Below are 57671 nucleotides of genomic sequence, written 5' to 3'. Positions count from 1 at the left end.
GGGCGATCAGGCCGACGGCCGCGACGAGCAGACGTCCGTACTCGGCGGTGACGACGGAAGCCACGACGAGGAGGCCTGCGGTCACGAGGTAGGCGGGCAGCGTCAGGACGTTCGGCAGCTTCTGATGGTCGAGATCGATCATCGTGAGGGCGATGCTGAGCGCCGCCCAGTACGCCAGGAGCGGCAGGAGGATCGCCGGGTAGCCGCCGGCGTACGCGCCCGCGACGACGCCCGCGAAGGCGAGGCCGGTCGCGAGCTCGACCGCGGGGTAGCGCGCCGAGATCGGCTCGCCGCAGTGACGGCACCTGCCGCGGAGGGCCAGGTACGAGAGGACCGGGATGTTGTCGTACCAGGCGATCGGTCGCTCGCAGCGCGGACAGGCGCTCGGCGGCGAGACGACGCTCATCCCCCGCGGCACGCGCCAGATGACCACGTTCAGGAAGGAGCCGATGAGGGTTCCGAAGATGCCGGCGACGACGATCACGACGGCCGGCGGGAGAAGTCCTGCGAGATCCGTCATCGCGCCGACCCGTCAGAAGACCACACGGCTGCCGTCTCGACCCACGTCGTGACGCCGTACGTCGTCGTGATGGGGTTCAGGAACTTCGGCGGCGCCTTGAACTTGAACCGCTCGTCGTAGACGTAGTTCTTCGCGTACCCGGTCGACACGGAGCCGCCGCTGGTCGTGGCCACGACGCCGCGGTACTTCTGCGCGATCGCCCCCATGACGGTGAGGGTGCCCTGCGATCCGCCGTCGTCGTGGTTCTGCACCTGGAAGGTGTGGGCGACCGACAGGACCGCCGCCTCGATCGTGCGGTTGTTGCCGAGGATGTTCGACCCGGAGTTGTTGAGGGGGTTCCACACCCAGATGGCGTTGTTGCCGACCAGGCCGAGGATGTCCTCGTTGTCGTCGACGTAGGTGATGTCGCCCACGACGAAGACGTAGTTCTCGGCGGCGAGGGTCGCCGCGCCGTCGAAGCTGCCTTTGACGAAGACGTCGCCCGAGCGGCATCCGTAGGTGGTGCTGCTCGGCGCGACCTCCGTCGTCCCGTTCCAGTCGGTCGTGACGGGGTAGCCCGTCTTGGCCGTACCCGAGCCCAGCGACCAGCCGCGCTTGCCCGAGCTTCCCGACGTGATGCAGGTGAAGCCCGCGGGGTTCGTCCCGGACGCCCAGTAGTTGACGTCGTTCATCACTGCGGGGACGTTCTGCACGTAGAGGACGTTGTTCTCGGGGATCGCGATGGTGGCGCCCGCGGGCGACCGCAGGTCCGCGATCACGCCGCACTCGGCCGGCGCGGATCCGGTCGTCGCGGCCGCGTTGCCGATCCGGGTCATCTTCGTGAAGGGCGATTTGATGTTCACGGTGCCGTCCGCGAAGAAGGTGAACTGCGTGGGGCCGGTGTAGAGGCAGCCGGGCCGGGGGACGTCGTCGGCGGTGAGGTCCGTGCGCGTCTCCTTCTTCAGCTGCGAGTTGGTCGCCGGCATCCCGATGACGCCACCGCTGAAGGCGGGGTACCCGGCGAGCTCGAAGGTCGCGGCGGCGCAGTTGGAGCCGTTGGAGTCGCGGTTCGAGTAGAACGGGCTCGTCGCGCGGGCGGTCGTGACGGTGCTCTTGAACCGCGACCCGCACGCCCGGATCGTGTCGTTGGAGTGCACCGGACCATCCGTCACGTCCATCGCGCCGAACGAGATCTCGTTGCACGTGGAGCCGGTCGGGCGGCCCGACCAGCTGTACTTCAGCGTCGTCTTGGTGAGCGGATCGCTGAAGCAGCTGGAGCTCGACGTGCCGGCGACGCTCGGGTCCTGCACCTCGTAGTCCGTGAAGTAGAGGAAGTCGATGAACCCCTGCTGTTTAAGGTCGGCGATCACCGTGCGGGTCGCCTGGCCGACCTTGCCGGTCGCCCGGAGCCGGATACGCCCCGAGGTGGCGTACTTCGAGTTGTCGACCTCGTACCGGAACTTCGCCCGGGCGCCGCTCTCGGGCACCGTGCCCCACCCCCCGGACGTCCCGACGTCGAACGCCGGGTTCGGGCTCAGCGGGGTCGACACCGTGCTCCCGGCGCTGAAGGTCGACCCGCCGTTGCCGAAGCGGTAGTAGCTGGTGTCCTCGGAGAGCCGGCTCTGATACTCGTCGATGCCCGCATAGGCCGCCGCGAGCGCCGCGTTCCAGTCGGCGTCGGTGTACGCCTGCTTCGTGCCGTTGACCGCTGTCACGACGAGGATCGACATGAACATCGCGAGCACCGCTCCAACGGCGACCACGATCACCAGGGCGGCGCCGGACTCCGAGTCCGCGGCGCGCCCGTTCCACCGGTCCAGGAAGCGGGACCTCATCCCGTCACCTGCACGCGGGCGACCCCGAGGTTCGGGAGCCCCACCATGTTGCGGATCTCGACGGGCGCGACCCGCCCGCTCCCATCCGCCTGAACGCGCATCCGCACCTGGACGCTCGCGATGTTCCGGATCTGATTCACGGTGAGGCTCGCTCCTGCGGCCGGCGTCAGCGCCGTGCCGTTCTTGTCGAAATAGCGGAACAGCGGCGCGCTCGCGGCCGGGGCGAGCAGGGAGCGCGCGATAGTCCGGGTGTACGTGGAGGAGGTCTGGAACGCCCAGTACGTCGTATGGACGTGGTACGCGCTCCAGCGCTTCTCGACGAGCTCGTTCGCACCGTTCCGCGAGAACTCCACTTTGACCGGCGGCGGGTCGACCGACGTCCCCGCGTCGATGAACGAATGCACCACGAGCTTCTCCGCGCCGGCGTACGTGAAGACGGGGTCGTTGATGGACGTGCCGTGCACCGGGATCTCGGTGCCGGCCCGGATGATGCGCGTCACCTCGTTCATCGATGTCGACGCCATGCGGCTGTTGTCGACGGCGCCCTGCTGATCGCTGACCGACCGGGCAGTACTGGCGAACATCGTGACGACGAGGGTCAGCAGGATGCTGAAGACGGCCATCGCGACGACGAGCTCGATCAGGGTGACGCCGTCCTCTGCGGTGCGTCGGCGGACGTGCGCCGACATCAGCCGGCCACCCTCGGGTCGACGACGACGCGGTTGGACGAGGCCATCGTCCCCCCTGTGACAATGCTGATGCCGCTGGAGACCACGCTGGTCTGCGACGACGAATTGCCCCGGTAGAGCCGCCACGTTCCGGACGGCAAGGCGAAGGTCGCGGAGTTCGAGCTGACGATGCTGCCGAAGGTGTACGTCATCCCCGCCGCGCACCCCGGGTCGCCGTTCGCGCCCGGGCTCGTGATGTCGTACACCGCCTTGAGGTGGGTTCCGGAGCCGTTCGCGTTCGTGAGGCGCACGATCCCCATGGGAACCGGGACGGGCACGGTGCTGCCGGGCGTTCCGGCGACGGGTTCCGGGCGCAGCCCGACCTTTCCGGGGGCATCCGCCCATTCGCTGGGGTCGGGCGACAGGCAGCTCGTCGACGGGCTCCCGGGCGTCTCGGCATACGTGCCGGGGAGGACGCTGTACCCGGAGGGGATCGGGTAGAGCGAGTAGGACTTCGTCTTCGCACTGGTCGTCGCCGTGAACTGCGAGCTGCCGTAGGTGGAGACGAACGACGTCGTGAGGTCGGTCGGGATGTGCACGGTGCCGGCGACATTGCCGGCGTAGGTGAGGGAGTAGGTCGCGGCCTCGTCGTACGCGAAGCTGGCACGCGACGAGCTGCCGGCGGTCACGATGACGTCCGCGGTCGGCGATGCCACGTGCTGCTCGCTGACGTAGCCGGTCTTCGAGACCGTGACGGTGTAGGTGCCGGCGGGAACTTTCAGGAGGTAGGCGCAGCCGTCGCTGTCGGTGGAGACCGAGGCCACGCCGCCGCTCGGGGACAGGCTCACGGTCGCTCCGCTGACGGCGGTGCCGGCGGAGTTGACGACGCCGACGAGGACGGTGCCGAGCGTCGGATCGTTGATCTTGCTCGCCGGCGCGATGGCCGTGTCGCTGTGCACGCTGCGGTCGTCACCGTCGCCCCACGCGACCTCGACGCTGATGCGCTTGTAGGCCAGGGCGCCGGTCGCGGCGCCCGCTTCGCAGCTGGCGGTCGTTCCCGACGCCGTCTGCCAGGACGTCGAGACATCGACGTGGTAGCGGTCCGAGTTGACCTGGATGTCGTGGTCGTGGCTGGTGTTCGTGACGTCGAAGGTGCTGGACACGTCGCGGATGAGGTCGATCTGCTGCGACGCGAGGTTGGCGGCCACGACACGGGCGCGGGTGTCGCGCGTCGCTATCAGACTCGCCGTCATCGTGTACAGGAACCCGGTGACGATGATCATGAAGACGAGCATCGCGACGATGACCTCGACCAGAGTGAAGCCCTCGTCGTGATCTCTTGAATCGGTGTGCACCCCACTCCCCTCCACTGCGCCGCTGACACGTTGTGCCTGCGCGGATGACCGCGCAGGCACAACGTGTCAGATCGATACTCCGACCTCGCGATCAGCCGCCAGGGGTTGCCGTCGTCGTGGCCCAGTCGCCGGAGCCCTCCGTGCTGTCGTACGTGTACGACTCACCGCTCAGGTTCGTGTTCGTGACGGTGATCTCGTAGCTCTGGTCAGTCTTGATGTCGACGGCCAGCTGGTTGTCGTCCGAAATCGTGATGGTTCCCACAGTTGCGGCAGGAGAGGTGGTGGCGAGGTTTACGGTCGGACCACCGGTTGCGGTGACGTCGCCAATGCCGTTCAGGCTGCCATTGTTCGCCTGCGCCGCCTGTTCGATGGCCAGGGCAGCGTTCTTGGCATCGGACTCAACGGACGACTTCCACGCGCCCGTGCGCATGTTCAGGAAGACCGGGATGGCGACGGCGGCAAGGATGCCGATGATGATGACGACGACGAGAAGCTCGATCAGGGTGAAGCCCTTTTCGCCCTCTTCCTTCTTCATCGCAGTGTGGATGCGAAGCATGGAGATCTCTTTTCGAAAGTGGAGATGCACAGAGTGCAGCCGAGTTCGGGGTCGGCTTCACTGACCGTAGCGGAACGCCTAAAGAATTAGAAGTCTCTAATGTAGATCGTTAGGAAAAACTTCTCACAGCGATTGGATCGACTGGAAGATCGTGAACATGGGCATGTACAGCGCCAGGATCATGAAGCCCAGCAGACCGCCCATGAAGACGATCATGAGCGGTTCCAGCAGCGCCGTGAGCTGCGAGCTCATCGTCTCGACCTCGTCGTCGTAGAAGTCCGCGGTCTTCTCGAGCATCGTGTCGATCGCGCCGGATTCCTCGCCGATGCCGACCATCTGTACGAGCATCTCGGGGAACAGCTCGACCTCGCCGAGCGACTCCGCGATGGGTCTGCCCTGCCGCACGCCCTCCTGCACCCCCTGCAGCGACGAACTGATGACGTAATTGTCGCTTGTGGCGCCCACGATGGACAGGGATTGCAGGATCGGCACGCCCGAGGCGAGCATGGTCGCGAAATTACGCGTGAATCGCGTCAACGCGATCTTCGAGTTCAGCTTTCCGAAGACGGGGAGCTTCAGCTTTATCGGGTCGACGACGCGTCGGACGGCATCCGTGTTCTTGTTCCGCCCCCACCAGATCGCGAAGGCGACCGCGACGACCACGATGACCGGGACAGCGACCGGCATCGCCTTCGACATGTCGACGAGCAGCTGTGTCGGCCCCGGGAGCGCGCCGCCGAGATCGGCGAACATCTTCTCGAACACCGGCACGATGAAGATGAGCATGCCGGCGACCGCCACAAGCGCGATCACGAGCACGACGATCGGGTAGGTGAGCGCCGACTTGACCTTGCTCCGCAGCTTGGTCTCGGCCTCGAAGTTGTCGGCGACCATCAGGAGCGACTTGTCGAGGAAGCCGCCCGACTCCCCCGCCCGCACCAGGTGCACCATGATCGGCGGGATCACCCGCGGGAACTCCTCGAGCGCGACGGACAGGGCGGTGCCACCCTCGACCTTCGCCGCGATGTCCTCGATCGTGCGGCGCAGCTTCGCGTTGTCGGTCTGCGCCTGCACGATCGTGAGCGCACGCAGGATCGACACACCCGCGCTCACCATCGTCGCCATCTGGCGCGTGAGGATCGCGAGGTCCTTGAGCGACGGTCCGCGCTCGAGACCCGGGATCGTGATCTCCTGCTGCAGGCCGGTGCCGCCGCCCTTCTGCGACAGTTTGTCGGGCATGACGCCCTTGGCCTTCAGCTGCTGGATCGCCTGCGCCTCGCTGGATGCCTCGAGCACGCCCTTGACGCTCTTGCCGCCGGTGTCGAGGCCCTTGTAGGTCCACTGGAGCGGCTTCGTCTTCGCCACGGTAGACATCGTCAGGCGCCCCCGGCGACCTGGCGGGTGCCGTCGGGCACGACGGCATCCGTCGCATCGCGGGCGAGGCCCCGGTTGCGGACGAGCTGCTCGAACTCGGTGGCGTCCTGCGCGTACTCGAGGGCGGTCGAGTGGTGGATCTCCCCCGCCAGGACGAGGCGTGCGAGGTCCTGGTCGAGCGTGTGCATGCCGATGGCGTTGCCGGCCTGCAGCGCCGTCCGCAGCTGGTGCGTCTTGCCGGCGCGGATGAGCGCCTGGATCGCGGGCGTCGAGAACATGACCTCGGTGGCGACCGCGCGGCCCTTGCCGCTGGAGCGGCGGAGCAGCGTCTGCACCACGACGGCCCGCAGCGTCGCGGCCAGCTGCGTGCGCACCTGCGCCTGCTGGTGCGCGGGGTACACGTCGATGACGCGGTCGATGGTCTGACCGGCGTCCTGCGTGTGCAGCGTCGCGAAGACGAGGTGACCGGTCTCGGCCGCGGTGAGCGCGGTCGAGATCGTCTCGAGGTCGCGCATCTCGCCGACGAGGATGATGTCGGGGTCCTGCCGGAGGGAGTGCTTGAGCGCCTCGGAGAAGCTGTGCGTATCGGCACCGACCTCGCGCTGGTTGATGATGCCGCGCTTGTGGTGGTGGAGGAACTCGATCGGGTCCTCGACCGTCACGATGTGCGCGGCGCGGGACGCATTGGCCTTGTCGATGATCGACGCGAGCGTCGTCGACTTGCCCGATCCCGTCGGCCCGCACACCAGGACGAGACCGCGCGGCAGGTGCGCGAGATCGATGAGCGCGCGCGGCAGGCCGAGCTGCGCGACGGATTTGATCTGGGTCGGGATGATGCGGAGCGCCGCGCCCCAGCCGCGCTGGTCCTGGAAGATGTTGACGCGGAAGCGGGCGATGTCGCCGACGGAGAAGGCCAGGTCGAGTTCGAGCGCGGTCTCGAAGATCTGTCGCTGCTCCGTCGTGAGGATGCTCTCGATGACGCGGCGCACGCGGTCGCGGTCCCAGGTCGTCGTCCCCGAGACCGACTTCAGCTCGCCGTCGACGCGCACGACAGGTGTCGACTCGGCGACGAGATGCAGGTCGGAGGCGCCCAGATCGAGGACCGCCCTGACGGATGCCACGAACTCCGGATCGACGTTCGGGTCCCGCGCGCGCAGCACGGCGGGGATCTCGGCGGCGCGGGCAGCCGGGTCGGGCTGCGCCGGCTCGGCGACCGCCGCGCGCTGCGACGTCGCCGGGTCGTCGAAGTACGACGAGACCGGAGCCGACGGGACGACCGGGGCGGGGACGGCACGTGACGGCACCTGCGCGGCCGCCTCGGCGCGCGGCGCATCGGGCGCCGACGGGGGTGCCGAGGGCGACGCGGCGAAGGGGTCGGATGCCGGCCGCGCGGCGATGGGCGCCGAGGGCGGGATCGCCGCGGACGGGGCGATGGGGGCCGCCGCCGAGGCCGCCGGCGCGCCGGGCAGAGTCACGCCGGGGATGCCGTCGAAGAACGAGCGCAGGTCGGAGTCGACCGCGTCGCCGCGCAGCAGCGCGTCGAAACGCGACCCGTTCGTCGCCGGCACGGATCCCTCACCGGTTGTCGTCATCCCTGTCCTGCTTCCTTCTTCTGAGAATGCGTATGACTGCGCGACGGTCACACCGTGACGCGCAGAACCTCTTCGATCGACGTGTGGCCGAGGAGCACCTTCGCCCAGCCGTCCATCCGCAGCCGTGTCATCCCGGCCGCCTCCGCGCGCGCCGTGATGTCGGCCGTGGGCGCGTTCGCGACGGCGAGTCGCTCGATCTCGTCGTCGACCGCCATGACTTCGTGCAGGGCGATGCGGCCGCGGTACCCGGTGTTGGAGCACTGCGAGCAGCCCTCGGGCTTATAGACCGTCGGCGGGCCCGTCACCGGGTCGACGGAGATGCCGAAGATCATGAGATCGAGGTCGGTGGCGACGGACGCGCTCTTGCACCGCGCGCACAGCCGTCGCGCAAGACGCTGAGCGACCACCGCATCGAGGGCGGAGCCCACGAGGAACGGCTCGACGCCCATCTCGGTGAGGCGCGTGATGGCGCTCGGCGCGTCGTTCGTGTGGAGCGTCGAGAGGACGAGGTGACCGGTGAGCGAGGACTCGATCGCGATCTTGGCCGTCTCCTCGTCACGGATCTCGCCCAGGAGGATGACATCGGGGTCGGAGCGGAGGATCGAGCGGAGCGCGGCCGCGAAGGTGAGACCCGCCTTGGCGTTCACCTGCACCTGGTTGATGCCCGGCATCCGGTATTCCACCGGATCCTCGACCGTGATGACGTTGACGCTCGGCTTCGAGATCGTCGCAAGGGTCGTGTAGAGGGTCGTCGACTTGCCCGAACCGGTGGGACCGGTGACGAGGATCATGCCGTAGGGCTTCGAGAAGCTCTTCGAGAAGACCTCCATGTTCCGGTCGAGCATCGACAGGTCGCTGAGCTTGAGACTCGCGACCGGAGAGTCGAGGACACGGGCGACGACCTTCTCGCCCCACACCGTCGGCAGCGTGGCGACGCGCAGATCGACGTTGCGCCCGGCATGGCTCACCGAGATCCGGCCGTCCTGCGGACGACGCCGCTCGCCGATGTCGAGCTCGGCCATGACCTTGAGGCGGCTGATGACGCCGGCGATCATCGAGCGCGGCACCCGCTGCACGGTGGTGAGGACGCCGTCGATGCGGTAGCGGACCCGGAGGTCCTCGCGTTCGGGCTCGATGTGGATGTCGGATGCCCGGTCGGTGATCGCTTGGCTGATGATCAGGTTGACGAAGCGGATGATCGGCGCCTCATCGACGACGGCGTCGCCCACGTCCGGCGTGTGGATGTCCTCCTGGTCGGGGCCCTCGAACGCGGAGGTGAGCTCTTCGAGCTCGGAGTCGACGCGGTGGTACCGGTCGATCGCCGCGATGATCGCCTCGGCCTCGGCCACGACCGGGACGACGGCGGACCGGACGATGGCGGCGACGTCGTCGAGGACGATGACGTTCTCGGGGTCGGCGACGACGACGACGATCCGCTCGCCCGCGCGGGAGACCGCGAGGACGCTGTGCGAGCGGGCGAACGGCCCGGGAATGAGGCCGACGACGGTCGGGTCGACGGAGAACTCCGTCAGGTCGACGTACGCGAGGCCGAGCCGCCCGGCGAGGGCGATGGCCTTCTCGCGCGGTGTGGCCGGTTCGGCCGGCTCGGCGGGGATCGAGGCGTCGGCGCTTCCGGGCGCGCCGTCGGCCAGGAGGGGGGCGGCTTCTCGCGCGGGAGCGCTGACGAACTTGTCGAGCCACGCCAGCGGGTCCTCCTCCTCGACCGGCTCGGGGATGACGGGCGCGACATCGGCGTGGGCCTCCACGACCGGCGCCTCGGGCACAGGCACGGACGGCGCCTCGGGTGCGGGCGCAGGCGCGGACGGCGCCCCGGGTCCAAATGGGAGCGAAACGGTGACGACGGATGCCGGCGCGTCGGACGGCATCGCGACGGGCACCTCGGGGATGTCGTCATCGAGCACCGGCGGCCATTCCGGGGCGGGCGGCCACTCATCGACAGGGAGGGGGACCACCACGGGCGCGGCACCCCGCGGCGCCGAAGGCGCCTCGAGGCGTGCCTGTGCCTCCGCCTGCGCTCGCGCCTCTCGGCGGCGCAGACTGCGGCGAGTCGGGGGCGTGTCTTCCGCCGGGGCGGGTGAAGCCGCGACGACGGGCAGCGATGCGGCGGAGTCGTTCTCGAAGCTCAGGTCGGCGAAGGTCTCGCCCCCCAGCAGGCTCTGCCAGATGCGCTGGGGATCGGCGGCGTCGCGGCGGGCATCCTCTGTCGACACGCCGGTCCGATCGTCTCGCATGGAAGCCTCCCCCAGAGAGTTCGATGTCGGATCAGCGCATCGCTCGGTCCCCGGCCTCAGGTGCCGGTTCGCGGATCACGGTGTTCGGGTCGCCGTGAGTGAGAGGTACTGGAACGGGAGCCCGCCGCGAAGCCGATCCCCCGACACCCAATCATTAGAGCGCTCTCATGTGTTGTCAATGGGGAGATTGTGACAACTGTTATCTTCCGTCGGCGGCAGCCCTCAGGACGGCACCATCGCGTGCTCGATGTCGGCGAGGAAGCGCACGATCGACCTCAGCTCGTCGTCGGTGTACCCCTCCATCGCGCCGCGCATGGCGGTCAGCCTTTCGCCGAAGTGCCGGAAGAACTCGGAACGGGCGTGGTCCGTCAGCACGACGATGCGAGCGCGGCGATCCACCGGATGCGGCTCGCGTCGCAGGTGGCCGCTGTCGCTCAGCCGGTCGAGGAGCTTCGTCGTCGACGCCGTCGAGATCGCCAGGTGCGTGGCGATGTCGTGCGGTTTCACCGCCTGCCCGCTCTGCTCTCTCATGATCAGCATCCGCAGGGCGGCGAGGTCCGTCATGTTCATGTCCATGTCGCCGCGCATGCCCGCGTACATTCGATCCATGGAGTCGGAGAGCGCGCGAACCGCCTCGAGCGCGGTCATGACCAGACGATCACGCTCGGTCTGTGGGATCCGCGGCTGGTTCACCGTTGGACATCCTCCTCGGCCGGTATGTACGATGACGGTAATCGCTAGATAATCTAGCAAACAACGGAGCTAACATGTCGGACATCGAGTATGTCGTCCTCCTCGACGACCTGGGCCGCGAGGTCGGTACCGCCCCCAAGTCGAGTGTGCACGGTACGGACACCGCTTTGCACCTCGCGTTCTCGTGCCACGTCTTCAACGACGAGGGCGACGTCCTCGTCACCCGTCGTGCGCTGGACAAGACCGCCTGGCCGGGCGTCTGGACGAACTCGTTCTGCGGTCACCCCACGCCCGCCGAGCCCGTCGTCGATGCGGTGCACCGGCGTGCCGGATACGAGCTCGGCCTCACCCTGCGGGACGTCGAGCTCGCCCTTCCCCTCTTCCGCTACCGCGCGACGGATGCCTCGGGCATCGTCGAGCACGAGATCTGCCCGGTCTACACCGCGCGTGCCGCCAGCGGGCTCGAGCTGAACCCGCGCGAGGTCGCCGAGGCGCGCTGGGTCGATCCCGCCGACCTCGGCGCATCCCTCGGCACCACGCCGTGGGCGTTCAGCCCGTGGCTGGTGCTGCAGGCCCCGCAGCTCGAGCTGTTCCGCCCGGCCCTGGACCGGCAGGCCTCATGATCACGCTGGCGGATGCCGCGCGGCGCGAGATCGACGACGCCCTCGACCTCGCCCTGAACCGCCTGCGCGTGCGGTCCGCGGCGCTCGGCGAGACGGCCGGCGTGCTCGGCGAAGCGACCGCGGCAGCCGCCACGGGCGGCAAGCGCCTGCGTCCCGCGCTCGTGGTCGCCGCCTTCGAGGCGTTCGGAGGCGACATCGCTCACGCCCCGGGCCTCTGGCGCGTGGCGGCGGCATTCGAACTGCTGCACGCCGCGTTCGTCGTCCATGACGACCTGATCGACGACGACACCGAGCGCCGCGGCGCACCGAACGTCATCGGCCGGTTCCGCGCCCGCGCCGCGCAGCGAGGCGGCGACGAGGCCTCGGGCCGCACGCTCGGCAACGCCGCCGCCGTCCTCGCCGGAGACCTCCTCCTGTTCGAGGCGACCCGCCTGATCGCGACCGCGCCGGTCTCGGCGCCGCAGCGGGCGGCGCTGTTCGTCCTCCTCGACGACGCCCTCCTGGTGTCGGCTGCCGGCGAGCTGAGCGACGTGGAGCAGACCATCGGCGCCGACCTGCCCCCGTCCGAGTCGCTCCTGCGCACCGCGCGGGACAAGACCGCCTTCTACTCCTTTCAGGCACCGATGGCCGCCGGCGCCCTGCTCGCCGGCGCCACCGAGTCCGAGCGCGCGGCGCTCGAGGCCGCCGGATCCGAGATCGGCATCGCCTTCCAGCTCGCCGACGACCTCATCGGCACCTTCGGATCGCGCGCCCAGGCCGGGCGCGAGCCGGGCGCAGACCTCCGGGCGGCGAAGCGGACGCCCCTCATCTCGTTCGCCGCCGAGACCGACGCGTGGCCCCGCGTGGCATCCGCCCTCGCCCTCGCCCCCACCGGGCCGATCGCGATCCGGCGGGCCCAGCGCGAGCTCGATGCGAGCGGCGCCCGCCAGCGCGCGGTCGACCTCATCACCGCGACCCTGCGTTCCGCCCGCACCCGCGCCGCCGACGCCGCGCTCCCCCGCGACGCCGTCGTGCTCCTGGCCGCCCTGGCGGCCGCCGTCGACGAGCGGATACCGCGATGACGGCCTCGCTCTACGACGTCACCGCGCAGGCGGCCGCGGCATCCGTCATCCGCGCCTACTCGACGTCCTTCGGGATGGCGACCCGCCTGCTCGGCCCCCGCGTGCGCGGGCACGTCCGCAACGTGTACGCCCTCGTGCGGGTCGCCGACGAGGTCGTCGACGGCGCGGCGGAGGATGCCGGGCTGCCGGTCGAGGCGCAGCGGACGGTGCTCGACGACCTCGAGGCCGAGACCCTCGCCGCGATGGCCTCGGGATTCAGCTCGAACCTGATCGTGCACGCCTTCGCGCTCACCGCCCGCGAATGCGCGATCACGCCCGACCACGTGCGCCCGTTCTTCGCGTCGATGCGGACGGATCTCGAGCGCACGTCGCACGACGACGCCTCGCACGACGACTACGTCTACGGCTCCGCCGAGGTCGTCGGACTCATGTGCCTGCAGACCTTCGTCAACGCGGGCCGCCCGGGCCGCCCGGTGCCCGCCGACGAGACGCTCGTCACGGGCGCACGGCGTCTCGGCGCCGCGTTCCAGGACATCAACTTCCTGCGAGACCACGCCGACGACGCCGAGCGCCTCGGCCGCGACTACGTCGGCGTCGGGGATCCGGCCCGGCGCGCCGCGCTCCTGGACCGCATCGACGCCGATCTGGACGCCGCCGCGGCCACCGTCCCGCTGCTGCCGCGGGACTGCCGCGCCGCCGTCGCCACCGCTCACGGCCTGTTCGCGTCGCTCGCCCGGCGCCTGCGCGAAGCCGGCGCCACCGACGCCCGCATCCGGGTTCCGAACGCCGTGAAGGCCACCATCGCCGCGCGCTCCGCCGCCGGCATCCGACCCCGACGGAGACTCGTATGACCCGCCGCATCGCCGTCATCGGCGGAGGTATCACCGGCCTGGCCACGGCCGCACTGCTCGCCGACCGCGGCGACGACGTCACCGTGTTCGAGGCGCTCGAGACGGTGGGCGGCCGTGCGGGATCGTGGCAGAAGGACGGCTTCCGCTTCGACACGGGTCCGAGCTGGTACCTCATGCCCGAGGTGTTCGACCACTTCTTCGAGCTGCTCGGGACGACCGCCGCGGCGGAACTCGATCTCGTACGGCTCGACCCCGCCTACCGGGTGTACAGCGAGGGCGAGCGCCCGTTCGACGTCGTGTCGGGCCGCGAGGCGGCCACCGCCGCCTTCGAAGCCCGCGAGGCCGGAGCCGGCGAGAAGCTCGCCGCCTACCTCGACTCCGCCGCCGAGATCTACGATCTCGCCGTCTCGCGCTTCCTGTACGACCCGTACGTGTCGTGGAAGGGCCTCACGCATCCCGCCGTCCTCCGACGGCTGCCACAGCTGGCGCCCCTCCTGACCCGATCGCTCGCGAGCCACGTCGAGAAGCGCTTCACCGACCCGGTGCTGCGCCAGATCCTCGGCTACCCGGCCGTCTTCCTCGGCAGCTCGCCGTTCGACGCACCCAGCCTGTACCACCTCATGAGCCACCTCGACCTCGATGACGGCGTCCTCTACCCGCGGGGCGGATTCGTCGAGATCATCGCCGCGGTGGAGCGCCTCGCCCGCGCGCGCGGAGTCCAGATCCGCACCGGCGCCCGCGTCACCCGCATCCTGACCGAGGGGACCACGGCCACGGGTCTCGAGCTCGCCGACGGCTCCGCCTTCGCCGCCGACAGCGTCGTCTCGACCGCCGACATGCACCACACCGAGACGGCCCTGCTGCCTCCCGAGCTCCGGTCACGGAGTGAGAAGTGGTGGGACAAGCGGGTCTCCTCCCCCGGCGCCCTCCTGCTGCTCCTCGGCGTCGAGGGCGAGCTGCCGCAGCTCGCGCACCACACCCTGCTGTTCACGAAGGACTGGGCGGGGAACTTCGACGCCATCTTCGGCGACGCCGCGAAATCCGCCCCCGTCATCCCCGACCCGGCCTCGCTCTACATCTGCCGTCCCAGCGCGACGGACGACGGCGTGGCGCCGGCGGGGCACGAGAACCTCTTCGTCCTCGTCCCGATGCCCGCCGCCCCCGAGCTGGGTCACGGCGGTGTCGACGGGGACGGCGACGCGGTCATCGAGGCGGCGGCGGATGCCGTCATCTCGCAGATCGCCGAGTGGACCGGCGTCCCCGACCTGGCCGATCGGATCCGCGTGCGTCGCACGATCGCCCCCGCGGACTTCGTCGAGGATTTCGGCGCGTTCCGCGGCGGCGCGCTGGGCCTCGCTCACACGCTGGGCCAGTCCGCCATGTTCCGTCCCGGCAACCGGTCGAAGGTCGACGGCCTGCTGTACGCGGGACACTCCGTCCTCCCCGGCGTGGGTCTTCCGATGTGCCTCATCTCGGCCGAGCTCGTCGTGAAGCTCCTGGACGGCGACTCCGCGACGGGACAGCTGCCGGTCCCGGCGGCCGCGGAGCGCTGAGGCGGTGCCGGGCCTCTACCTGCTCGCGCTCCTCCTGTCGGCCGCCGGCGTCGCCGCCCTCGACGTCCGCTTCCGCCTCGTGATGCCGGTGCAGCCGCTGCGTGCCCTCGTGGCGGTGGCGATCGGGACGGTCTTCTTCGTCGCCTGGGATCTCGTCGGCATCGCCGCGGGCGTGTTCGTCCGTGGCGACAGTCCGCTGCTGCTCGGGATCGACCTCGCGCCTCACCTGCCGCTCGAGGAGCCGGTCTTCCTCGCCTTCCTCTGCTACCTGGCCCTCGTCCTCCACGCCGCGGCCGCCAGACTCCCCCGTCGGCGACCGAGTCGGAAGGGCGCCGCGTGACCTACCTGCTCATCGTCATCCCGTTCGCCCTGGCCACGGCCGCGGTCGCGCTGGCGACGGCGCGGCTGCCGCGCTTCGGACACCGTATGCGCGCCTCGGCATACGGAGCGCTGGCGCTCTGCATCCTGACCGCCGTCTTCGACAACCTCATGATCGCCGCAGGCCTGTTCACCTATCCCGAGCACCACATCAGCGGCATCCGGATCGGGCTGGCTCCGATCGAGGACTTCGCCTACCCCGTGTGCGCCGCCTTCGCGGTGCCCGCGGTCCTGACCCTGCTCGCACCACGGAAGGAGCGCGTGTGAACGCCGGAGCCTTCACCCGCCAGCTCATCGTCTCGTCGCGACCGGTCAGCTGGATCAACACGGCGTACCCGTTCGCGGCCGCCTACCTCGTGACGACCCGCGAGATCGACCTCGTCCTCATCGTCGGGACGATCTTCTTCCTGATCCCCTACAACGTCGCGATGTACGGCATCAACGACGTGTTCGACTACGAGTCCGACCTGCGGAACCCCCGCAAGGGCGGTGCGCACGGCGCGATCCTCGACAAACGGCTGCACCGGCCGACGCTCTGGTCCGCGGCCGTCCTGTGCGTGCCGTTCATGGTGTTCCTCGTCGTCGCCGGGCCGCCGCTGTCGTGGGCGGTCCTCGCCCTCAGCATGCTGGCGGTCGTGTACTACAGCGCACCGCCGGTGCGACTGAAGGAGCGGCCCTTCGCCGACTCGCTGACGAGCAGCGTCCACTTCTTCTCGCCGGCCGTGTACGGCCTGGTCATGGCGGACGCGGCCTGGTCATGGCAGCTCGTCGCCGTGATCGTCGCCTTCGCGCTGTGGGGCGTCGCCTCGCACGCCTTCGGAGCCGTGCAGGACGTCGTCGCCGACCGCGAGGCGCAGATCTCGTCGATCGCGACGGGACGAGGTGCGGCGTGGACCGTGCGCTTCGCGCTCGTCACGTACGCGGCGTCCGGCGTCGTCATGCTCGGAACCGCCTGGCCCGGTCCGCTCGCCGCGGTCGTCGCGATCCCGTACCTCGTGACTGTGTGGCCCTACCGCTCGGTCAGCGACGCGGACTCCGCGCGCGCCACGGCTGGCTGGGACCGGTTCCTCTGGCTCAACCAGTTCGCCGGATCCCTCGTCACCCTGCTGCTGATCTGGTGGTGGGCGCTCACCGCGTGAGCGCCCACCACCGTTCGATCACTCGCCCTCGAGCTCGAGGAGCTGTTCGATGATCGCGGTCAGCCGGTCGTCCTGCTCGCCGTAGGCGGCCCAGTCGCCCTCGGCCATCGCGGCATCACGTGCCTGCATGGCCTCCTGCGCCTGCTGAAGCAGCTCGTCGAACTCCGCCGCCGGTGCCGTCGGTCCGGTGCCGGGATCGCTCGGTGCCGGAGTCTCGTCGGGTGCCGGGGTCTCGCCGGGTGCCGGCGTCTCGCTCGGGGTCGGGTCGGTGCCGTCGTCGCCCGCGACGGCGCCCGAGTCGCCGCCGAAGAGCTCGTCGAGCGCCTCCTGCAGCGTGTCCTCGAAGGCCACCTCGTCGCCGAACGACACCAGGATCTTCCGGAGGGTCGGCAGCTGCGTACCGCTGGAGGCCTGCACGAAGACCGGCTGCACGTAGAGCAGACCGCCACCGACGGGCAGCGTCAGCAGGTTGCCGTTGAGCACCTGCGACTGACCCTGCTTCAGCAGGTTGAGCTGCTGCGAGATGGTCTCGTTCGAGTTGAACGTGTTCTGCACCTGGCCGGGACCCGGGACCGACACGTCGGCGCTGATCTCCAGCATCCGCAGCTTGCCGTAGCCCTCCGCCTTCGCGCCCTTCTCGCCCCCGGCGTTGGAATCCACCGCCAGGTAGCCCATGAGCACGTTGCGTGCACCGTCGCCGACGGATGCCGGGATGAACGACGTGAACATGGAGTACGACGGGTCGTCCTGACCGGGCATCTGCATCGTCAGGTAGTACGGCGGCTGCAGGTTGGACTGCGTCACCGGGTCCTCGGGCGTCCGCCACGCGTTGTCGCGACGGATGAAGGACTGCGCGTCATCGACGTGGTAGGTGCCGAGCATGGCCCGCTGCACCTTGAACAGGTCGGTCGGGTAGCGCACGTGGCTCATCAGGTCGGCCGACATCTCCGAGATGGGCTGCAGCGACGTCGGGTACACCTTCTGCCAGGCCTGCAGCAGCGGGTCCTCTTCGTCCCACGCGTACAGCGTGACGGACCCGTCGTAGGCGTCGACGGTGGCCTTGACCGAGTTGCGGATGTAGTTGACGTCGTCGAGGGCGACCCGCGGCTGCGCGTTCGTCGCGTCCGAGATCGAGTCGCGGAGGCTCACGATCGACGAGTACGGGTAGTTGTTGCTCAGCGTGTAGCCGTCCACGATCCACACGACGCGCCCGTCCACCACGCTCGGGTACGGGTCGCTGTCGAGCTCGAGGTACGGCGCCACCTTCTCCACGCGGTCCCGCGGGTTGCGGTCGTAGAGGATCTGCGACTCGTCGTTGATGCCGTCCGAGAACAGGATGTCGGTCGACTGGAACTTGAGCGCGTACAGCAGGCGATTGAACGGGTTGCCCACGTCGGGACCGCCGTCGCCCTCGAACGTCGTGCGGGTCTGGCCGGCGCCGTCCTCACCACGCGGGTAGTCCAGCTCGACGGGCTCGGAGCTCTCCGGGGCGCCGACGATCGAGTACGGCGGCGAGTTCTCGCCGAAGTAGATGCGGGGCTCGTAGTCCGAGCCGTCGGTCAGCTCGCCCGCCGTGGGGATGCCGCGCTCGAGGAACACCGGGTTGCCGTCGCCGGTCCGGTCGTTGCCCTTCGCGGCCACCATGCCGTAGCCGTGCGTGTAGACGAGGGTGTTGTTGTACCAGGACTGTGCGGTGCCCAGCTGATCGAGGTTCAGCTCGCGGACCGAGACCACGGCATCCTGCATCTCGCCGTTGATCTCGTAGCGGTCGACGTCGAGCGGGTTCGTGAAGCGGTAGTACGAGCGGTACTGCTCGAGCTGGCGCACGGTGGGGCCGATGATGGCGGGGTCCATGATGCGCAGGGATGCCGTCGTCTCGGCATCCGCCCGGAGCTGACCCTCTTCCGCCGTCGTGACGGCCTTGTAGTCGGTCTTCTCGAGGTCCTCGATGCCGTAGGCGAACTTCGTCGCGGCGAGGTTCCGCTCCACGTACTGCGCCTCGTACGTCTCGAGGTTCGGCGCCACCTGGAACTGCGTGACCGCCCACGGGTAGGCGACGCCCACGACGAGAGACGACACGATGAGCAGCGCGGTGCCGATGAGCGGGAAGCGCCAGCGGCCGATGACGGCCGTGACGAAGAAGAGGACGGCGACGATGGCGGCGGCGATCGCGAGGATCGCGAGACCCGGGATCACCGCGTTGACGTCGACGTAGCTGGCGCCCGTGAAGCGGTCGCCCTGGGTCGTGAGCGTCTTGTACCGGTCGAGCCACAGGCTGACCGCCTGCACCGCGAGGTACAGCCCCGCGACGATCGCGAGCTGGATGCGGGCGGACTTGGAGATCCGCAGCTCGCGCTGGCCGACGCGGACCGAGCCGTAGAGGTAGGCGACGACGACGGTGACGAGCAGGCAGATCAGCAGAACGGCCGACGCGAACCCGAGTGCGGCGCTGTACAGCGGCATCTGGAAGAGGTAGAAGCCGGTGTCCATCCCGAACTGCGGGTCGGCGTCACCCGTGCTCACGCCGTTGGCCCACAGCCACACCGTCTCCCACTGCGCGGACGCGGCGAAGCCGGCGAAGAAGCCGAAGAACACCGGGATGCCCCACATCGCGAGGCGACGCAGCGGCTCGATGACCTCCTGGTAGTGGTCCAGCTGCGAGCTCAGCCGCGCGTAGACCGGGCGGAGCCGGTAGGCGAGCTGAATCGCGGCGAAGACGGGGACCGCCATCGCGACGAAGCCGACGAGGAACATGGCGACGCGCGCGATCCACTGCGTCGTGAGCACCCCGTCGAACCCGAGCTGGCGGAACCACAGCCAGTCGGCGTACAGACTCGCGAAGGCGAAGAATGCGATGACGAGCACGATCAGAACGCCGATGGTGATGGCGATCGCGCGGCGGACAGGGTTCGGAGGCGAGGGCGTGGCCGGGCCCGCGGTCGGTGTCGAGGTCACTTCTCCATCCTAGGCGGGACCCTCAACGGCGGGCTCCGCGGCCGGGTGCGCTCAAGGCGTAATCGCAGGCGCCGAGGCGGCGGCGCGTGATCGCAGGCGCCGAGGCGGCGAGCGGGGTCAGCCGGTGGTGCAGGTCGCGAGATCGTCGGCACCCTCGCCCGAGCTGATCGCCTCGAGGGCCGCGAGCGACTGCTCGAGCGTCTCGACCGACACGACCCGGAGATCGCCCGGAACGTGCCCGACGACCTCGTCGCAGTTCGTCGCCGGTGCGAGGAACCAGTCGGCGCCGGCATCCTGCGCGCCGTAGAGCTTCTGGCGGATGCCGCCGATCGGACCGATCGCCCCGGCGGCGTCGATCGTGCCGGTGCCGGCGATGTGCTCGCCGCCGGTCAGCTCGCCCGGCGTGAGGGTGTCGATGATGCCGAGGGCGAACATCTGCCCGGCGCTCGGTCCGCCGATCCGGTCGAGCTGAATCGTGACGTCGATCGGGAAGTCGTAGTCGTGCGCCGTCGTGATGCCGATCAGCCACAGGGTCTCGCCGTCCACCGTCGTCTCGGTCGGAGTGACGCTGACCTCGCGTTCCTCGCCGTCCCGCCGCACCACGATCGTGACCGGGTCGCCGCCGAGCGAGTTGATGACCTCACGCAGCTGCTGCGTCGTCTCGATGGGACGTCCTTCGGCGGAGACGAATCGGTCGTCGACCTCGAGGACGCCCGCCGCAGGCGAATCCTCGCTGAACCCGTACACGCTCACGTGCGGCTCCACGTCGTACCCGAGCTCGGTCAGCGCGGCAGCCGTAGCCTCCTTCTGCGAGTCGACCATGAGCGCTGCGCTCTCCTCGTTCCGCTGCTCGACCGTCGTCCCCTCGGGGAAGATCTGCTCGATCGGCAGGACGGCCTTCGACGAGTCGAACCAGGCCATCGCGAGCTCGAACCAGGAGGGCGTCTGCTCGCGGTTTCCGCGGACCTGCACGGTGGTCAGGTCGAGCGAGCCCTCCGCGGGGAACGTCTCGGCGCCCGAGATCGAGATCAGCGGAACCTCCTCGCCGTCGGCGTTCTCGGCGGTGCCGAGCGTGTTCACGACCGGCCCCTGGCCCTGGATCACGTAGGCGGTGGGCAGGAAGGTGAGGACCAGCAGCGCGACCAGCGCGACCGCCAGCGCCCACACGCCCACACCGGGCCGGCCGAAGCGGCGGCGTCCGGAATCGGCGGGAGCGGCATCCGCTGCGGGAGCGGCATCGTCGAACAGGGACACGCAGGACCTTTCCCCGTCGCTCGTTCGCGACCGGCGTACACGGCACGGGTCCCGCTCGAACCGTGCGGTGGAAACCCGCGACTAGCGTAGAACCAGATGTCTCCCCCCTGCTGAAAGGCGCCTGACATGACCGACGACGACCGACCCGGCGACGACGATCTTGCCGAGATGCTGCGACGCCTCCTGGGCGGGGACGGCGACCTCGACGCCGAGCAGCTCCGCGCGATGTCGGGCATGAACATCGACCCCGCGATGATGCAGAACGTGATGCGCCACCTGCAGAACGCCATGGCCGGCGGCGACGACGAGGGCATCGACTGGTCGTCCGCGAAGACGCAGGCGCTGCACACCGCGAACCGCGACGGCCTCGGCATCTCGACCGGCGACCGCCAGGAGTTCGACTCCGCCTTCACGCTCGCGTCGCTGTGGCTGAGCGAAGCCACCGTCATCGCCGATCTGCCGATGCCCCCGAAGGCGATCACCCGCGGGCAGTGGGTGGAGGCGACCCTCCCGGTCTGGCAGGAGCTCGCCGAGCCGGTCGCGTCCTCGATGAGCAACGCGCTGCTGGCGGCGCTCGAGTCGCAGACGCCTGAGGAGATGCGCTCCGCCATCGAGGGCGCGGGACGGATCATGCGGAAGGTGGGCGGCGCGCTCTTCGCCGGGCAGCTCGGCACCGTCATCGGGCGGCTCTCGCTCGAGGTCGTCTCGGGCGGAGACGTCGGCATCCCGCTCATGCCGGACGGCGACGCGACGATCCTGCCCCAGAACTTCGCGGACTTCGGCCGGGACCTCGAGATCGACGGCGACCAGCTGGCCCTCGCGCTCGCGACCCGCGAGCTCGCGCACGCCCGGCTGTTCCGGCACGCCCGCTGGCTGCGCCTGCACGTCATCTCGCAGATCACCGACTTCGCCCGCGGCGTGCACGTCGACGTCGACGCCCTCGAGGAGCTGGCGTCGCGCTTCGACCCGTCCTCCCCCGAGGAGCTGCGGGAGGCCATCGAGAGCGGTGCGCTCATCCCGCCGCGCTCCGAGGCTCAGATCGCCGCGCTCACGCGCCTCGAGAACCTGCTCGCCACGATCGAGGGCTGGGTCGACGTCGTGACGGCGGACGCCCTCACCCGCCTGCCCGCGGCCGACCGGATCGCCGAGGTCGTGCGTCGCCGCCGCGCCGTCGGGGGTCCCGGCGAGCAGGCGATGGCATCGCTCGTCGGTCTCGAGCTGCGGCCCCGCCGGCTCCGCGAGGCCGCCGCCATGTGGCGCGCGGTGACGGATGCCGTCGGCACCGCCGAGCGCGACAGCCTCTGGGACTACCCCGACCTGATGCCGACCGCCGAGGACATCGACGACCCGGCCGGGCTCGTGGCCCGGCTGCAGGCCCGCGCCCGCGGCGAGGAGCCGGCACGCGACGCCTTCGACGACGCGCTCGCCGCCCTCCTCGACGAGGAGGCGAACGGCGGCTCCGCGCCGGCGGCCTCCGACGGGGACGACGACGGACGCGGCGACGCCGAGGGCGACGAGCCGACGGGTCCCCGGCCCGTCTGATCGGGGGCTCCTCCACAGCGACCCGATCCCGGGCCGCCCGCGCGGGTGCTGTGGACGACGACCGCGTGACACCCCCGGCCGGGGCACAATCGCGGCATGCTCCGCCTCGCCGCCTCGCACCTCCCGCTCTGGCGGACGCCGTCGACCGTGCAGCTCGGTCCCGACGACCCCCACCCGATCGACGGCGTGAGACCGTGGCAGGAGCGCCTGCTCGACGAGCTCGTCGCCGGGATCCCCGACGCCCGCCTCGGTCCGCTCGCCCGCGAGCTCGGGACGACCGAGCAGGAGGCGGCGGCGTTCGTCGCCCGGATCGGCGACGCCCTCGCCGACTCCCCCGCGGCGTCTCCGGCTGCGCGGGTCGAGCTGCCCGCCGACCTGTCGAGGACCGACGAGGCGACGCTGCTGGCCGGCTTCCGCGCGGCCGGCATCCGCGTGTCCGAGTGCGAGCGCTGGCCGCGGACGGCGGCCGACCACCGGGAACCGGTCCTCCTCGTCGCGCATCGGCTCGTCGACCCGCATCGAGCGGCTCGGCTGGTCGCCGAGGACGTGCCGCACCTGCCGATCGAGCTGTTCGGCGATCGGATCACGGTGGGCCCGTTCGTCGTACCGGGTGCCTCGGCGTGCCTCGCCTGCGTCCACGCCGCGCGGCGGGACGCGGATCCGCAGTGGCCGCTCGTCGCGGCACAGCTGCTGGCTCGGCCCGCCGCGCCGACCGAGCCGCTGCTGCTCATGGAGGGGGCGATCCTGGCCGGCCGGCTGCTCACGCGCGGCGCGGCCGGACGCGCCGTGACCCTCAGCGCCGGGGACGTCCGCCGCGTGTGGCGCGCGCACCGCCCTCACGCACGGTGCCTGTGCCGATCTCCTGAAGGAACCTCGACCGCTGCCGCTCCCGATGACCCGACGCCCGAGACCACGAGAGCGACAGCGTACGCGCGGCCCGCGTGATGCCCACGTAGGCGAGTCGCCGCTCCTCGTCGACCTGCTCGAACGTCGTCGCGTACGAGATCGGCAGGAGCCCCTCGGACATGCCCATGAGGTGCACGTGATCCCACTCGAGGCCTTTCGCCGCGTGCAGCGTCGCGAGCGTGACGGTCTTCAGCGCGGGCTCGTGCTGGGCCTTGGCCCGCGCCGTGAGCTCGTCGGTGAACGCGCGCAGGGTGGTGCCCTCGGGCGCCTCCTCGGCGAGCCGCAGGACGGCGGCGCGCGCCTCCCACGAGTCGCGCAGCGCGCCACCGGCGGGCGGCGCCTCGTCGCTGAGACCGAGCGAGCGCAGGACGTCGCGGACCGTCGCGACGAACGTCCCCGTGAGCGGGGCGACCGAGGCGCCGCGCAGCGCCATGAGGGCCTGGCGCACCTCCGGCAGGTCCCAGAACCGCTTGCCGCCGAGGACGGTGGCGGCGATGCCGCGCGATGACAGCGCCGCCAGCAGAGGCGCCGACTGGGCGTTCAGCCGGTACAGGACGGCGATCGTCCGGGGGTCGACGCCGCGGGCCAGCTGCACCGCGACCCGATCGGCGACACCCTCGGCCTCCGCCGAGTCGTCGTCGAACGCGACGACTTCGGGCGAGGGCCCGGGCTCCGCGCCCGCCTGCAGCTGCAGGGCTCCGGGGCGGCCGCGCATGAGCTCGTTCGCGACGGCGAGGACCGCGGCATCCGACCGGTAGTTGCGCTCCAGCCGTACCACGTGCGCGTCGTCGTACCGGTCGGCGAAGTCGAGCAGATACCGCGGGTCCGCGCCCGCGAAGGAGTAGATCGTCTGACTCGCGTCGCCGACCACGCAGAGGTCGCGGCGATCGCCCAGCCAGAGTTCGAGCAGCCGGTGCTGCACCGGCGACACGTCCTGGAATTCGTCCACCGTGAAATGGCGGTACTGCTCGCGGACGGCGGCCGCGACCCGGGGCTCGGACTCGATCATCCCGGCGCACGCCAGCAGGACGTCCTCGAAGTCCAGCTGACGGCGCTCGTCCTTGACCCGCTCGTACGCGGTCTGCAGATCGACGAGAGGTCCGATGGCGAGTCCGGGGAGGCCCGTGGGCCGCGCCTGCGCGTACTGCTCGATCGTGCGCATCGTCACCTTGCGCCACTCGATCTGCGACGCGACGTCCCGGAGGGTGGCGGCATCCAGCCGCAGTCCCATCTCGTCGGCCGCGTGCCCGAGCAGCCGCAGCTTCCGGTCGACGATCGCGGGCGCGGTGTCGCCGGCGACCTGCGGCCAGAAGAAATTCAGCTGCGCGAGCGCCGCGGCGTGGAACGTGCGCGCCGCGACGCCCTCGATCCCGAGACCCCGCAGGCGGCCGCGCAGCTCACCCGCGGCCTTCGTCGTGAAGGTGACGGCCATGACGCGGCTGGGCGAGTACGCCCCGGTGTCGACGCCGTGCGCGATGCGGTGCGTGATGACGCGGGTCTTGCCGGTGCCGGCACCCGCGAGCACGCAGACGGGCCCGCGCAGGACGGATGCCGCTTCGCGCTGACGCTCATCGAGGCCGGACAGGGCGTCCGAGCTCACGAGCGGCTCCAGGCGGTGATGAGGCTGCGCGCGATCGACGCAGGCCCCGGCAGGCGCAGCTCGCCCTCGCCGGCGAGCCCGCGCCGGATCTCGTCCCGGTCGAACCACCGGACGTCGAGGATCTCCTCGCCGTCGGGGCGGGCCTCCGCGTCGTCGACCGCGCTCGCCGAGAAGCCGAGCATGAGCGATCGCGGGTACGGCCACGCCTGCGAACCGCGGTACGCGAGCCGGTCGAGCCGCACGCCCGCCTCCTCGGCCACCTCGCGGTGCACGGTGGTCTCGAGGGACTCCCCCGCCTCGACGAAACCCGCGAAGGTCGAATACATCGGGATGTCGCCCCAGGCCGCGTTGCGGCCGAGCAGCAGCCGGTCGCCGTCCGCGCTCGCCACCGCCACGATGACCGCCGGATCGGTGCGGGGGAAGTGCTGACGGCCGCAGTTCGGGCACACGCGCGACCAGCCGGACTGCCGGACCTCGGTCCGGGTCCCGCACGCGGGGCAGAACGGCGCGTCGATCAGCCAGCGCCCGACACTCAGTGCCTGGACGAAGCGGCCCGCCTCGTCCGCCGGAAGGTCGCCGCCGACGGCGCGAAGGGCCGCCCAGGAGGCTGCGCCGAGGTCGGGCTCGCCGGCCGTGGCCGCCGTGATCGCGGCGAGGATCGCGTCGCCCTTCGCATCCCGTCCGAGGAACGCCCACTCCGCGTCGGCGGGGGCGTCGTCCGGCGGCACGAGGTGCAGCGATCCGCCGTCGCCGAGCGGGGCCCGGTCGCCGTGGAGCACGAGCACGCGCGTCGCGACGTCGCGGCGGGCGCGATCCATCAGCTTCTCGTCGAGCCGCTCGTCGGCGGCGCGGTCGATGACCGCGCGGGCCAGAGGCGGCGGGACGTCCTTCGTCGTCATCCAGGACCTCTCTTGCGGGCGTGGCGCCGGGGCGCCGGGGCGTGCCCGACCTACCCTGGGGGCATGGCACGCTCACCCCTCACTCTAGCCGCGGCGGCCACGGCCGCCCTCGCGCCCGTCGGCAGCGTCGGCGCGGGCATCGGCATCGTCGGGGCCGCCACGCTCACGGAGGACGGCGCGGGTCGCTTCGACAGCGCGCTCCTCACGCTCGACGACGGCAGCCGCCTCGTCGTCCGCGTCCCCGCGACGCCCGACGCCGAGGCCGAGCTCGGCCGCGAGACGCAGGCCCTCGCCGCACTCACGGCCGGCGTGCGAGCCGTCCTGCCGTTCCGCGCACCCGAGATCCGGGGCACCGCCCGGCTGGGCGACGGCATCGCCCGCGTGATCACGCACCTCGACGGCTACCGCGTCGACGCCGCCCACGTCCCCACCGGCCGCGGTGTCGCGACCTCGCTCGCCGAAGCGATCGCCGCAGTCCACGACCTGCCGGCATCCGTCGTGCAGAGCGCCGGACTGCCCGTCCGCACCGAGACCATGGTCCACGCCGACACCGAGCGGCTCCTCGACCGCGCGGAGGCGACGGGGCGGCTGCCGTTCGGACTGCTCCGCCGGTGGAGCCGCGCGCTCACGGCCGAAGGGCTCTGGCGCTTCGAGCCCACCGTGACCCTGGGTGGCGTCGACCCGGCGTCCTTCGCGTTCGTCGACGTCGACGAGGTCCCGACCCTCCAGGGCCTCCTCACGTGGGGCGGACTCGGCGTGGGAGACCCTGCCGAAGACCTCCGCTGGACATCGAGCGCGCCCGAGGCGGCCGCCACCGTCTTCGAGGCCTACGCCGCGCAGGCGCACCGCTCCCCCGATGCGATGATCGCCGAGCGAGCTCGCCTGCACGCCGAGCTGGAGTTCGCCAAGTGGCTCGTGCACGGTCACGAGGTCGGCTCCGAGGCGATCATGGACGACGCCGTCGCCCTGCTGGAGGCCCTCGACGAGAGCGTCCGGGATGCGGCGCCGATCGCCGCGGGCACGGTCACCGTCGACGACGCGATCGCCGCGCTCGGCCGGGTCCCGGAGCCCCGCTCCGACGCGGTCGACACGTCGATGCAGACCGACGCCTACGACCCGGGGTCCATGGACCTCTTCGGCGAGGACGAGGACGAGGCGCGACCCACCGACGCCACCGACCTCGAGACCGAGCCGATCGAGTTCTCGGACTGGCCGGGACCGGATGCCGCGCAGCCCCCGTCCGACGAGGACCGCGACCCCGACGACGCCGCGCGGAACGCGTTGCGCCGCTGGACCGGCACCGCCTGACCTCCGCTCGGAGGATCCGGCCGCCGAGGCGGCCCCGACGCGTCAGCCGCGCAGGACCAGCCCGTCGCCGACGTAGAACAGCGCGACGTCGATGCGGTCGGTGGGGATCCGGTGCTTGGCCGAGTACGCCCGCCGGTACAGCTCGAGCTGGAGCATCCGCTCTTCGCGCTCCGCGGCCGTCCGCGGCGGGCGGCCCGTCTTCCAGTCGACGATCTCGATGCGGTCGCCGCGACGGTAGACCGCGTCGAGCTTGCAGATGATGACGTGGGACCGGCCGTCGCCCAGCGCGTCCGGGTCCGCGAAGTCGATCTCGGTCTCGACCTCGATCGGCTGCAGATCCGCCCACTCCGAGGCGAGGAACGCCTCCTTCAGCCGGTCGAGCGCTCCGGCGTCCGGCCCGGACCCCTGCGGCGTGTCGGCGTCGTCCTCCCACAGCACGTCGTCGGCCGACCGGGCGCGGCCGACGAGCCCGGAGCGCCGTTCGACCCACGCGTGGAACAGCGTGCCGAGACGGGTCTGCCGATACGGCCGCTCCGGCAGCGGTCTCGCCACGGCGGTCGCGGCCGCCCCGTAATCGGCGACGAAGTCCTTGAAGCGGGATGCCGGGATGCGGGTGGGCGCCTGCGTCGACCGTCCTGCGGCCCGCGCGGCGCGTTCGGCCAGCAGCAGCTCGAGGTCGCGGGTCGGCGCGGCCGGGGGCTCGGCCGCCGCGGCGCGCACGCGCGCGGCGGCCTCGTGGACGCGATCCCGCCGCACACCCAGCGCATCGATCGGCCACTGCAGCGTCGCCTGGACGCCCTCGAACGGATTCGCCGTGTCGGCGTCCACCTCGGGCAGGTCGATGCCGAGCTCGGCCGCGATCTCGACGAGGAAACGGCTCGCGGCACGCGGCTTCTTCGTCCCCGCCCAGCCCGACCCGGTCAGCAGCAGGTGGTCACGGGCGCGCGTGACGGCGACGTAGGCGAGACGCCGCTCCTCCGCGAGGTGTCGCCGGCGGATGCCGTCGGTGAAGCGCTCCAGCGCAGCCTTGAGGTGCTGCTGCGTCTCGGCGTCCCGCCGATGCCAGCCGAACTCGGGCAGCCAGGCGCGGTCGCCGCGGAAGGAGTACGGCAGCACGCCGAAAGCGAGCCACCCCTTGCCGTCCTGCAGGCGCGCGGGGAGCTCGTCCTCGACGCCGCGGACGACGGCGACGGCATCCCACTCCAGGCCCTTCGAGCCGTGGATCGTCAGGAGCTGCACGACGTCGTCCTCGGGTGGCTCGGTGCGCGGGGCGAACTCGTCGAGCCGCTCCGCCCGGTCGAGCCACGCGAGCAGGGCCGAGAGCGACCCGCGCTCGTCCGTCTGCAGGAATCCGTGGAGCTCGTCGACGAACGCGCGCAGCTGATCGCCGGCGATCCGCGCCGGTCCGCGCGCCTCGTTCGCCGCGAGCTCGATGTCGAGTCGCAGCTCCGCCTCGATGATCCGGACGAGCTCGGGGACCGGAAGCGCCGACGCCCGGCGCAGGCCCGCGAACACCGCGCCCGCCTCGCGCAGCCGCTCCCGCGCGGCGGGTGTGAACGGCGCGAGCCAGCCGTGATCGGGCTTCTGGCGCGACAGGAAGTCGAGAGCGAGTACGAGGGAGCCCTGCTCGTCGCCCGCGGAGGAGCGGAGGGCCTCGGTGACCTCGGCGCTCAGCGGCTGCAGTGCGCTGTCGTGCCGGGCGAGGCGGCCGGCTAGCTGCGCGAGCTCCCGCAGATCTGCGAGCCCGATGCCCCATCGCGGCCCCGCGAGGAGCCGGATGAGCGCCGAGCCGGCGCGCGGGTCGCTGATGACGCGGAGCGCGGAGACCACGTCGACGACCTCGGGGGTCGACAGCAGCCCGCCGAGCCCCAGGATTCGGTGCGGGATGCCGCGGCGTCCCAGCGCGTCGGCGAAGCGGACCATGTGCTTCTTGCTCCGCAGCAGGACGGCACCCGTCGTGGGCAGGCCGTCGTCGGCCCGCTGGGACCGGGCGCCCTCGAACCATGCCGCCACGCGCTCCGCCTCGGCGTCCACGTCGTCGTCGACCGCCACGTCCACGCGGCCCTGCGGCGCTCCGGGGCGCGGCCGCAGCGCGCCCACCTCCACCGGCGAGCCGTTCGCGAGCGGGGCGAGCACGGCGGTCGCGGCCCGCAGGACGTCGGCGCTGTTGCGCCAGCTGGTGAGGAGGGAGAAGGTGGCGGCACCGTCATCCGTCCCGAACGCCTGCGCGAAGTCGCCGAGGTTGCCGGCGCTCGCGCCGCGCCAGCCGTAGATGGACTGGTGCGGATCGCCGACCGCCATGACGGCGGTGCCGGCGAACAGGGTCGACAGCAGGTCGGTCTGGACGACCGATGTGTCCTGGTACTCGTCGAGCAGGACGACGCGGTACCGGTCCCGCAGGTCCGCCGACACCGCGGCGTGGCCCTGCACGACGGCCAGCGCGCCGGCGACCTGGTCGGAGAAGTCGATCACGCCGCGACGGCGCTTCTCGGCGTCGTACGACCGGGCGAGCCCGACCAGCACGCCGAGCCCGCCGACCTTGTCCGCGGCCGTCCGGATGTCGGCGTACACGGTGGTGCGGGCGCTGTCGCTGGGTCGCTCGAGCACGTCGAGGAAGTCGTCGGCGAAGGATGCCAGGTCGTCGAGGTCGACGAGGTTGTCGACGCTGTCGCGGGCGACCCGAAGGGCCGCGTCGATGATCGTCGACGGCCGTTCGATGCGCTCCGGCAGGCGGGGGTCGTCGGCGGCGAACACGACCTGGCGCATGAGCAGCCATGCCGCGGATTCGCTCAGCACGACGGCATCCGCGTCGCGGCCGATGCGGACGGCGTTCTCGCGGACGATGCCGTCGGCGAAGCTGTTGTAGGTCGACACGGTGGGCCGGTCGAGCAGCGCGTCGGCGTCGGCGTCGACCTCGCCGCCGGGCGCGAGCGCGTCGAGCGCGGCCCGCCGCGCGGAGTCGGGGGCGCCTTCCCGCTCCAGCCGCGCGAAGACATCCAGGCGGCCGGTCGCGTGCAGCTGCGGCAGCGCGGGCAGCAGTCCGCGGCGCTCGAACTCGCCCAGGCGCTGGAGCCGTCGGCCGATGCGCTCGGCGAGCTCGCCGGCGGCCTTGCGGGTGAAGGTGAGGCCCAGCACCTGGTCACGCCGGACGAGCCCGTTGGCCACGAGCCAGACGACGCGTCCGGCCATGGTCTCGGTCTTCCCGCTGCCGGCACCGGCCACCACGAGGGCTGGCGCGAGGGGCGCCGCGATGACGGCGGACTGCTCGGGCGTGGGCGGGAACTGCCCGAGAGCGGCGGCGATCGTCTCGGGGCTGAGGACGGGGTCGGTCACGACGAGCTCACCGCTCCGATCGTGTGGATGCGGCACAGCCCGTGCGAGTGGTCGTCCCGGCAGTGCTCCTCGAACGGCGCCTCGAAGCTCGTGCCGCGCATCACCTCGACGGCACGGTCGATCCGCGCGAGGAAGGCGCTGCGCGTCTCGTCGTCGAAGGGCGGCTGATGCGGCTCGGCGTACGGGGCGTACCGCGTCTTCTTCAGGACGACGAGTTTCGCCCCGCCGGGCGCCGCGCCGTTCACCTCGGGGATGGCCCCGCGCTCGAACGCCAGCTGGTAGGCGGCCAGCTGAGGGTTCTCCGCCACCGCCTTGTCACTCGTGGGCTCGCTCCGCCCGGTCTTGAGGTCGACGATGACGACGCTGCCGTCGGGCTGCCGCTCGACACGGTCGATGTAGCCGCTCAGGATGGCGGGGTGCGCCGCATCCCGGACCGGGATCTCCACCTCGAAATGGGGCTCCGCGCCGATGAGCTGAGAGCCCGAGCGCTCGGTCGCGCGGAGGTATGCCGCGAGCCGGCTGACGAGGTCGCGGGCCCGCGCCCGCTCGGCGGCGTCGATCCAGGGAGCCTCGAACTCGAGCTGCGACCAGCGCTCCTCGACGAAGGCCCACAGCGACGCCTCGTCGGCGCCGTCGGCGTGCTCGAGGGCGGCGTGGAGGATCGTGCCGAGACCGGCGACCGCGGTGCCCGGGTCGCCGCCGAGGTCGCCGATGACCCAGTCCAGCTGACACTGCTCGAGGGCGTGCAGACGCGACGGCGAGACCCGCAGCGGCGCCGCGTCGAGGTCGCGGACCGGCCGGGTGGAGGTGGGCTCCGCGACGCCGTACCACTGCGCCGGGTCGGCGCCCGCGACGCCCTCGGCGGCCAGCAGGGCGAGCTGGGCTGCCGCGTGGGCGCGTGCCGGCTCGATCGACCGCGGATCCGTGAGGACCCGCCGATGCTGCGCCACGAGTCCGCGGAGGGTGAGGGGATGCTCCACCGACCGCGGAGCGGGCTCGGCGGGCGGGAGGAACTCGAACAGCACGCTCGGCCCGGTGTCGTCGTCGTCGACGGCCGTGACGACGAGGTGCGAGCGCGCTCGTGAGACGGCGCGGGCGAACAGACGCAGCTCGTCGTGGAGGACGCTCCGGCGACGATCGACGGCATCGCTGTCGTCCTCGCCGTCGGCGAGCCGCCAGGTGTCGAGCAGTCCGCCGCGGACGCGGAGGTTCGGCCACACGCCGTCCTGCACGCCGGCCACCACGACGGTGTCGAACTCGAGACCGAGCGCGCCGGCCGGCGTCGAGACCTGCACGCCCTGCGGGGCGACCGACGTCGTGAGCCGGTCCTCCGCGACCTCGGAGTGCAGCAGCGACCGCAGGTAGTCGATCGGCGCTGTGCCGTCCTCGCGCTCCCCGTGGCGCTTGGCCGCCTCGAAGAGGGCCACCACGGCGTCCAGGTCGCGGCGGGCCTGCTCGGCGAGCGGGCCGTGCCCGTCGGCGAGGGTCCGCAGCTCGCGCTCGCGGCCCTGCTGCTCCCACACCGTCCAGAGCAGCTCGTGGGCGGTGGCGCCCGCGTCCAGCTGGTCCCGCAGCTTCCCGACCGTGGCGGCGACGCGGCCCGCCCGGCGGCCCTCCGGGGTGTCGAGGAGGTCGAACTCGAGCGGGAACGCCATGGCCGACGCCAGCAGGTCGCGAGCCGAACGCTCGCCGCCGCCGAGGAGCTCGGCGTGACGGAGCGCGGTCCGCAGGCGCCGGAGCTCGACGGGATCCAGTCCTCCCGCGGTCAGCGCATCGCCGACGTCGTCGACGTCCCACTGCGCGTGCTCGCGCGCCGCGAGATCGACCAGCCGCAGCAGTTCCCGGACGATCGGGGTGTCTGCGAGCGAGCCGGCCGGGCCGACGGCCGCGGTCGGGACGTCGCGTGCGGCGAGTTCGGCTTCGAGGGCGGCCACCTGACGGGTGTCGTGCGCGATGACGGCGCACTCCTCCCACGGCACGCCGTCGTGCACGTGCCGTTCGCGCAGGAGTCGCGCGATGGTGTCGTACTCCTCCGAGTTCGATCGCAGTGCGAACGCCCGCACGCTGCCGTCCGGCTCGACGCCGGCGCGCGGCGAACGGTGGGCCACGAGACCTGCGGCACCGATCCGCGACGTCACCTGCGACAGCACATCGCGCTGGAAGGTGGTTCCGCGGTGGACGCCGTCCAGCACGGAGGTTGTCACCGCGAGCCGCGCGAAGTTCTCGGGGCGCGCGCCGCGGAAGGTCCCGGATCCCACGTCCGGGTCGCCGAAGGCGAGCACCGCGATGCCACGGCTGCGGCATCCCTCCAGCAGCTCGACGCCGCCGAGCGTCAGCTCCTGCGCGTCGTCGACGACGATCGCGCGGAGGCCCGCCACCGTGCCGAGCGCGGGCGACCCGGCGGGCAGGCTGCGCACCAGGCCGACCGCCTCGCGGACGAGGCCCGCGGCGTCACGGTGCGCGCCGCGCATGCGCGAGCGCACGGCGTGGTACTCCCGGGCGAAGGATGCCAGCGAGCGCCAGATGTCCCGGTCGTGGCGAATGCCGAGCCGGTCCAGCTCGTCCGGCTGGATGCCGAGGGTCGTGAGCTCGGCGAGGAACGCGCGGATCTCGCCGCGCATGCCCGAGGTCGCGCGGATCTCCGGCGTCACCCAGTCCGGCCAGCGGGAGGGCCCCTCCTGCTCGTCCTCCTCGTCGCCGCGCAGCAGGTCGCCGATGAGCCGGTCCTCGTCGGGCCCCGTCAGCAGCTGCGGCGGCTCGTCGCCCGCGTGCACCGCGTGGGCGCGCGCGACCTGGTAGGCGAACGCCGCGACCGAACGGGCGAGCGGCCCGCTCGTCGCCACCCCGACGGCGAGGGCGAGCCGGTCGCGGAGGGCGGTCGCGGCGGTGCGCGTCGGCGTCAGGACGAGCACCTCCTCGGGCGCGAATCCCTCGGCGATGAGCCGGACGACGCGCTCGACGACGGTCGCGGTCTTGCCGCTGCCGGGCGCCCCGATGACGACGCCGGAGGCGTCGGCGGGCAGCGCCACGACGCGCCGCTGCGCGTCGTCGAGCGCTCGGGGACGCGACGGATGACCCATGTCTCCCACGCTAACCGTCGTCGCCGACACCGGCCGGCAGCGACGTTCGCCCAGAGCGTTCGCCTCCCGGCATCCCGCCCCGAACGCGTGTCGTAGAGTCGAGATGCGCCCGCACAGGTGGGCGAGGAAAGGCAGGCAACACCGTGGAGATCCGCATCGGCATCGCGAACTCGCGCGAGCTCAGCTTCGACTCGAACGAGACGGCGGACGCCGTCAAGAACACGATCGCGTCGGCCCTCGACTCCGGGGCGGCGTACGTCACCCTCGTCGATGCGAAGGGTGCCACCTACCTCGTCCCGACCTCCGGCATCGCGTTCGTCGAGGTCGGCACGGACCAGTCCCGGCGCGTCGGCTTCGTCGCCTGACATGCTGATCGTCCTCGCGCTCGTCATCGGCGCGACGCTGGGGGCCGCTGCCCACTTCGCCGTCTCAGGACGGGACCTGCGCGGCGCTGCCCTCGGCCCGCTGTCGGGCACCGCGCTCGGCGCTCTCGGGTGGATGATCCTCACCTGGGCCGGCCAGGGGCCGGACTCGCTGTGGACGTGGCTCGCGACGATCCTGCTGCCGGCGATCGTCGTGCCGATCGCCCTCGTCCTCCTGACTCGTGCGCGCGTCGCGCACGACGAGCGCACCCGCCGAGAGCTCGGGATCGCCTGACCCGCGCCGGGCGTTGCTCAGGCGCGCACGCGCGCGCCGGGCGCAAGCGTGCCGGCGCCGCTCAGGCCTCGAGCCCGAGTGCACCCATCCGCCGCGAGTGGGCGCCCAGCAGCTGGGTGAACACCGGCTGGACCTGCTTCTCGTCCTCGAGGTCGAGGCTTCCCGGGCGCAGTGCGCCGCGGGCGACGAGCAGGGTGTCGCCGACGAGCCGGCGACCCCACAGGCTGAGGAGCGCGCGCCACTCGGCATCGGCGGAGATCGCGTCGGTGACGATGGCGGTGAGCGCCTCCCGCTCGGCGTCGCCGCGGAGGATCGCGGCCACGCGGCGCCCGGTGTCGCCGTAGCTGCCTGAGAGCGACAGATAGAAGTCGTCGAGGAGGCCCGCCGTGAGGTGGACGGTCAGCATCGTCTCGAGGGGGCGCGCGCCGTGGGTGGCGTGACGGAAGGAGTCCAGCGGCTCGCGGAACGGCAGCATCAGCTCGAGCGGGTCGTCCCCCCGGTCCCGGATCAGGGCGACCAGGGCCTGGTGCTTGCGGAGCGCGGCGCCGGCGGCTCGTGACAGCGACTCCTTGTGCGAGAGCTCGGGGCTCTGCTGGATGAGGGAGCTGAGGGTCTCGACGTAGCCGAGCTGCAGGTACGCGGCCTGCCCGAGATACGTCGCGACATCGGGCGCCAGCTGCTCGAAGTCGACGCGGCGGACGTCGCTCGCCTCGTCGCGCGAACGCAGCCGCAGAATACGACCCGGCGGCCTGCGCCGCTCCCAGAACCACCTGACCACGGAGCACAGCCTACGGGCCCGCGGGCACCGCTCCGGTAGGGTGGGAAGGTCCCGGCGACGGATCGGGACCCCGCGCCTGTGGCTGAGTGAAGGGCGTGGACCCTCACCCGGCGGCCTCTCACCGCCAGACAGGCACGGAAGAACTATGACGACATTCGCTGACATGGGCGTCGATCCCGACATCGTCGAGACGCTGACGGCGAAGGGCATCGTGGATGCCTTTCCCATCCAGGAGCAGACGATCCCGCTCGGCCTGCCCGGCCAGGACATCATCGGACAGGCGAAGACGGGCACCGGCAAGACGTTCGGCTTCGGCATCCCCGTCGTCCAGCGCCTCGGCCTGAACCCCGAGCCCGGCGTCAAGGCCCTCATCGTGGTCCCCACGCGTGAACTCGCCGTGCAGGTCTACGAGGACATGGACATGCTCACCTCCGGCCGTTCGACGAGCGTCGTCGCCATCTACGGCGGCAAGGCCTACGAGGGTCAGATCGATCAGCTGAAGGCCGGCGCGCAGATCGTCGTCGGCACGCCGGGCCGTCTCATCGACCTCAACAACCAGCGTCTGCTGGACCTGTCGCACGCGACGGAGGTCGTCCTCGACGAGGCCGACAAGATGCTCGACCTCGGCTTCCTGCCCGACATCGAGAAGATCTTCCAGAAGGTGGCGCCGGTGCGCCACACGATGCTCTACTCGGCGACGATGCCCGGGCCCATCGTGGCGCTCGCCCGCCGCTTCATGTCGAACCCCATCCACATCCGCGCGAGCGACCCCGACGAGGGCCTCACGCAGGCGAACATCAAGCACCTCGTGTACCGGGCGCACTCGCTCGACAAGGACGAGGTCATCGCGCGCATCCTGCAGGCCGAGGGCCGCGGCAAGACCGTCATCTTCACGCGCACCAAGCGCGCCGCGCAGAGGCTCGTCGACGAGCTGGGCGACCGCGGCTTCAACGCGGGAGCCGTCCACGGCGACATGAGCCAAGAAGCGCGTGAGCGCTCCATGGCGGCGTTCAAGGCCGGCAAGCGCGACGTTCTCATCGCGACCGACGTCGCTGCGCGCGGTATCGACGTGGACGACGTCACGCACGTGATCAACCACACGATCCCCGACGACGAGCAGACCTACCTGCACCGCGCCGGCCGCACCGGTCGCGCCGGCAAGACCGGCATCGCCGTCACGTTCGTGGACTGGGACGACCTGCACAAGTGGGCGCTCATCAACCGCGCCCTCGACTTCGGCCAGCCCGAGCCCGTCGAGACCTACTCGTCGAGCCCGCACCTGTTCGCCGACCTGGACATCCCGGCCGGCACCAAGGGCCGCATCACGACGGCGCCCAAGGCGTCGGCGAAGGCATCGGCTCCCCGCACGGCGCAGCCGGCTTCGGCCGCGGATGCCGCTGCCGAAGGCACGAGCGAGGGCGGCACCCGCCGCCGCCGGCGCCGCCGCGGCGGGTCGGAGGAAGCCCGGGTCGGCGCGACGTTCGCAGAGGACGCTCCCGCCGAGGCAGCGGCTCGCGACGACGCCGCCCCCGCCCCCGCGAAGGGTGACGCGGGAGACGCCGCCGGCGCCGCCGACGGCGCGGGCACCCACGACGGCGCGGGCAAGGAGCACCACGACGGCAAGCCGGCGCCGGCACGTCGCCGCCGTCGTCGCCGCGGCGGCTCGGGCGCCGGAGCGCCCGTCGCCGGAGCCTGATATCTCCTGACGAAAGGCCGGTCGCGCTCGTCGCGACCGGCCTTTCGCTGTTTCCGGGAGGGAGCGTCTGGGCCCGCTGCGGGCGTCGGCTCGCCTGTCGCTGACCGGTCGGCTCGCCTGCGGATAACTCGGCTGATCGGCGGGCTGAATGTCTGAGGCCCTCACCACAATGGGGGTATGACAAGCACCGCGGAGACGCCGGGATCGGACGCGTATCTCGCGTCCCTCGCGGCCGTGGTGCACGACGTCGAGGGCATCGAGAGGCGACTCACCGTTGCCCACATCGATCAGCTGCGCGCGCTCGCGCGCGCAGGTCAGCTCGCCGAGACGCAGGCCGCCGGCAGCGGCTCTCGGGTGCGCGTCCACGACATGGCGCTGCGGTCCATCGCCGCCGAGGTCGGCGGGATCATGCGCACCACCGACCGGACCGTGCAGCGTCGCATCGACGAAGCCCGGACCATCGTCGAGGGGTACCCGGCCGCACTGACGGCGTGGGAGACGGGTCGGATCACGCGCGGGCACGTTCTCGTCATCGTGGATGCCGGCGGCGTCGTGCCCCTCGATCGTCGGGCCGAGTTCGAGGCCGCCGCGATCGTGCGGTGCGAGCAGGACACCCCGAACCGGGTCCGGGCCGAACTCGAGATCCTCGCGCAGCGGATGCACCCGCGGTCGTTCACCGAACGCCACGAGGAAGCCGCCGCGGGACGGTGCGTGCGCCTGGTGCCGGGCCGGGACGGCATGTCCGACCTGATCGCCACGTTGCCGACGGTGCTCGCGGAGGGGATCCACGACCGACTGACGCAACAGGCTCGGGCGATCGTGGACACGCGAGCGGAGCGGGCGGAGGCGGAACGGGCTGCGGCAGAACGGTCGGAGGCGGAACTGGTCGGAGTCGCGTTCGGAGTGACGCGCTCGGCGGACAGCGCTGACGCGACTGCGACCGCGGATGCACACGTCGTCGCGACGGACGCTCGCGGAATCGACCAGGTACGAGCGGACATCTTCGCCGACCTGCTGCTCGCAGGAACACCGGCGCTGGATGACACGATCGACACGAGTGCGGGTCCGCTGGGCGCGATCCGTGCCCGCGTGCAGGTCGTGCTGCCGGCGTCGTGTCTGGACGGCACGGATGACGGGCCTGCGGATCTGATGGGCCGGTCACCGATCGACACGCTCACCGCCCGCACCCTGGCTGGGAGTGTGGGGATCTGGGAGCGGATGTTCACCGACCCCGTCACCGGAACCACCGTCGCCGTCGACTCGTACCGGGTTCCGCTGCCGATGCGCCGGTACCTGCAAGCCCGAGACCAGCACTGCCGGTACCCCGGCTGCCGGGTGCCCGCGATCCGCTGTGAGATCGACCACACCCACGACCACGCCCTCGGCGGCAGAACCGAACTCCGAAACCTCGCCCACCTGTGTCAACGGCACCATTCGATGAAGCAGTTCACCGCCTGGCGAGTCCGACAACTGCAGGGTGGAGTCCTCGAATGGACCTCACCCGCCGGCAGGACCTACCGCGAAGACGCACCCACGCCCGCCGTCGCCTTCACACCTGCCACCGGACCCGACAACACCGACCGCGCCAACACCACCGACCGCACCGACACCCCACCCTTCTGATCGGCACGTCACCACCACCGTGCCGGCTGGGAAGGGCGACACGTGGGCGGTGGACCGAGGACAGCGCCGACGGCCCGCGTGTCCCGTCGATCCTCGACCGTGGACGTCGATCACCTATGAGGGCACCCGTCAGGGCGTGACCGCCGAACTGCCCGAGCCGCGTTCGAGGATCCGCGCCAGCATGTCGTCGCTCGTGGTGAACTCCCCCGGCACGTTCGGCTTGCCGCGACCGTGGTAGTCGCTCGAGCCGGTCGCGATGAGTCCACGCTCGGCGACGATGGCGCCGAGGCGACCCAGCGCCGGCTCCACGTTCTCGCGATGACCGAGCTCGAAGCCCGCGAGCCCCGCATCGATCATCCGCCGCAGGAGCCTGTCGGGCAGCAGCCCACTGCGCCCGGCCGGGTGCGCGATGATCGGAACGCCGCCGGCAGCGACGACGGCGGACACCGCCGTGACCGGATCGGGCGCGAACAGCTCGACGTAGTATCCGCTCGCCGGGTTCAGGATCCCGCCGAACGCCTCGCCACGGTCGCGCACATGCCCGCGTGCGACGAGGGCGTCCGCGATGTGGGGGCGCCCGACGCTCGCCCCGGTCGTCGTCTGCGCGAGGATGTCGTCCCACGTCAGGTCGTAATCGCGCCCGATGCGATCGGCCATCGTCCGCGCACGGCTCAGCCGCGATTCGCGGATGCGGTCGGTGATCACCCGCAGCTCGGCGTCGTCCGGGTCGAAGAGGTAGGCGAGCACGTGCACGCTCCGCCACTCGTGCCGCGCCGAGAGCTCCATCCCGGGCACGAACGTCATCCCGAGGGACGTGGCGGCATCCGCTGCCTCCGCCCACCCCGACGTCGTGTCATGGTCGGTCAGCGCCGCCGTGCGCAGACCCGCGCGGTGCGCGGCCGCCATGACGGCGGCGGGCGGCTCGGTGCCGTCGGAGTGATCGGAATGCAGGTGCAGGTCGCTGGGTCCGACGGGCTGCGCGGTGGAGCGATACCCGGCTGACATGGGATCGAGCGTAGCGCGCAGAAAGTCCTCAGCCTCTCGCAATAGTGTCACTGTGTGCTGCGCCTGCTGGGGATCCTCGGAACGATCGTCGCCGCCATCGGCGCCGCTCTCGTCACCTGGCCCCAGTTCTTCCGTCTGGAGCGGTCGTTCCCGTTCGCCCAGATCGTGTCGCTGCGGCCGATCGTGGTCCTCCTCTTCGTCGCGATCGCCGTCGTCGCCCTGCTGCTCTGCCTGCCGCGCCGCACGCGGAGCTTCGCCGCCGCCATCGCGACGATCGCCATCCTGGCCGCCGTCGCGAACGCCGGGACCCTCGCCCTCCGAGGCCTCGGCAGCACCCACCTCCCCGAACCGACGGCCGACAGCATCCGCGTCATGACCTGGAACACCGCCGGCGCGGCGACCGACATCGACGCCGTCGTGAAGACGGCGATCGCCATGCAGGTCGACATCGTCGCGCTCCCCGAGACGAACTCCGAGACGGGCACGAAGATCGCCGTCGCCATGCGCGATCGCGGCAACCCGATGTGGGTGCACCACGAGAACTTCGAAGGCTGGGACGCCAACTGGACGACCCTGCTCATCTCCCCCGAGCTGGGCGACTACGCCGTCGTCGAGTCGGCGGCGTTCGGCGAGACGAACACGTCCATCGTGCCGAGCGTCGTCGCGATGCCCGTCGACGGAAACGGCCCCGTCGTGGTCGCCGCCCACGCGGTCGCCCCACGCGAGGACGACATGTCGCACTGGCGCAGCGATCTCAGGTGGCTGGCGGACCAGTGCGCGACCGACAACGTCATCATGGCGGGCGATTTCAACGCGACCGTCGACCACATGGGCCGTCTCGGCACCGACGGCGGTCACCTCGGACGGTGCACGGATGCCGCGACCTCCACCGGCAACGGCGCGGTCGGCACATGGGACTCCTCCTGGCCGGCCCTCCTCGGCACGCCCATCGACCACGTCATGGCGACGGATGCCTGGACGCCCACCGGATCGGTCGTGCTGACCTCGCTCGACGGGACCGCCAGCGACCACCGCCCCGTCGTCGTCCAGCTCGAGCCGGCCGGCTGACCGCCCGCCGGGGTGACCGGGCGAGCCGTCGGTGCGAGACTAGAGCGATGAGCACCGATCAGCGCGACACGATCGCCGAGCCGACCACCGAGACCCCGGCGGCGGCGACCACCAACCGCAAGCAGCCGTTCCCGGCAGGCTTCCTCGACACCATCTCCCGCGGCTGGGCGGATCGGCCCGAGTCGACGCCGCCGCAGCGCGAGCAGGCGCCGTACGCCGCTGCCCGCCGGGACGCCGTCTCGGCGGCCTTCCCCGGCAAGCGGCTCGTGATCCCGGCGGGCTCGTTCAAGCAGCGCTCGAACGACACCGACTACCCGTTCCGCGCGCACTCCGCGTTCGCCCACCTGACCGGCTGGGCCGCCGACGCCGTCCCCGACTCGGTGCTCGTGTTCGACCCGACCGATTCGGGCCACGACGTCACCCTCTACCTGCGGGAGCGGGCTGACCGCACGACGGCCGAGTTCTACGCGGACGCGTCGATCGGCGAGTTCTGGATCGGGCCGCGCCCCGCACTGGCGGGCGTCGCCGCCGACCTCGGTGTCGCCACGGCGCACGTCGACCGCTTCGCGGCATCCGACGGCGACGTCGTCGTCGATGAGGACGAGGACCTCACCCGCTTCGTCTCGGAGCTGCGTCTCGTGAAGGACGAGTACGAGATCGCGCAGATGCGCGCAGCCGTCGACACCACGGCGCGCGGCTTCGACGACATCGTCGCCGAGCTCCCGCGCATCATCGACACCCCGCGCGGCGAGCGTGCCATCGAGGGCGTCTTCCATCTGCGCGCCCGCACCGACGGCAACGGCGAGGGCTATGACACCATCGCGGCATCCGGTCCGCACGCGTGCTACCTGCACTGGACCCGCAACGACGGCCCCGTCGTGCCCGGCGACCTCGTCCTGATCGACGCGGGCGTCGAGATGGACAGCCTCTACACTGCGGACGTCACGCGCACGCTGCCGGTGTCGGGCACCTTCAGCCCGATCCAGCGCACGATCTACGAGACGGTCCGTGAGGCCGCCGACGCCGCCTTCGCCGTCGCCCGACCGGGTGTGCGGTTCCGTGCGATCCACGAGGCCGCCATGGCGGTCATCGCCCGCCGCGTCGCGGAGTGGGGCCTCCTGCCGGTGACCGCCGAGGAGGCGCTCGACGGCGACCGCGGCGGCCAGCACCGCCGCTACATGGTGCACGGCACGAGCCACCACCTCGGCATCGACGTGCACGACTGCGCCCAGGCGCGGCGCGAGATGTACTACGACGGCGAGCTCGAGCCGGGCATGGTCTTCACGATCGAGCCGGGACTGTACTTCCAGATCGACGACCTGACCGTGCCCGAGGAGTACCGCGGCATCGGCGTGCGCATCGAGGACGACATCCTCATGACGGCGGACGGCCCGGTCAACCTGTCGGCGGACATCCCGCGGACGGCGGACGAGGTCGAGGCCTGGATCGCCCGTTCCCGGCGCGCGTGAGCCGGCCGAACCGGTGACCTACACACCTCCCCCGTCCTTCACGACGCGGCCCCAGCTGGCCGGGACCTTCGGGATGGCGGCGTCGACGCACGCGACGGCGACCGCGGTCGCACAGGCCGTGCTGGAGCGGGGCGGCAACGCCTTCGACGCCGCCTGCGCGGGCGGGTTCGTGCTGCACATCGTCGAACCGCACCTGAACGGGCCGGGCGGCGACCTCGTCGGCATCTTCCAGACCGCGGATGCCGCCGGTCCGACGGTCCTCATGGGTCAGGGGCCGGCGCCGGCGGCGGCGTCCATCGAGCACTTCCGGTCCGAGGGCCTCGACATCGTCCCGGGCGCCGGCGGACTCGCCGCCGCCGTGCCGGGGGCGGTCGACGCGTGGCTGGTGCTGCTGCGCGACCACGGCACGTGGGAGCTCGCCGACGTGCTCGCGTACGCCATCGGGTACGCCCGGGACGGTCACCCGCTCCTCGCTCAGGCGGCGCTGACCATCGCCCGCGTCGCCGATCTATTCCGGACCGGGTGGACCTCGTCGGGCGACCTGTGGCTGGTGGACGGCCAGGCACCCGCCGCCGGATCGGTGCACGTCAATCCGGCGTACGCGGCGACGCTCGAACGCCTCGTGGACGCGGGCGCCGCCGCGCCCGACCGCACCGGCCGCATCGACGCCGCACGCCGGGAGTGGAAGACCGGCGTGGTGGCGCAGGCGGCCTCGGCGTTCCTCGCCGCGCCCCACCGTCATGCGACCGGAGGAGACCACGCCGGCGTCATCACCCCGGACGACTTCGCCGCTTTCGACGCCGGTTACGAGTCGCCGGTCACCGTCGGCTTCCGCGGCCGCACGGTCGCGAAGGCGGGCGCGTGGACGCAGGGGCCGGCGCTGCTGGAGGCGCTGCGGATCCTCGAGCCGCTGGACGACGACCGCCTCGACCCGGCGACGGTCGACGGCGCTCACACCCTGATCGAGACGCTGAAGCTCGTCCTCGCCGACCGCGACGCCTACTTCGGGCACGGCAGCGACACGTCCGGCCTGCTCTCGGACGACGTCGTCGCCGCCCGCCGAGCGGACATTGGGTCCGGCGCATCCGACCGGTGGCGTCCGGCGGAGGTCCCCGGCCTGACGGCATGGCATCCGCCGCTGCGCAGGGCGGACGGCACCGTGCACGCCCCGGGGACGGGCGAGCCGACCGTGGCGAAGACCGGGGTCACTCGCGGCGACACGTGCCACATCGACGTCGTCGACCGCTGGGGGAACATCATCGCGGTCACCCCGTCCGGCGGCTGGCTGCAGTCCTCGCCGACCATCCCCGACCTCGGCTTCTGCCTCGGCACCCGCCTGCAGATGTGCTGGCTCGACGAGGACTCGCCCGCCGCCCTGGTGCCCGGACGACGCCCGCGGACGACGCTCTCGCCGACCCTCGTGCAGGACGGCGACACGACGATCGCACTCGGCACCCCCGGCGGTGACCAGCAGGACCAGTGGCAGCTGCCCATGCTGCTGCGCATGCTGGTGGGCGGCTACACGGCGCAGCAGGCGATCGACGCGCCGACGCTCCACACGACCGCGATGGTCGACTCGTTCTGGCCCCGCACCTGGACCCCGGCCGGCGTCGTCGCCGAGGACCGGCTCGGCGACGAGGTGATCGGCGGCCTCGCCCTGCGCGGTCACGATGTGGCGCGTGCCGGCGACTGGGCGCTCGGCCGGCTCTCCGCCGTCGGGCTCGACCGCGCGACGGGCCTGGTGTGGGCCGCCGCGAACCCGCGGGGGATGCAGGGCTACGCCGCGGGTCGCTGAGCCGTCCGGCGCAGCCAGGGCACCGCGGATGCCGCGATCCCGGCGCCCACCGCTGCCGGCGGCCGGCGGTCGCCCTTCACCTCGAAGGAGTGCCCGCCGCCCTCCGTCCAGGAGACGGTGGCATCCATGCAGCCCGCGACGGCGTCCGTGAACTGCTCGAGCGGCTGCAGGAACGGATCGGCCGTTCCGGCGAGGAACAGCTGCGGCGCGGAGATCCCGGGCAGGTGCGCGATGCGCGGCTTCTCCGGCTTGCCCGGCGGGTGCAGCGGATAGCCGGCGTACACGAGTCCGGCCGGGTCGATCACCCCCTCAGCGGCCGCCATCGACGCCATCCGGCCGCCGTAGGACTTGCCGGCCGCGAACCAGGGCAGCCCGCCGGAGAGCTCGACGGCGCGGGCCGCCACGGCGCGCCACGTCGACACCGCGTGGGCGGCGGGGCCCGGCATCCGTCGACCGGCTTCGAGGTACGGGAAGGTGAACCGCAGCGTCGTGACGCCGTTCGCGGCGAGCTCGGCCGCGAACCCGGTCAGGAACGGATGCGCCATGCCTGCGCCGGCACCGTGCGCGAGGGCCAGGACCGCCCACGGCTCGGCGGCCGCGTCGACCGCCTCGGACACCTCGACGTCGCCGGCGGGCAGGGCGACCCGGATCATCGCGACGGAGCGGCCTGCGGCGGGTCAGCGGGAGGCTCGGGCGACGGCTCGGGCACCGGGTCGACACGCTCGCCGTACTGCGGCGGCGCGGACGACGGATCCGGAGCCGGGTCGACCTTCTCCCCCGGCGCCTCGGGGACCGGATCGACACGCTCGCCGTACTGCGGCGGCGCGGCGGGGTCGACCCGTTCGCCGTACTGCGGCGGGGCCGTGAGGTCGGGCGGCGCCGTCGGCGGCGTCGCCGCCGTGGCCGCGGCCGGACCCAGCAGGTCCTTCGCCCGCGCCAAGCTGCGCGGCAGCACCGTCACGTCGTAGTGGTCGGCGATCACCTGCGTCACCGAGGTGTAGTCGCGACGGCGGCGGATGATCGAGTAGCTGATGATGCTCATGAGCATGCCGAGGGCGATGCCGACGAGCATGACCCCGACGAACAGCTGCAGGGCCGCCGTCTCACTGCCCAGGACGAAGATCGCCGCGAACAGCAGGCCCAGCAGGACGCCGTTGATGGCGCCGGACCGGGCCGCCGTCGCGTAGCCGAGCCGGCCGGTGACGCGCTCCACCGAGCGCAGCCCCCGTCCCACGATCGCGATGTCCTGCGCCGGGACGTCCGACGCGATCAGCGTCGACACCGACTTCTGCGCGGTCTCGTACGACGAGTACTCGGCCACCGTGGCGCCGTGCTCCTTGGGTGCTCCGCCCATCATGCTCATCGCACCATCTTGACACGCGGGCCTGCGCAAGGGCCCAGGATGACCGGGCTGCGAAGACTACGCTGGTCGGGTGAGCACGCAACGGGTCTTCGTGGCACGCCTGACGGGGTGCGCCGTCTTCGACCCCGCGGGCGACCGGCTCGGCCGCGTCCGCGATGTGGTCGTCATCTACCGCAAGGACGATCCGCCGCGCGTCGTGGGCCTCGTGGTCGAGATCCCGGGACGGCGGAACGTCTTCCTCTCGATCGGACGGGTCACGTCGATCGCGAGCGGCCAGGTCATCACGACCGGCCTCATCAACGTGCGCCGCTTCGAGCAGCGCGGCGGTGAGGTCCGCGTCATGACGGAGCTCATCGGGCGCTCGGTCGACCTCGTCGACGGCACCGGCACGGCGGTCATCGAGGACGTCGCGATCGAGCGCGACCGGCTCGGCGACTGGCAGGTCGGCCAGCTGTTCCTGCGGAAGCCCAAGACGAGCGCGTCGCCGTTCGCCAAGGGACCGACGACGTTCGCGCAGTGGAGCGACGTCCGCGATCAGCAGGTCGCCGGGCAGACGCAGTCGGCGGAGCTCCTGGTCGCCTCCTACTCCGAGCTGAAGCCCGCCGACCTCGCCAACACGCTGCTGGACCTCCCGGAGGAGCGCCTGCTCGAAGTGGCCGAGGAGCTCTCCGACGACCGTCTCGCCGACGCGCTCGAGGAGATGCCCGAGGACGAGCAGGTGCACATCCTCGAGGCCCTCGGCGACGAGCGCGCCGCCGACATCCTCGACGCGATGGAGCCCGACGACGCCGCCGACGTGCTCGGCCAGCTCTCCGACGTCCGCGCCGAGCAGCTCCTCGATCTCATGGAGCCCGAGGAGGCGGAGGACGTCCGCGCCCTGCTCGAGCACAGTCCCGACACCGCCGGCGGGCTCATGACCAGCGAGCCGATCGTGCTCTCGGCGGATGCCACGGTGGCCGAAGCCCTGGCCCTCATCCGCCGCCACGAGCTTCACCCGGCCCTCGCCGCGGCGATCTTCGTGACGCTCCCCCCGTACGAGACCCCCACCGGTCGGCTGCTCGGCGTCGTCCACTTCCAGCGGATGCTGCGCTATCCGCCGCACGAGCGTCTCGGCGCGATCATCGACGACTCGGTCGAGCCGGTGCCCGTGTCGGCATCCGCCGCCGAGGTCGCCCGCATGCTCGCGAGCTACGACCTCGTCTCGCTTCCCGTCGTCGACCGCGCACACCACCTCGTGGGCGCCGTCACCGTCGACGACATGATCGACTACCTCCTGCCCGAGGACTGGCGATCGCACGCCGCCGAGGACGACTCCGCGCAGGTGGCGCCATGATGGCGCGCGCGCCCAAGTCGGGCTTCGAGGCACCGCGCGGCCGACGGTCGACGGTGCTGTCCCGGACGCCGCAGCCCTCGCGCGACCGCTTCGGCCGGTTCACGGAATGGGTGGCCCGTGCAATGGGCACGCCCATGTTCCTGCTCCTGCTGAGCCTGTTCTGCATCATCTGGGTCGGCTGGAACACGCTCGCGCCGCGCCACCTGCGCTTCGACGACGCCACGCTCGGCTTCACCGCGCTCACGCTCATGCTGTCCCTCCAGGCGTCCTATGCGGCGCCCCTCATCCTGCTCGCGCAGAACCGGCAGGACGACCGCGACCGCGTGCAGATCGAACAGGACCGCCAGCGCGCCGAGCGGAACCTCGCCGACACCGAGTACCTCGCCCGTGAGGTCGTGGCGCTCCGCATGGCGATGACCGACATGCAGGACGAGGTGGTGAGCCGGGACGTGCTGCGTCAGGAGCTGCGGACGCTGCTCGAGCGGCTCGAGGAGCGCGACCGGGCCGCAGAGAGCGATTCGGCACCGTGACGGATGCCGCCGACGTGCGGCGCGCGGTGGCCGCCGTCACCGACCCCGAGCTCCGCCGGCCCCTGGGCGAGCTCGACATGGTGCGCGACATCGTCGTCGAGGGCGATGCCGCCCGCGTCGGCATCGCCCTGACGATCGTGGGCTGTCCCGCCGCCGACCGGATCGAACGCGACGTGCGGGACGCCGCGGCATCCGTCCCGGGCATCGCCTCGGTCGCCGTCGACGTGGGCGTCATGAGCCCGGCCGAGCGCGCGGCGCTCGTCGAGCGCATCCGCGGCCCGCGGCAGATGCCGTTCGGCGCCGACTCGCTGACCCGCGTGATCGCCGTCACGAGCGGCAAGGGCGGGGTCGGCAAGTCGACGCTGACCGCGAACCTCGCAGTCGCGCTCGCCCGGAGGGGACTCGCCGTCGGGCTCATCGACGCCGACGTGCACGGCTTCTCGATCCCCGGCCTGCTCGGCCTCGTCGACGAGACCGGTCGCCCCCCGCAGCCGACCCGGATCGACGAGCTGATGCTGCCGCCGGTGGCCTACGACGTGAAGGCCATCTCGATCGGGATGTTCCTGCCTCCCGACGCACCGGCCGCCGTCGCGTGGCGCGGCCCCATGCTGCACCGGACGGTGCAGCAGTTCCTCACGGACGTGCACTTCGGCGACCTCGACGTGCTGCTCATCGACATGCCGCCCGGCACCGGCGACGTCGCGATCTCGGTGGGTCAGCTGCTGCCGACCGCCGACGTCCTCGTCGTCACGACGCCGCAGGGCGCGGCATCCGACGTCGCCGTCCGCAGCGGCCTCGTCGCCCGCCAGACCGGCCAGCGGGTGGTCGGGGTCGTGGAGAACATGGCCGCGATGGCGATGCCCGACGGCACCCTGCTGGACCTGTTCGGCTCCGGCGGCGGAGCGGCCGTGGCGGCGGCGCTGTCGCTGGCCGGTGAGGACGTGCCGCTGCTCGGCTCCGTCCCGCTGAGCCCCGCCCTCCGGACCGGCGGTGACTCCGGGGTCCCGGTCGTCGTCGGCTCGCCCGAGGATGCGGCGGCGCAGGCGATCGATTCGGTCGCGGCGGAGCTCGTCGCGCAGCGGCGCTCGCTCGCCGGGCGTTCACTGCCGTTCCGGCCCCGCTGACCCCGCTCTCGGCCGATCGCGCGTCAGGTGGCTTCGGAGTCGAACGGCGGCGGCGCAGCGGGATCCCGCTGCTCGCCGGCGGCCGCGACGGTCGTCCCGCCCGCGGCCGTCGCCGCCGCAGCTGCCGCGGACGCCGGCACCGGCGGGACCGGCGCATCGTCGATGAGCGCCTCGCGGATGATGCGGCGGGGGTCGTACTGGCGCGGGTCGAGCCGCTGCCAGTCGATGTCGTCGAACTCGGGGCCCATCTCCTCTTTCACCCGGGTCCTGGCACCGTCCAGCCAGTCCTTCACGCGACGGGTGAACCGGCCGAGACTGGCGGCATAGCCGGGCAGCCGCTCCGGCCCCAGCAGCACCGCCGCGATGAGCGCGATGAGGAGGATCTTCTCCAGATCGAGCCCGTTCGACATGCTCTCCAGATTACCCGTGTGGCGGACGGGTCAGCGGCGCGACGTCGACCTAGGCTGGGGGCGGAGGTCCACCCATGGGCGATTACGACGCCACCCGCAGATTCGCCGAAGAGGCGACGGTCGAACCCGACGCGATCGGCCGCGCTCGCGCGCACGCGCTCGAGATCGGCGCCGCCCCCATCAGCGCCGTCGTCGGAGCTCAGTGCGCCGTCATCGCCGCCGCGAGCCGTGCGCTCAACATCGTCGAGATCGGGACCGGCGGCGGCGTCTCGGGACTCTGGCTGCTGCACGGCTCGCCCCGCGCGACGCTGACGACCATCGACAAGGAGCCCGAGCACCTCGCCGTGGCGCGCTCGGCCTTCACCGCAGCCCGGGTCCCGATGGCCCGTGCCCGCTTCATCTCCGGCCGGGCGTCGGACGTCCTCCCCCGCATGAACGAGGCCTCGTACGACATCGTCCTCGTCGACGCCGATCCCGAGGGCGTCATCGAGTACGTCGAGCACGGGCTGCGTCTCGTGCGCGCCGGCGGCACCGTGCTGGTGCCCCGGGTGCTCGCCGGCGGTGCTGTCGCGGACCCCGTCCGCCGCGGCCCCCTCGAGAGCGCGTACCGCTCCCTCATCCAGGAGACCCAGGGTTCGCCCGCCGTCCTCGGCGCTCTCTCCATCGTCGGAGAGGGTCTCCTCCAGCTGTCGACCGTCGCCACCGACGCCTGACCGCGTCCGGAAACGGCGAACGGCCGGTCCCCCGACCGGCCGTTCGCATTTCTTCGGGGAGTCAGGCGGCGCCGACGACTCCACTCAGAACGCTGTGCAGTTCTTTCGCCTCGTCGTCGTTCACAGATACGACAAGGCGTCCCCCGCCCTCGAGCGGAACACGCACGATGATGAGGCGGCCCTCCTTGACGGCCTCCATAGGTCCGTCTCCGGTGCGCGGCTTCATGGCTGCCATTGTGAGGCTCCTTTTCGTCTTCGGACTACATTCCCAGTCTACCCATGGGCAGAAACCGGTGCGGGCCACGATGTTCCGTTCGCGCCGCCGGGTCAGGGGATGCGGAAGTACGTGTCGCCGAGGGCGAGCATCTCGTGGATCCACCACCACTGGCCGAGAAGGCATACCGCGAGCACCCCGATCCGCCAGGAGCGGGACGGCGGCGCCGCCACCGCGCCGACCACCGGGGTCAGCGGCAGGAGCAAACGGAACAGGCTCGACTGCGGGAAGAACACCGCCAGCAGGTAGACGAGGTAGCTCGCCGACCACAGCCGGATCTCGGGGCCGAGCCCGCGAACGCTCGGCGCCCACACCAGCGCGCCGGCGACGGCGGCGACGAGAAGCCCGAGCACGACAGGGCCGAGCGCCCGCGGCATCCCCCACAGCTCGAACCACATGCCTGACGCCTCGATGAAGCCGCTGAACGGGACGAATCCGGTCTCGGCGCCGACCCACGCGCGCCGCCAGGCCAGCTCGGTCTCGAGGTACGACGCGGGGTCACCGGTCGCGATCCCGGCGATGACCTGCCACGAGAACCCGACGACCGTCGTGAGGACGCCGAGCGCGATGATGTGCACGATCTGCCGCGTCGGCAGCGGATCCTGCCGGCGGCGGAGCCAGCGCATGATGCCGTACAGCCCGAGCAGCAGGGCGAAGGCCAGCACGCCCGGCCGCGTGAACCCCATGATCGGGATCAGCAGGTACAGCCAGCCGAACGAGCGCCGCGTCAGCAGCACGAGCGCCGCGAGCAGGAGCGCCAGGAAGAGCGGCTCGGCGTACCCCATCTGGAACAGCGCCGCGAGCGGGCCGTTCGAGAAGAACACGACCGCCCACAGCGCCGCCCCGGCGCCGATGCGAGGGCGCAGCAGCACGAAGAGCAGGACGGATGCCGCATACCCGGCGGCCAGCGACACGATGATCGCCCCGGCCGGGTAGCCGCCGAGGACCGTCCCGAACGACTGGGCCAGGAAGGGGTACACCGGCATGAACGCCCAGGCGTTCTCCGCCACCTGCCCCGATTCGCTCACCGGCAGCTCGGCGGGATAGCCCGCGGCGGCGATGTACCAGTACCACTGGCCGTCCCAGCCCATCGCCAGCGACCCGATCGTCGCGTCGGCGCCGAACCTCGACGTCGGGCCCGACAGGTGGGCGGCGAGGGCGAAGAAGCCCGTGGTGACGAGCCGGCCCGTCAGATAGACGAGCGCGATGATCCCTGCGACGGATGCCAGCGACCTCAGGCGCCGGTCAGCCATGCGCGCAGGCCCCGCTCGACGTCCTCGATCTGGGCGAGCGGCACGCGCTCCTCGTCGTGGTGCGCGAGCGACGGGTCACCGGGCCCGTAGTTCACGGCGGGAACGCCCAGGGCGGAGAAGCGGGCCACGTCGGTCCAGCCGTACTTCGGCCGCGGCTCGGCGCCGACCGCGGCGACGAACTCCTGCGCCAGCGGAGCGTCGAGACCGGGGCGGGCGCCCTCGGACAGGTCGATCACCTCGACGTCGAAGCCCGCGAGCACGTCCCGGACGTGCGCTTCGGCCGCCGCGCCGTCCTTGCTGGGCGCGAAGCGGTAGTTGACCTCGACCTCGCACGCGTCGGGGATCACATTGCCGGCGATGCCGCCGCCGATGCGCACGGCGTTCAGCCCCTCGCGGTAGACGAGCCCTTCCACCGAGATCTCGCGCGGCCGGTACTCCGCCAGCCGGGCGAGGATCGGCGCCGCCTTGTGGATGGCGTTCTCGCCGATCCAGGCACGGGCGCTGTGGGCGCGGACGCCGTCGGTGCGCACGATGGCGCGGAGGTTGCCGTTGCAGCCGCCCTCCACCTGACCGTTCGAGGGTTCGCCGAGGATCGCGAAGTCGGCCTCGAAGAGGTCGGGCCGCGACGCCGCGAGCCGGGTGAGGCCGTTCAGCTCCGCCGCGACCTCCTCGTGGTCGTACCACATCCAGGTGATGTCGACGCGGGGCGCGACGAGTTCGGCGGCGAGCTTCAGCTGGACCGCGACGCCCGCCTTCATGTCGACGGTGCCGCGCCCCCAGAGGTAGGGCGACCCGTCGACGTCCACGTCGCGCGTCGGGACGTTGCCGTTGATCGGGACGGTGTCGATGTGGCCGGCGATCGCGACACGCTGGTCGCGGCCCTGCTGCGTGCGGGCGACGATCGTGTCGCCGTCGCGGTACACGTCCAGGTGGTCGAGCGTGCTGACGGCGTCCCAGATCGCGTCGGCGAGCGGCGTCTCATCGTCGGAGACGCTCGGGATGTCGCAGAGCGTTCGGGTGAGATCGACGGAGGACGCGCGCAGGTCGAGCGGAGGCATGCCGTCGAGTCTATCGACGCCCGGTAGCCTGGAACGGTGAGTGAACAGCGCTGGGTATGGGGTGTCGGTCTTGCTACGCGGAGCGCGGACGGGACGGTGCTCGACACCTGGTACCCGTCGCCGGCCGTCGGCCGCGCACCCGCATCCGCCGATCTGTCCGCCGGGCAGCCGCACGCCGGCCGCGATGAGCGCCGCGCCGTCACCGTGGAAGCCGTCGTGGTCGAGATCGACCTGGATGCCGCCCCCGCCGGGACCTCGGACGCGTACCTCCGCCTCCACGCCCTGTCGCACCGCCTCGTGCGTCCCAACGACCTCGATCTCAGCGGCATCTTCGGTCACCTGCCCAACGTCGCCTGGACGAACGGCGGCCCGGTGCACCCGGCCGATCTCGAGCGGCTCCGGCCCGCGCTGGTGCGCGCCGGCCTGCAGGTTCAGGGCGTGGACAAGTTCCCCCGCCTCACGGACTACGTGACGCCCGCGGGTGTCCGCATTGCCGACGCGTCGCGGGTCCGGCTCGGCGCGTACCTCTCCCCCGGGACGACGGTCATGCACGAGGGGTTCGTCAACTTCAACGCCGGCACCCTCGGCGCCTCGATGATCGAAGGACGCATCTCGCAGGGCGTCGTCATCGGCGACGGCAGCGACATCGGCGGCGGCGCCTCGATCATGGGCACGCTCTCCGGCGGCGGGACGCACCGCGTCTCGATCGGTGCACGCACTCTCCTTGGCGCGAACGCCGGGATCGGCATCTCCCTCGGTGACGACTGCATCGTCGAGGCCGGCCTGTACGTCACGGCCGGCACGAAGATCGTCCTCTCCGCCGAGGCGCCCCGCCACGACGGTTCGCGGCCGGTCGTGAAGGGCGCCGACCTCTCGGGCCAGAACGGCATCCTGTTCCGCCGCAACTCGCTCTCGGGCGCGGTCGAGGCCGTCCGGCGGGAGGGCGTCGGCGTGACGCTCAACGCCGATCTGCACGCCTGACGGACGACGCCGGGCGGCGTCAGCCGCGCAGCGCCGCCGCGCGGGCGTCGCGGTGCCCGGCGGCGTCAGCCGCGCAGCGCCGCCGCGCGGGCGTCGCGGTGCTCGTCCGCCGTGATGACGCCGCGCGCATGGAGATCGTCGAGCTCGGCGAGCCGCTGCTCGAGGGACCGTCGGTCCGGTGACGCGGCATCCCGCGGCGCCGACAGGTCGCTCGTGAGCAGCTTGGCGGCGATCGCGGCGTCCACCGTCGTCGGGTCGACGCCGGCGTCCTTCAGCACCCGGTACTTCCGGACGCTCACCACGATCGCGACGATGAGCGCTCCGACGAAGAGGATGCCGAACACGACGAACGCGATGCCCATGCCGCCGGCGAACAGCCCCAAGCCGGTGTCGCCGAAGCCCGGCGCATCGAAGCCCGGGGAGCCGTAGCCCGGGCCTCCGAAACCGGAGTCTCCGAAACCAGGGTCGCCGAAGCCAGAGTCTCCGAAACCAGGGTCGCCGAAGCCAGAGTCTTCGAAACCAGGGTCGCCGAAGCCGACGGGGACGGACTCAGCGCTGCGCATGACGACACCCTAGCGGGGCCACACCACCCCGCGCGCTCCGCCGAGCGCGCCGGTTGCCGCCGAGCGCGCCGGTTGGTGCCGAGCGCGCCGCCTACGGAAGCGCCGCGACCGGCTCGCTCGGCAAGAGGCGGCGCACTCGGCACGCAGCTCCGCGCACGCAGCCTGCCGTCCGGGGGCAGTGGACCTCAGCGGTCCGCGGGGTAGTCCCGCTCGCCGGCGCCGATGTACAGCTGCTGCGGGCGGCCGATCTTCGTCTGCGGGTCCTGCTGCATCTCGCGCCAGTGCGCGAGCCAGCCGGGGAGCCGGCCGATCGCGAACAGCGGGGTGAACATGCGCGTCGGGAAGCCCATCGCCTTGTAGATCACGCCGGTGTAGAAGTCGACGTTCGGGTACAGGCGACGCTCCTTGAAGTAGTCGTCGTTGAGGGCGATGTCCTCGAGCTCGTTGGCGAGGGCGAGGAGCGGGTCGGTGACACCCAGCTCGCGCAGCACCTCGTCCGCCGACTCCTTGACGAGCTTCGCACGCGGGTCGTAGTTCTTGTAGACGCGGTGACCGAAGCCCATGAGCTTCACCCCGTCTTCCTTGTTCTTGACGCGTTCGACGAAGCGCTGGACGCTCTCCCCGGAATCGCGGATGCGGGCGAGCATGTCGAGCACCGCCTCGTTGGCGCCGCCGTGCAGCGGGCCGTACAGGGCGTTGATGCCCGCCGAGATCGACGAGAACTGGTTCGCGCCGGTCGAGCCGACCAGACGCACCGTCGAGGTGGACGCGTTCTGCTCGTGGTCCTCGTGCAGGATCAGCAGACGCTCCAGCGCACGCGACATGACCGGGTTGATCTCGTACTTCTCGGCGTGGTTGCCGAAGTTCAGCTTCAGGAAGTTGTCGACGAAGCTCAGCGAGTTGTCGGGGTACAGGAACGCCTGGCCGATGCTCTTCTTGTGCGCGTAGGCCGCGATCACGGGGAGCTTGGCGAGCATGCGGATCGTGTTGAGCTCGACGTGCTCGGGGTTGTGCGGATCGCTCTGACCCTCGTAGTACGTCGAGAGGGCTGCCGTCGCCGCCGACAGGACCGACATGGGGTGCGCGGTGTGCGGCAGCGCCGAGAAGAAGTGCTTGAGGTCCTCGTGCAGCAGCGTGTGACGACGGATCTTCTCGTCCCAGCCGGCGAGCTCATCTGCCGTGGGCAGCTCGCCGTAGATCAGCAGCCAGGCCACTTCGAGGTAGGTGCTGTGCTTCGCGAGCTGCTCGATCGGGTAGCCGCGGTAGCGCAGGATGCCCTGATCGCCGTCTATGTAGGTGACCGCCGACTTGGTCGACGCGGTGTTCACGAAGCCGTAGTCGAGCGCCGTGTGACCGGTCTGCTTCGTGAACGTCGAGAAGTCGACGCTCGGCACGCCCTCGCTTCCCGGAACCAGAGGGAGGTTCGCGGTCTGGTCACCAACGGTGACGGTGGCCATCTGAGGGGTGTCCGCGTTAGTCACGAAGCCTCCTTGCGGTCGTCGGGAGCGGTGTTCTACAGCCTATCGGTGCGGGACCGCTTCTCCTGACCCGCCCAACAGAACGCCGATTCGCTAGGAGGAACCCTACGAATCCGGCGACAGGGCGCCGCGCAGCCTCTCGGCCGCGGCGGCGATGCGCTCGTCGGGGGCCGTCAGCGAGAACCGCACATGGTGCGGGAAGTGCTGTCCGTAGAAGTGCCCGGGTCCGGCGAGGATTCCGAGGTCGGCGAGACGATCGAGCGACGCCCAGGCGTCCTCCCCCGCCGTCGCCCAGAGATACAGGCCGCCCTCGCTGCGGTCGATGCGGAACCCGGCGTGCTCGAGCGCCGGCCGCAGCAGGTCCCGCCGGCGACGATACAGTTCCCGCTGCGCATCGACGTGCGCGTCGTCGCCGAGAGCCGCGACCATGGCGGCCTGCACCGGTGCGGGGACCATGAGCCCCAGGTGCTTCCGTGCCGTGAGCAGTGACGCCACCAGCGCGGGGTCCCCCGCGAGGAACGCGGCGCGGTAGCCGGCGAGGTTCGACTGCTTGCTGAGCGAGTAGACCGACAGCAGCCCCGTCGGATCGGCGTCGATCACGCGGGGGTCGAGGATGCTGGGGACACCGGCATCCGCCCAGGGCTCGTCCCAGCCGAGCTCGGCGTAGCACTCGTCCGATGCCACGACGGCCCCGATCTCGCGGGCCCGCGCGACCGCGGCGCGGAGCTCGGGCACATCCATGATCCGGCCGTCGGGGTTGCCCGGCGAGTTCAGCCAGACCAGCCTCGTCGAGGCGGGCCAGTCCGCGGGGTCGTCGGACGCGAGCGGGGTCGCCCCGACGAGACGGGCGCCGACCTCGTAGGACGGGTAGGCCGCGCGCGGGTGGACGACGGTGTCGCCGGGACCGATGGCGAGGAGGAGCGGAAGGAGCGCGACGAGCTCCTTCGATCCGACCGTGGGCAGCACGTTCGCCGGTGTCAGGCCGGGCACGCCGCGGCGCCGCGCGTACCAGTCGACGATCGCCTCGCGCAGCGCGGGAGTGCCGACCGTCTGCGGATAGGCGTGCGCGTCGGTCGCGGCGGTCAGCGCATCGGCGACGACGCGCGGCGTGGGATCGACGGGCGAGCCGACCGACAGGTCGACGATGCCGTCCGGGTGCAGCCGGGCGCGCGCCGCGTACGGGGCGACGGCATCCCAGGGGTAGTCGGCGAGGTCGCGGACGCTCATCGAGGGGCGCTCGGACTCAGTGGCTCTGCGGCGGCAGCGCGGCGATGATCGGGTGGTCCTTGGCGATCACGCCGACCTTGGCCGCCCCGCCCGGGGATCCGATGTCCTCGAAGAACTCGACGTTCGCGTTGTAGTAGTCCTGCCACTCGGCGGGCAGGTCATCCTCGTAGTAGATGGCCTCGACGGGGCAGACCGGCTCACAGGCGCCGCAGTCGACGCACTCGTCCGGGTGGATGTAGAGGGAGCGCTCGCCTTCGTAGATGCAGTCGACGGGGCATTCGTCGATGCAGGCACGGTCCTTCACATCTACGCACGGCAGGGCGATCACATACGTCACACCTGAAGTCTAGTTCTTCATGCGGAGGGCGGACGCCGACGGCCACGCGACGACGAGAGCGGCGACCAGCGGAACCGCGATCGTCCAGATGATCCCCGTGGTGATCTCGCCCTCGGCAGCGGCCGGGACGACGATGGATCCGCCGGGACCACGACCCGAGAAGACGACGGTCGCGATGAGCGCGCCGAGGCCGGCAGCCAGCGCGGAGGCCCGCTCGCCCGTCAGGGTGCGGACCGCGACGAGGAGGGCGATGAGACCGACGGATGCCACGATGAGCCCGACCGGGAGGACCCCCCAGGAGGCCGCCTGGCCGATGACGCAGGCGACGCCGTAGACGAAGCCGATGAGAGCGGCGACGAGCCACGTGGCGGCGCGCGCGAGGACGGGATTCACCCGGCCAGTCTAGGCGGCGGGTGCATGCGGCGGGCTCAGGCGGCGAGGCCCCACAGGCGCAGCAGACCGGCGGTGACGGCCGCGGCGAGGACGACGACGAGGAAGGGCGCCCGGGCGACCAGGAGGCCCGCGGCGACGACCAGGGCGGGCACGCGGGCATCCACGACGATCGCCTGTCCGGCGCCGAGGGTCTGCACGACGACGAGCGCCGCCAGCAGGGCGACCGTCAGGAGGTCGATGATCCGCGCCGGCCGGGGAGCGTCGAACCAGCGGGCCGGGACGAGGTAGCCGACGGTCTTCAGCGCGACGCAGATGATGGACGCGAGGAGCACCGCGTTCCAGAGCGTCACGTCGCCCCTCCCTGCTCCGCCGGGATCCGCGAGGCTCCGACCGGGGCGCCGAGCCAATTCGTCCACCCCACGGCGATCGCGACGAGAGCGGCGACCAGGACCGGGATGCCGGGCATGAGAGCGGGCGTCAGGACCACGGCGACGATCGCGGCGGCCGCGCCCACCGCGACGGCCTGCCGCCGTCGCAGCCGGGGCCACAGCAGCGCCAGGAAGGCGGCCGCCGCCGCGGCATCCAGCCCGTACGCCCGCACGTCCCCGAGGACGTCGCCGAGGAGCGCGCCGGCGAGCGTCGTGAGGTTCCAGCCCAGGTAGATCCCGATGCCGGTGACCCAGAACCCGATGCGGCGACCGACGGCATCCGTCTGCGCCAGCGACACCGCGGTCGACTCGTCGATCGTGAAGTGGGAGGCCGCGGCACGCCGCCAGAAGCCTCTGCCGACGACCGGGGACATCCGCAGCCCGTAGGCCACGTTGCGGATGCCGAGCAGCCCCGCCGAGGCGATCGCGGCGCCCGGGACTCCCCCGCCCCCAATGACGCCGACGAACGCGAACTGCGAACCGCCGGTGAACATCAGCAGGCTCAGGACGCAGGTCTGCCAGACGTCGAGTCCGGAGGCGACGGCGAGGGCGCCGAAGGACACGCCGTAGGCGCTCGTCGCGACCGCGACACCGACCGCGTCGCGCCAGGCGACGCGGGTCGGCGAATGGTTCCCCGCCATCGGGGCCTCCCGGCGGGGCTCAGGCGTTGGCGTCCTGGCGCTTCAGCCGCGCCGTGGCACGTGCGCGCTCGGTGGCGTCCAGGTTCACCTTGCGGATGCGCACGATCTCCGGCGTCACCTCCACGCATTCGTCGTCACGGGCGAACTCGAGGCTCTCCTCCAGCGACA

At 71.7% G+C, this 57671-nt stretch carries 51 protein-coding genes and 1 pseudogene (2 of these 52 only partly in view); 21 read left to right on the top strand and 31 right to left on the bottom strand.

The window, feature by feature from the left end; all coding sequences use genetic code 11:
* The 9 genes from AB3M83_RS07410 to AB3M83_RS07370 form a co-directional block, all read right to left on the bottom strand.
* Positions 1–520 carry the 5' portion of a prepilin peptidase gene (locus AB3M83_RS07410; protein WP_412946532.1) on the bottom strand. 302 nt of this gene lie to the left of the window's left edge, so the window shows 520 of its 822 coding nt (coding positions 1–520); its start codon is at positions 518–520; the stop codon falls past the left edge of the window.
* Positions 517–2334 carry a hypothetical protein gene (locus AB3M83_RS07405; protein WP_412946530.1) on the bottom strand — a complete coding sequence of 606 codons (1818 nt, stop codon included), beginning with the start codon at positions 2332–2334 and terminating at the stop codon, positions 517–519. Before AB3M83_RS07405 ends, AB3M83_RS07410 begins: the two co-directional genes overlap by 4 nt.
* Positions 2331–3023, bottom strand: coding sequence for a prepilin-type N-terminal cleavage/methylation domain-containing protein (locus AB3M83_RS07400; RefSeq protein ID WP_412946528.1), 693 nt, complete (start codon positions 3021–3023; stop codon positions 2331–2333). Before AB3M83_RS07400 ends, AB3M83_RS07405 begins: the two co-directional genes overlap by 4 nt.
* Positions 3023–4357 (bottom strand): carboxypeptidase regulatory-like domain-containing protein, encoded by a 1335-nt coding sequence (locus AB3M83_RS07395; protein ID WP_412946525.1) that lies wholly within the window; start codon positions 4355–4357, stop codon positions 3023–3025. Before AB3M83_RS07395 ends, AB3M83_RS07400 begins: the two co-directional genes overlap by 1 nt.
* Positions 4358–4448: 91 nt before the next feature.
* Positions 4449–4913, bottom strand: a complete 465-nt coding sequence (locus tag AB3M83_RS07390) for a type IV pilin protein (protein ID WP_412946522.1) — start codon at positions 4911–4913, stop codon at positions 4449–4451.
* 123 nt (positions 4914–5036) lie between these two features.
* Positions 5037–6287, bottom strand: a complete 1251-nt coding sequence (locus AB3M83_RS07385; RefSeq protein ID WP_412946520.1) for a type II secretion system F family protein — start codon at positions 6285–6287, stop codon at positions 5037–5039.
* A gap of 2 nt (positions 6288–6289) precedes the next feature.
* On the bottom strand, positions 6290–7879 hold the full coding sequence (locus AB3M83_RS07380; RefSeq protein WP_412946519.1) for a type IV pilus twitching motility protein PilT: 1590 nt from the start codon (positions 7877–7879) through the stop codon (positions 6290–6292).
* A gap of 47 nt (positions 7880–7926) precedes the next feature.
* On the bottom strand, positions 7927–10131 hold the full coding sequence (locus AB3M83_RS07375) for a GspE/PulE family protein (protein WP_412946517.1): 2205 nt from the start codon (positions 10129–10131) through the stop codon (positions 7927–7929).
* A gap of 222 nt (positions 10132–10353) precedes the next feature.
* Positions 10354–10779, bottom strand: coding sequence for a MarR family winged helix-turn-helix transcriptional regulator (locus AB3M83_RS07370; protein ID WP_412946515.1), 426 nt, complete (start codon positions 10777–10779; stop codon positions 10354–10356).
* A gap of 119 nt (positions 10780–10898) precedes the next feature.
* Between AB3M83_RS07370 and idi the strand changes: the two genes are divergently transcribed.
* From idi to AB3M83_RS07335, 7 genes and pseudogenes are all read left to right on the top strand, one after another.
* Positions 10899–11447, top strand: a complete 549-nt coding sequence (gene idi, locus AB3M83_RS07365; protein ID WP_412946513.1) for an isopentenyl-diphosphate Delta-isomerase — start codon at positions 10899–10901, stop codon at positions 11445–11447.
* Complete coding sequence (locus AB3M83_RS07360; protein WP_412946511.1) at positions 11444–12508, top strand: polyprenyl synthetase family protein; 1065 nt, start codon at positions 11444–11446, stop codon at positions 12506–12508. The genes idi and AB3M83_RS07360 overlap by 4 nt, the downstream gene beginning before the upstream one ends.
* Positions 12505–13359 carry a phytoene/squalene synthase family protein gene (locus tag AB3M83_RS07355; protein WP_412946509.1) on the top strand — a complete coding sequence of 285 codons (855 nt, stop codon included), beginning with the start codon at positions 12505–12507 and terminating at the stop codon, positions 13357–13359. The genes AB3M83_RS07360 and AB3M83_RS07355 overlap by 4 nt, the downstream gene beginning before the upstream one ends.
* Positions 13308–14912 (top strand): annotated as a pseudogene (crtI, locus tag AB3M83_RS07350) (phytoene desaturase family protein); the annotation flags it as partial. The gene AB3M83_RS07355 and the pseudogene crtI, both read left to right, overlap by 52 nt.
* A 4-nt stretch (positions 14913–14916) precedes the next feature.
* Positions 14917–15252, top strand: coding sequence for a lycopene cyclase domain-containing protein (locus tag AB3M83_RS07345; protein WP_412946507.1), 336 nt, complete (start codon positions 14917–14919; stop codon positions 15250–15252).
* Positions 15249–15557 carry a lycopene cyclase domain-containing protein gene (locus tag AB3M83_RS07340; protein WP_412946504.1) on the top strand — a complete coding sequence of 103 codons (309 nt, stop codon included), beginning with the start codon at positions 15249–15251 and terminating at the stop codon, positions 15555–15557. The genes AB3M83_RS07345 and AB3M83_RS07340 overlap by 4 nt, the downstream gene beginning before the upstream one ends.
* Entirely contained in the window at positions 15554–16429 is an 876-nt protein-coding gene (locus AB3M83_RS07335; RefSeq protein ID WP_412946503.1) for a prenyltransferase, read from the top strand. The genes AB3M83_RS07340 and AB3M83_RS07335 overlap by 4 nt, the downstream gene beginning before the upstream one ends.
* An 18-nt stretch (positions 16430–16447) precedes the next feature.
* On the opposite strand, the gene AB3M83_RS07330 is transcribed toward AB3M83_RS07335, so the two are convergent.
* Both AB3M83_RS07330 and AB3M83_RS07325 read right to left on the bottom strand, forming a co-directional pair.
* The gene (locus AB3M83_RS07330; RefSeq protein ID WP_412946502.1) at positions 16448–19384 is read right to left on the bottom strand and encodes a UPF0182 family membrane protein; all 2937 of its coding nucleotides are present in this window, start codon (positions 19382–19384) and stop codon (positions 16448–16450) included.
* 117 nt (positions 19385–19501) lie between these two features.
* A complete protein-coding gene (locus AB3M83_RS07325; protein ID WP_412946501.1) occupies positions 19502–20638 on the bottom strand; it encodes a YlbL family protein in 1137 nt (378 codons plus the stop codon).
* A 126-nt stretch (positions 20639–20764) separates the two neighbouring features.
* On the opposite strand from AB3M83_RS07325, the gene AB3M83_RS07320 reads away from it, so the two are divergent.
* Positions 20765–22180, top strand: a complete 1416-nt coding sequence (locus AB3M83_RS07320) for a zinc-dependent metalloprotease (protein WP_412946499.1) — start codon at positions 20765–20767, stop codon at positions 22178–22180.
* Positions 22181–22973: 793 nt separating this feature from the next.
* Here the strand turns inward: AB3M83_RS07320 and AB3M83_RS07315 are convergent.
* Both AB3M83_RS07315 and nudC read right to left on the bottom strand, forming a co-directional pair.
* Positions 22974–24686, bottom strand: coding sequence for an ATP-dependent helicase (locus AB3M83_RS07315; protein ID WP_412946497.1), 1713 nt, complete (start codon positions 24684–24686; stop codon positions 22974–22976).
* On the bottom strand, positions 24683–25585 hold the full coding sequence (gene nudC, locus AB3M83_RS07310) for an NAD(+) diphosphatase (RefSeq protein ID WP_412946495.1): 903 nt from the start codon (positions 25583–25585) through the stop codon (positions 24683–24685). The genes AB3M83_RS07315 and nudC overlap by 4 nt, the downstream gene beginning before the upstream one ends.
* A gap of 63 nt (positions 25586–25648) precedes the next feature.
* On the opposite strand from nudC, the gene AB3M83_RS07305 reads away from it, so the two are divergent.
* A complete protein-coding gene (locus tag AB3M83_RS07305; RefSeq protein ID WP_412946493.1) occupies positions 25649–26893 on the top strand; it encodes a phosphotransferase in 1245 nt (414 codons plus the stop codon).
* A 42-nt stretch (positions 26894–26935) separates the two neighbouring features.
* On the opposite strand, the gene AB3M83_RS07300 is transcribed toward AB3M83_RS07305, so the two are convergent.
* A complete protein-coding gene (locus AB3M83_RS07300) occupies positions 26936–30226 on the bottom strand; it encodes an ATP-dependent DNA helicase (RefSeq protein WP_412946491.1) in 3291 nt (1096 codons plus the stop codon).
* The gene (locus tag AB3M83_RS07295; protein WP_412946489.1) at positions 30223–33306 is read right to left on the bottom strand and encodes an ATP-dependent helicase; all 3084 of its coding nucleotides are present in this window, start codon (positions 33304–33306) and stop codon (positions 30223–30225) included. Before AB3M83_RS07295 ends, AB3M83_RS07300 begins: the two co-directional genes overlap by 4 nt.
* 143 nt (positions 33307–33449) lie before the next feature.
* Between AB3M83_RS07295 and AB3M83_RS07290 the strand changes: the two genes are divergently transcribed.
* Complete coding sequence (locus tag AB3M83_RS07290) at positions 33450–33671, top strand: DUF3107 domain-containing protein (protein ID WP_412946487.1); 222 nt, start codon at positions 33450–33452, stop codon at positions 33669–33671.
* Position 33672: 1 nt separating this feature from the next.
* Positions 33673–33963, top strand: coding sequence for a hypothetical protein (locus tag AB3M83_RS07285; RefSeq protein WP_412946485.1), 291 nt, complete (start codon positions 33673–33675; stop codon positions 33961–33963).
* Positions 33964–34024: 61 nt separating this feature from the next.
* Here the strand turns inward: AB3M83_RS07285 and AB3M83_RS07280 are convergent, their stop codons facing one another.
* On the bottom strand, positions 34025–34741 hold the full coding sequence (locus tag AB3M83_RS07280) for a ferritin-like fold-containing protein (protein ID WP_412946484.1): 717 nt from the start codon (positions 34739–34741) through the stop codon (positions 34025–34027).
* A gap of 145 nt (positions 34742–34886) precedes the next feature.
* Between AB3M83_RS07280 and AB3M83_RS07275 the strand changes: the two genes are divergently transcribed.
* On the top strand, positions 34887–36437 hold the full coding sequence (locus AB3M83_RS07275; protein WP_412946483.1) for a DEAD/DEAH box helicase: 1551 nt from the start codon (positions 34887–34889) through the stop codon (positions 36435–36437).
* Between the two features lie 177 nt (positions 36438–36614).
* Entirely contained in the window at positions 36615–38060 is a 1446-nt protein-coding gene (locus AB3M83_RS07270) for an HNH endonuclease signature motif containing protein (RefSeq protein ID WP_412946482.1), read from the top strand.
* A 129-nt stretch (positions 38061–38189) separates the two neighbouring features.
* On the opposite strand, the gene AB3M83_RS07265 is transcribed toward AB3M83_RS07270, so the two are convergent.
* Entirely contained in the window at positions 38190–39065 is an 876-nt protein-coding gene (locus tag AB3M83_RS07265; RefSeq protein WP_412946481.1) for a PHP domain-containing protein, read from the bottom strand.
* A gap of 54 nt (positions 39066–39119) precedes the next feature.
* Here AB3M83_RS07265 and AB3M83_RS07260 point away from each other — a divergent pair, with 54 nt between their 5' ends.
* Genes AB3M83_RS07260 through AB3M83_RS07250 form a run of 3 tightly spaced genes read left to right on the top strand, consistent with a single transcriptional unit; the run spans position 39120 to position 43397 of the window.
* Entirely contained in the window at positions 39120–40133 is a 1014-nt protein-coding gene (locus AB3M83_RS07260) for an endonuclease/exonuclease/phosphatase family protein (RefSeq protein ID WP_412946478.1), read from the top strand.
* A 47-nt stretch (positions 40134–40180) separates the two neighbouring features.
* The gene (locus AB3M83_RS07255; protein WP_412946475.1) at positions 40181–41602 is read left to right on the top strand and encodes an aminopeptidase P family protein; all 1422 of its coding nucleotides are present in this window, start codon (positions 40181–40183) and stop codon (positions 41600–41602) included.
* Between the two features lie 13 nt (positions 41603–41615).
* Positions 41616–43397: a gamma-glutamyltransferase family protein gene (locus AB3M83_RS07250; RefSeq protein ID WP_412946472.1), complete on the top strand. Its 1782-nt coding sequence runs from the start codon at positions 41616–41618 to the stop codon at positions 43395–43397.
* On the opposite strand, the gene AB3M83_RS07245 is transcribed toward AB3M83_RS07250, so the two are convergent.
* Together AB3M83_RS07245 and AB3M83_RS07240 are read right to left on the bottom strand one after the other, a co-directional pair.
* Positions 43379–44050: an alpha/beta hydrolase family protein gene (locus AB3M83_RS07245; protein WP_412946469.1), complete on the bottom strand. Its 672-nt coding sequence runs from the start codon at positions 44048–44050 to the stop codon at positions 43379–43381. The genes AB3M83_RS07250 and AB3M83_RS07245 overlap by 19 nt on opposite strands.
* Positions 44047–44760, bottom strand: a complete 714-nt coding sequence (locus tag AB3M83_RS07240) for a YflT domain-containing protein (RefSeq protein WP_412946467.1) — start codon at positions 44758–44760, stop codon at positions 44047–44049. Before AB3M83_RS07240 ends, AB3M83_RS07245 begins: the two co-directional genes overlap by 4 nt.
* Positions 44761–44830: 70 nt before the next feature.
* On the opposite strand from AB3M83_RS07240, the gene AB3M83_RS07235 reads away from it, so the two are divergent.
* The 3 genes from AB3M83_RS07235 to AB3M83_RS07225 are packed head-to-tail and all read left to right on the top strand — an operon-like array spanning position 44831 to position 47747.
* A complete protein-coding gene (locus AB3M83_RS07235) occupies positions 44831–46093 on the top strand; it encodes a magnesium transporter MgtE N-terminal domain-containing protein (RefSeq protein WP_412946465.1) in 1263 nt (420 codons plus the stop codon).
* The gene (locus AB3M83_RS07230; protein ID WP_412946464.1) at positions 46093–46623 is read left to right on the top strand and encodes a DUF1003 domain-containing protein; all 531 of its coding nucleotides are present in this window, start codon (positions 46093–46095) and stop codon (positions 46621–46623) included. The genes AB3M83_RS07235 and AB3M83_RS07230 overlap by 1 nt, the downstream gene beginning before the upstream one ends.
* The gene (locus tag AB3M83_RS07225; RefSeq protein ID WP_412946463.1) at positions 46620–47747 is read left to right on the top strand and encodes an Mrp/NBP35 family ATP-binding protein; all 1128 of its coding nucleotides are present in this window, start codon (positions 46620–46622) and stop codon (positions 47745–47747) included. Before AB3M83_RS07230 ends, AB3M83_RS07225 begins: the two co-directional genes overlap by 4 nt.
* Positions 47748–47770: 23 nt before the next feature.
* Here AB3M83_RS07225 and AB3M83_RS07220 read toward each other — a convergent pair whose 3' ends face one another.
* The gene (locus tag AB3M83_RS07220; RefSeq protein WP_412946462.1) at positions 47771–48157 is read right to left on the bottom strand and encodes a twin-arginine translocase TatA/TatE family subunit; all 387 of its coding nucleotides are present in this window, start codon (positions 48155–48157) and stop codon (positions 47771–47773) included.
* Positions 48158–48231: 74 nt separating this feature from the next.
* On the opposite strand from AB3M83_RS07220, the gene AB3M83_RS07215 reads away from it, so the two are divergent.
* Entirely contained in the window at positions 48232–48870 is a 639-nt protein-coding gene (locus AB3M83_RS07215; protein ID WP_412946460.1) for an O-methyltransferase, read from the top strand.
* Positions 48871–48931: 61 nt separating this feature from the next.
* On the opposite strand, the gene AB3M83_RS07210 is transcribed toward AB3M83_RS07215, so the two are convergent.
* From AB3M83_RS07210 to dapE, 3 genes are all read right to left on the bottom strand, one after another.
* On the bottom strand, positions 48932–49105 hold the full coding sequence (locus AB3M83_RS07210; protein ID WP_064506455.1) for a DUF3117 domain-containing protein: 174 nt from the start codon (positions 49103–49105) through the stop codon (positions 48932–48934).
* A gap of 92 nt (positions 49106–49197) precedes the next feature.
* Positions 49198–50397 carry a hypothetical protein gene (locus AB3M83_RS07205; protein WP_412946457.1) on the bottom strand — a complete coding sequence of 400 codons (1200 nt, stop codon included), beginning with the start codon at positions 50395–50397 and terminating at the stop codon, positions 49198–49200.
* Positions 50379–51455, bottom strand: coding sequence for a succinyl-diaminopimelate desuccinylase (gene dapE / locus AB3M83_RS07200; protein WP_412946455.1), 1077 nt, complete (start codon positions 51453–51455; stop codon positions 50379–50381). The genes AB3M83_RS07205 and dapE overlap by 19 nt, the downstream gene beginning before the upstream one ends.
* 36 nt (positions 51456–51491) lie before the next feature.
* Between dapE and dapD the strand changes: the two genes are divergently transcribed.
* The gene (gene dapD, locus AB3M83_RS07195) at positions 51492–52436 is read left to right on the top strand and encodes a 2,3,4,5-tetrahydropyridine-2,6-dicarboxylate N-succinyltransferase (RefSeq protein WP_412946453.1); all 945 of its coding nucleotides are present in this window, start codon (positions 51492–51494) and stop codon (positions 52434–52436) included.
* A 65-nt stretch (positions 52437–52501) separates the two neighbouring features.
* Here the strand turns inward: dapD and AB3M83_RS07190 are convergent, their stop codons facing one another.
* From AB3M83_RS07190 to typA, 8 genes are all read right to left on the bottom strand, one after another.
* Positions 52502–52999 (bottom strand): SHOCT domain-containing protein, encoded by a 498-nt coding sequence (locus AB3M83_RS07190; protein ID WP_412946451.1) that lies wholly within the window; start codon positions 52997–52999, stop codon positions 52502–52504.
* 185 nt (positions 53000–53184) lie between these two features.
* Positions 53185–54456, bottom strand: coding sequence for a citrate synthase (locus AB3M83_RS07185; RefSeq protein WP_412947843.1), 1272 nt, complete (start codon positions 54454–54456; stop codon positions 53185–53187).
* Positions 54457–54582: 126 nt separating this feature from the next.
* Entirely contained in the window at positions 54583–55704 is a 1122-nt protein-coding gene (gene dapC / locus AB3M83_RS07180; protein ID WP_412946448.1) for a succinyldiaminopimelate transaminase, read from the bottom strand.
* 16 nt (positions 55705–55720) lie between these two features.
* Positions 55721–56041 carry a ferredoxin gene (gene fdxA / locus AB3M83_RS07175; protein WP_412946445.1) on the bottom strand — a complete coding sequence of 107 codons (321 nt, stop codon included), beginning with the start codon at positions 56039–56041 and terminating at the stop codon, positions 55721–55723.
* A gap of 9 nt (positions 56042–56050) precedes the next feature.
* Positions 56051–56434: a histidinol dehydrogenase gene (locus AB3M83_RS07170; RefSeq protein ID WP_412946442.1), complete on the bottom strand. Its 384-nt coding sequence runs from the start codon at positions 56432–56434 to the stop codon at positions 56051–56053.
* A 35-nt stretch (positions 56435–56469) separates the two neighbouring features.
* The gene (locus tag AB3M83_RS07165; protein ID WP_412946439.1) at positions 56470–56784 is read right to left on the bottom strand and encodes an AzlD domain-containing protein; all 315 of its coding nucleotides are present in this window, start codon (positions 56782–56784) and stop codon (positions 56470–56472) included.
* Positions 56781–57503, bottom strand: a complete 723-nt coding sequence (locus AB3M83_RS07160; protein ID WP_412946436.1) for an AzlC family ABC transporter permease — start codon at positions 57501–57503, stop codon at positions 56781–56783. The genes AB3M83_RS07165 and AB3M83_RS07160 overlap by 4 nt, the downstream gene beginning before the upstream one ends.
* 19 nt (positions 57504–57522) lie before the next feature.
* A protein-coding gene (gene typA, locus AB3M83_RS07155; RefSeq protein WP_412946434.1) for a translational GTPase TypA crosses the window boundary here: on the bottom strand, positions 57523–57671 show its 3' portion. It continues 1762 nt past the right edge of the window; 149 of the gene's 1911 nt are visible here — the last part of the coding sequence; its start codon lies off the right edge, out of view; the stop codon is at positions 57523–57525.

The organism is Microbacterium pasadenense (assembly GCF_047246565.1).
GTDB lineage: Bacteria > Actinomycetota > Actinomycetes > Actinomycetales > Microbacteriaceae > Microbacterium.
Note: the sequence above shows the minus strand (reverse complement) of the source record. Positions and strands in the feature narration are given on the sequence as shown.

What these genes read in the sequence shown, in the direction of transcription:
- AB3M83_RS07405 (WP_412946530.1), bottom strand. Translation starts at nt 2,334, where the DNA reads ATGAGGTCCCGCTTCCTGGACCGGTGGAACGGGCGCGCCGCGGACTCG.
- AB3M83_RS07400 (WP_412946528.1), bottom strand. Translation starts at nt 3,023, where the DNA reads ATGTCGGCGCACGTCCGCCGACGCACCGCAGAGGACGGCGTCACCCTG.
- AB3M83_RS07390 (WP_412946522.1), bottom strand. Translation starts at nt 4,913, where the DNA reads ATGCTTCGCATCCACACTGCGATGAAGAAGGAAGAGGGCGAAAAGGGC.
- AB3M83_RS07385 (WP_412946520.1), bottom strand. Translation starts at nt 6,287, where the DNA reads ATGTCTACCGTGGCGAAGACGAAGCCGCTCCAGTGGACCTACAAGGGC.
- AB3M83_RS07380 (WP_412946519.1), bottom strand. Translation starts at nt 7,879, where the DNA reads ATGACGACAACCGGTGAGGGATCCGTGCCGGCGACGAACGGGTCGCGT.
- AB3M83_RS07375 (WP_412946517.1), bottom strand. Translation starts at nt 10,131, where the DNA reads ATGCGAGACGATCGGACCGGCGTGTCGACAGAGGATGCCCGCCGCGAC.
- AB3M83_RS07370 (WP_412946515.1), bottom strand. Translation starts at nt 10,779, where the DNA reads ATGACCGCGCTCGAGGCGGTTCGCGCGCTCTCCGACTCCATGGATCGA.
- idi (WP_412946513.1), top strand. Translation starts at nt 10,899, where the DNA reads ATGTCGGACATCGAGTATGTCGTCCTCCTCGACGACCTGGGCCGCGAG.
- AB3M83_RS07360 (WP_412946511.1), top strand. Translation starts at nt 11,444, where the DNA reads ATGATCACGCTGGCGGATGCCGCGCGGCGCGAGATCGACGACGCCCTC.
- AB3M83_RS07355 (WP_412946509.1), top strand. Translation starts at nt 12,505, where the DNA reads ATGACGGCCTCGCTCTACGACGTCACCGCGCAGGCGGCCGCGGCATCC.
- AB3M83_RS07320 (WP_412946499.1), top strand. Translation starts at nt 20,765, where the DNA reads ATGACCGACGACGACCGACCCGGCGACGACGATCTTGCCGAGATGCTG.
- nudC (WP_412946495.1), bottom strand. Translation starts at nt 25,585, where the DNA reads ATGACGACGAAGGACGTCCCGCCGCCTCTGGCCCGCGCGGTCATCGAC.
- AB3M83_RS07305 (WP_412946493.1), top strand. Translation starts at nt 25,649, where the DNA reads ATGGCACGCTCACCCCTCACTCTAGCCGCGGCGGCCACGGCCGCCCTC.
- AB3M83_RS07295 (WP_412946489.1), bottom strand. Translation starts at nt 33,306, where the DNA reads ATGGGTCATCCGTCGCGTCCCCGAGCGCTCGACGACGCGCAGCGGCGC.
- AB3M83_RS07285 (WP_412946485.1), top strand. Translation starts at nt 33,673, where the DNA reads ATGCTGATCGTCCTCGCGCTCGTCATCGGCGCGACGCTGGGGGCCGCT.
- AB3M83_RS07275 (WP_412946483.1), top strand. Translation starts at nt 34,887, where the DNA reads ATGACGACATTCGCTGACATGGGCGTCGATCCCGACATCGTCGAGACG.
- AB3M83_RS07270 (WP_412946482.1), top strand. Translation starts at nt 36,615, where the DNA reads ATGACAAGCACCGCGGAGACGCCGGGATCGGACGCGTATCTCGCGTCC.
- AB3M83_RS07265 (WP_412946481.1), bottom strand. Translation starts at nt 39,065, where the DNA reads ATGTCAGCCGGGTATCGCTCCACCGCGCAGCCCGTCGGACCCAGCGAC.
- AB3M83_RS07255 (WP_412946475.1), top strand. Translation starts at nt 40,181, where the DNA reads ATGAGCACCGATCAGCGCGACACGATCGCCGAGCCGACCACCGAGACC.
- AB3M83_RS07245 (WP_412946469.1), bottom strand. Translation starts at nt 44,050, where the DNA reads ATGATCCGGGTCGCCCTGCCCGCCGGCGACGTCGAGGTGTCCGAGGCG.
- AB3M83_RS07240 (WP_412946467.1), bottom strand. Translation starts at nt 44,760, where the DNA reads ATGAGCATGATGGGCGGAGCACCCAAGGAGCACGGCGCCACGGTGGCC.
- AB3M83_RS07230 (WP_412946464.1), top strand. Translation starts at nt 46,093, where the DNA reads ATGGCGCGCGCGCCCAAGTCGGGCTTCGAGGCACCGCGCGGCCGACGG.
- AB3M83_RS07220 (WP_412946462.1), bottom strand. Translation starts at nt 48,157, where the DNA reads ATGTCGAACGGGCTCGATCTGGAGAAGATCCTCCTCATCGCGCTCATC.
- AB3M83_RS07215 (WP_412946460.1), top strand. Translation starts at nt 48,232, where the DNA reads ATGGGCGATTACGACGCCACCCGCAGATTCGCCGAAGAGGCGACGGTC.
- AB3M83_RS07210 (WP_064506455.1), bottom strand. Translation starts at nt 49,105, where the DNA reads ATGGCAGCCATGAAGCCGCGCACCGGAGACGGACCTATGGAGGCCGTC.
- AB3M83_RS07205 (WP_412946457.1), bottom strand. Translation starts at nt 50,397, where the DNA reads ATGGCTGACCGGCGCCTGAGGTCGCTGGCATCCGTCGCAGGGATCATC.
- dapE (WP_412946455.1), bottom strand. Translation starts at nt 51,455, where the DNA reads ATGCCTCCGCTCGACCTGCGCGCGTCCTCCGTCGATCTCACCCGAACG.
- AB3M83_RS07190 (WP_412946451.1), bottom strand. Translation starts at nt 52,999, where the DNA reads ATGCGCAGCGCTGAGTCCGTCCCCGTCGGCTTCGGCGACCCTGGTTTC.
- AB3M83_RS07185 (WP_412947843.1), bottom strand. Translation starts at nt 54,456, where the DNA reads ATGGCCACCGTCACCGTTGGTGACCAGACCGCGAACCTCCCTCTGGTT.
- dapC (WP_412946448.1), bottom strand. Translation starts at nt 55,704, where the DNA reads ATGAGCGTCCGCGACCTCGCCGACTACCCCTGGGATGCCGTCGCCCCG.
- AB3M83_RS07160 (WP_412946436.1), bottom strand. Translation starts at nt 57,503, where the DNA reads ATGGCGGGGAACCATTCGCCGACCCGCGTCGCCTGGCGCGACGCGGTC.